Raw genomic sequence first — 56,682 nt, forward strand, 5'->3', positions numbered from 1 at the left:
TCCTTCGTTCCCGTTTCCGGGCCCTCCGGGCGCTTCCTTCGTTTCCGACTCTATCAGACTCTTTCGTGTCCGACTTCCTCGGCGCTTTCCAGGTTTCCGCTTTCACGTTTCCCTTTCCGGCGGTTCCGACTCTATCAGATCCTCGCGGTTCCGATTTCCGGTCTCCCGGGTCAAGTCGGTTTGTCTTCCCGGCTGTTCGGCCGTTCCGACGAGTGAGACTTTAGCGGAATCCTGGCCCCCGATGCCAATCGGGGGTCGCGCCCTTTCGAACGCGATTCCTCATTTCGCAAAAGCGCACGAAAAACGAGACGGCTGATCGCCGTTCGGATCAAGTGGTTGGTGCGGAATGGCTGTCCGGGGACCGACCGGGGTCGGCGCTCACGTCGGACAACTCGGAGAACACTACGTACGGGTCAAGGGCGTGTCAACCCCGGCCCGGGGGCCGTCTGGCTGGTTCTTTCGGCCGAGGGAGGGGTGGCAGGACGGCCGATCTGGGGCGGGTGGGTCCGCGCCTAGTTTGGGCTGCATGAGGAGTCTTGTCCGGGTCGCCGGAGTTGTCGGGGTCACCGCTGTCCTGAGCGCCACGAGCGTGGTCGGGGCCGTGACCGCGTACGCCGTCGACGGCGACGAGCGGGTCGCGCGCATCCGCGCGCGCATGGTCGATGCCGTCAACCGGGAGACGCGCGACGAGATCGACCGGCTGCGGCGATGCTCGGACGATGGGTCGCGGGCCGAGGCGAATCGGCTGGAACGGCTGCTTCAGGACTCGTGTCGGTACGCGGAGCAGCTCCACTCCGTACGGGCGCCGCTCGCGCGGAACGCGGCTGTGCGGACGTATCGCGTGGTGGGCGCGGATGCGGTCGACGTTCCTGGTGATCCCCTGGGGGCCGCCCGTGAGGTGGTCGAAAGGGAGCCCGTCGGGGCCGCCGCGCTGGTGGTGGGGACGTCCGTCCTGCTGGTGGGCGGCGGGGCCGCCGTCGCCTCCGTGCGGTGGCGACGGCGGGATTAAGAGGGAGGGCCGCTCAGCCGTTGCCCGAGGCCAGCTCTCGGCTGCGGTCGCGGGCGGCTTCCAGGGCGGCGATCAGGGCGGCCCGTACGCCGTGGTTCTCCAGCTCGCGGATCGCGCTGATCGTGGTGCCCGCCGGGGAGGTGACGGCCTCGCGGAGCTTGACCGGGTGTTCGCCGCTGTCGCGGAGCATCACGGCGGCGCCGATGGCGGCCTGCACGATCAGGTCGTGGGCCTGGGCGCGCGGCAGGCCGAGCAGGATGCCGGCGTCGGTCATCGCCTCGACCAGGTAGTAGAAGTACGCCGGGCCCGAGCCGGAGAGTGCGGTGGCCGCGTCCTGCTGGGACTCGGGGACGCGCAGGGTCTTGCCGACGCCGCCGAAGATCTCCTCGGTGTGGGCGAGGTGGGTCGGGGTCGCGTGGCTGCCGGCGCTGATGACGGACATGCCCTCGTCGACGAGGACGGGGGTGTTCGGCATGACGCGGACGACCGGGGTGTTCGGCGCGAGCCGTTCCTCGATGAACGCGGTGGGGATGCCGGCGGCGGCGCTGATGACCAGGCGGTCGGGGGTGACGTGCGGGCTGAGCTCGTCGAGGAGGCGGCCCATGTCCTGGGGCTTCACGGCGAGGATCAGGGTGTCGGCGCGCTTGGCGGCGTCGGCGTTGGTGACGGCCTCGACGCCGTAGCGGGTGCGGAGTTCTTCGGCGCGGTCTGGGCGGCGGGTGGTGACGAGGAGGTTGGCGGGGTTCCAGCCGGCGCGGATCATGCCGCTCAGGAGGGCTTCGCCGATTTTGCCGGTGCCGAGGACTGCGACGGTGTGGGTCATGCGGTCACCCTCCGGGTGGTGCGGGGTCTTCTTCCTCATCCTCGCACCGTGGGTGGGCCGCTGGGGGCTGCGCCCCCAGACCCCCTGCGTTCGTCTGCGGACCGTGCTGGGTTGCTCGCGCAGTTCCCCGCGCCCCTAAGAATGCCGCTCCGCGGCAATCCCCTGCGCGACCAGCCACAGACGAAGCCCGGGCCACTACTTCCTCTTCGGGCGCTTTCTACGTTCCCGGCGCTTCAGTGCCTCCTCGTACTCCTTGCGGTGGAGGGTTTCGCCTGGGGCCTCCTGGAGGGCTCGGAAGGCGTAGGCGAGGAGGGAGCCTACGAAGCCGATGGCCTTCAGGCCCTGGAGGGAGCGCTCTCGTTCCGGGTCCGTGGGGCGGGCGCTGAAGCTTTCCCAGGTCTTGCGGAACGCCATCGCGCTGCACAGCGCGAACATCACCACGACCAGGACGGTCACGAAGCTGCCGGTGTCCGCGATCTGCAGGCCCTCGTACGCGAAACGCAGCACGAAGCACGCCGCCACCGCCGCGGCCAGGGCGCCGATCGCCACCCCGGCGCGGCGCAGGCCGTAGCCGTTGGTGTGGTCGACCCACGTCGTGCCGAAGAAGCGGAGGGGCTCCGGCTGGGGGCCGCCGCCGTTGGCGTTCTGGTCGCTCATGGGCTCGATTATCCCCCGGACGCCGGGGGCGGCCTCAGCCGCAGCGGACGGCCACGTAACCGTCGCTGCCCGTCTTCACGTACGCGTCCGACACGTACTGCCCGTTGGCGATGTTGTCCCAGATGTTGGTCGTGCCGTACGGGCCGGAGACCGTCGTGCCGGGGCACTGGCAGTTGATCGGGACGCTCACCCCGGCGGGCAGCACCTTGACCACCGGGTATCCCGTGCCGGGGCCGCTGCGGACGTTCACCCGGGTGCCCGGCGCCACCGGGTACCGCTTCGTCGTCGTCTCGGCCGCCGCGCCCGCGAGCTCTTCCGCAGTCATCCCCGGACCTCCCCCATCACCGTCACTGTGCGTACGCCTCGTACGCGACCCGCAGGCTAGCAAGCCCCTCGGGTCTCGCACGCATCATCGACTAGGCTCCGAGCGTCGCGCTCGGGGACGAACACACGGGGGTGGGCGATGCCGCCGCTGCGCAGCACGGGGCCGGGCCCAGAAGCGGAGCATCCGGAGTACGCCGGGCAGTACCTGCTGGAGTCGACGCTCGGCTCCGGCGGCATGGGTGTGGTCCATCTGGCCGCGTCCGCCTCCGGCCTGCGTCTGGCCGTCAAGGTCGTCCACGCCCAGCACGCCAAGGACCCCGAGTTCAGGGCGCGGTTCCGGCAGGAGGTGTCGGCCGCGCGGCGGGTGAGCGGGGCGTTCACCGCGTCCGTCGTCGACGCCGACCCGACGGCCGAGCGGCCGTGGATGGCCACGCTCTACATCCCCGGGCCCACCCTCGCCGAGGAAGTGAAGCGGAACGGGCCGCTCGCGCCCTCGCAGGTGCGGCGGCTCGGTGCCGGGCTCGCGGAGGCGCTGCGCGACATCCATCGCGCCGGGGTCGTGCACCGCGACCTCAAGCCCAGCAACGTCCTGCTCGCCGCTGACGGGCCCAAGGTCATCGACTTCGGCATCTCGCGTCCGTACGACAGCGATCTGCGCACCGAGACGGGGAAGCTGATCGGCACGCCGCCGTTCATGGCACCGGAGCAGTTCCAGTCGCCGCGCGAGGTGGGGCCCGCCGCCGACGTCTTCGCGATGGGCGCGGTGCTGGTGCACGCGGCGACCGGGAACGGGCCGTTCGACTCCGAGAGCCACTACATCGTGGCGTACCAGGTCGTGCACAACGAGCCCGATCTGACGGGGGTTCCGGACGATCTCGTACCGCTGCTGCGGAGCTGTCTCGCCAAGAAGCCCGGGGACCGGCCGACGCCGGACGAGCTGATGGCGGAGCTGCGGTCGGCGGCGTACGGGACGGAGGCCTTCATTCCGACCCAGCGGTTCCGCAATCCGGTCGAGAAGGTGCCGGGGCGGCCGTGGCCGGGCGGGGAGGAGGACGGCGCCGCCTCCGACGTGCCCACGCACAAGCGGGAGGCCGCCGAGCCGTCCGCCGCTCCCCGTCGGGCGCGCCGGACGCTGCGGTGGGCCGCCGCCGGTGCCGCACTCGTGGCCGTGGCCGTGGGTGGGGTGGTGGGGGTACGGATGGGAGCGGGCGACGACGACGGCGCCCCGCCGACCGGTCAAGTGGCCCGGCGCGCGGACGCGTTCACGCCCTGGGCCGTGCCGCTCGCGGCCGGCGGGGGCGGCAACCGCACCCCTGCCTGCTCCCTGGCCCCCGGAACGGACCAGGCCCTGTACTGCGCCGCGCCCGGCGTCACGGCGGCGCGGCTCGATCCGGCGAACGGGCACGTCGTGTGGTCGGTGAGGGCCAAGGGCGCGGCCGGGCGGGTGGCCGACGACGGGCAGCCGCGGGTCTCCGGCGGGCTCGTGCTGGTGGCGCCGCCGGGCGCGGGACGCGTCGAGGCGCTCGACCCGGCGACCGGTGCCACGCGCTGGAGCCGCCCGGTCCCGGCGCACGCGGCGCTCGCCGTCGACGACACGTCCGTCGTGTTCACCGCCGACGGCGGCGAGGTGCGCTGCCTCGACAGCGCGACCGGCAAGGAGCGCTGGCGCGGGCGGCCCGCCGCCGCGACGGCGCAGTGGGTGGCGGCGCCCGGCGGCAGGGCGCTGTACGCCGTGTCGGTGGCCGAGGACGCGGCGACCTCGCTGGTCACGGCCGTCGCGCCGGACACGGGCAGGATGCTGTGGACGAAGCGGCTGGCGGGCTCGTTGGGGCCCGTGGGAGTCGCTGGTGGGGCGCTCGCCCTGCTCGCGGCGGACGCCGACAGCTTCACGACGGCGGTCGTACGTCTGGACACCGCCACCCGGGCCGTACGCCGCACGCCGCTGCCCGCCCCCGTCGACCAGGCGCAGGCGACGCTCGCCGACGACGGTTCCCGGGTGTACGTGTTCGGGGCGGGCGGGTCCCTGCTCGCGGTGGACGCGGGCCGGGGCGCGCAGCTGTGGCGGCTGGAGACGGGGGCGGCGCGGGCGTCTCGGCCGGTCGTGGGTGGGGGGCGGGTGTACGTCACCGCTTCTGACGGGCGTCTGCTGGCTGTGGATGCGGGGCGGGGGGTGCTGGTGGGGCAGACGGCGCCGCGGATGGCGTCCGGGCGGGACACGTTTGCGGCGAGTTTGGCGTCGCCGGTGGTGGTGGGGGCGGTGGTGTACGGGAGTGCGCCGGATGGGGCGGTGTTCGGGGTGGGGGCGGATTCGCTGGGGCGCTGAGGGGCTGGCCGCACACTTCCCCTGCGGGGCGCTCAGGGGATTGCCGCGGAGCGGCACGTTAGGGGCGCGGGGAACTGCGCGACCAGTTGGGGATGGCCCGCAGACGAACGGGGTCGGGGCGGGTTGCAAGGTTCCGGCGGGGCCGGGGTGCCGCTGTGCCCGCCCGTGCCGCCCCTAGCGGCACGCACGCCCACAGCGGCGGCAGCACGGACGGCGGCGGGGACGACAGGCGGGACCCGCCGGGGTGCAGGGGCGGAACCCCGGAGCGGGGTGCAGGGGCCGCAGGCCCCGCACCGGGGGCCGGGGGCGGAACCCCGGGGAAAAACCGCCCACTCCAGCCCACCCCCACCCCCGGAGGGTTCAGGGAAGGGGCGGGGTGGGGTGGGGGAATTCCCGGCGCGGGCCAGCCGGCGTCAGCCCAGCTTGGAGACGTCTCGGACTGCGCCCTTGTCCGCGCTTGTGGCCATCGCCGCGTACGCGCGCAGGGCTGCGGAGACCTTGCGTTCGCGGGACTTGGGGGCGTACACCCCGGCCAGCGCCTCCCGACGGGCCGTCAGTTCGGCTTCGGGGACGAGGAGTTCGATCGAGCGGGTCGGGATGTCGATGCGGATGCGGTCGCCGTCCTCGACCAGGGCGATCGTGCCGCCGGACGCCGCCTCGGGCGAGGCGTGGCCGATGGACAGGCCCGACGTACCGCCGGAGAAGCGGCCGTCCGTGACCAGCGCACAGGACTTGCCGAGGCCGCGGCCCTTGAGGAACGACGTCGGGTAGAGCATCTCCTGCATGCCGGGGCCGCCCTTGGGGCCCTCGTAGCGGATGACGACGACGTCGCCCTCCTTGACCTCCTTGCGGAGGATCTTGTCGACGGCCTCGTCCTGCGACTCGCAGACGACCGCCGGACCCTCAAACGTCCAGATGGACTCGTCGACGCCGGCCGTCTTCACGACGCAGCCGTCCTCGGCGAGGTTGCCCTTGAGGACGGCCAGGCCGCCGTCCCGCGAGTACGCGTGCGCCGCGTCGCGGATGCAGCCGTTCGCCGCGTCCGTGTCGAGCGTCTCCCAGCGCTTGGACTGCGAGAACGCGGTCGCCGAGCGCTCGCAGCCGGGCGCCGCGTGCCACAGCTCGATCGCCTCGGGCGTCGCCGAGCCGCCGCGCACGTCCCACGCGTCCAGCCACTCCTTGATGGAGCGGGAGTGCACGGTGTGGACGTCCTCGTTGAGCAGGCCCGCGCGGTAGAGCTCGCCGAGGATGGCGGGGACGCCGCCCGCGCGGTGCACGTCCTCCATGTAGTACGTGGTGGTGGGCGCGACGTTGGGCGCGACCTTGGCCAGGCACGGGACCCGGCGGGACACCGCGTCGATGTCCTTCAGGTCGTAGTCGAGCTCGGCCTCCTGGGCGGCGGCCAGCAGGTGCAGGATCGTGTTGGTGGAGCCGCCCATGGCGATGTCGAGCGCCATCGCGTTCTCGAACGCCGCGCGCGTGGCGATGCTGCGCGGGAGGACGGTGGCGTCGTCGTCCTCGTAGTACCGCTTGGTGATCTCCACGACCGTACGGGCCGCGTTCTCGTACAGGGCGCGGCGGGCGGTGTGGGTGGCGAGGACCGAGCCGTTGCCGGGCAGGCTCAGGCCCATCGCCTCGGTCAGGCAGTTCATCGAGTTGGCGGTGAACATGCCGGAACAGCTGCCGCAGGTGGGGCAGGCGTTCTCCTCGATGCGCAGGACGTCCGCGTCCGAGATCTTCTCGTTGGCCGCGTCGACCATGGCGTCGATCAGGTCGAGCTTGCGGACCGTGCCGTCGACGAGGGTGGCCTGACCGGCCTCCATCGGGCCGCCGGAGACGAAGACGGTGGGGATGTTGAGGCGCATCGCGGCCATCAGCATGCCCGGGGTGATCTTGTCGCAGTTGGAGATGCAGATCAGGGCGTCGGCGCAGTGGGCCTCGACCATGTACTCCACGCTGTCCGCGATCAGGTCGCGGGAGGGGAGGCTGTAGAGCATGCCGCCGTGGCCCATCGCGATGCCGTCGTCGACCGCGATGGTGTTGAACTCGCGGGGGACGGCGCCGGCGGCCAGGATCGCGTCGGAGACGATGCGGCCGACGGGGGCGAGGTGGGTGTGCCCGGGGACGAACTCGGTGAAGCTGTTCGCCACGGCGATGATCGGCTTGCCGATGTCCGAGCCGGCTACGCCCGAGGCGCGCATCAGGGCGCGGGCGCCGGCCATGTTGCGGCCGTGGGTGACGGTGCGGGACCTCAGCTCGGGCATTGCGGTCGCTCCTCAGCATCCTGGCTGTAGCCGAATCGGGCTGCTTCGAGCGTACGCTCCGGCTCCAAGATCTGGACAGGCTGTCCGGATGGCGGGACGCGCAGCTCGGCATCCGGGCGCGCCCCTTCGTCTGCGGACCGTGGTCCCGTGTGCCCACCCGTTCCGCCCTGCGGAACGCCTGCCCACACGGAAGAGGGACCAGGTAGGTCAGCGGCGTACCTTCGACGCCAAATGCAGTCGCGTGAACGCCAGCGCCTCCGCCAAGTCCGCCTCGCGTTCCGCCGTCGACATCGCGCGGCGGGTGTTGACCTCGATGACCACGTGGCCGTCGAAGCCCGTGCGGGCCAGGCCCTCCAGGAGTTCCGCGCACGGCTGGTTGCCTCGGCCGGGGACCAGGTGTTCGTCCTTGGCCGAGCCCTTGCCGTCGGCCAGGTGGACGTGGGCGAGGCGGTCGCCCATGCGGTCGACGAGGGCCATCGCGTCCGTGCGGGCGGTCGCGGCGTGCGAGAGGTCGACCGTGAAGTGCCGGTAGTCGTCCTTGGTGACGTCCCAGTCGGGTGCGTACGCGAGCATCTCCCGGTCGCGGTAGCGCCACGGGTACATGTTCTCGACGGCGAACCGTACGTCCGTCTCGTCCGCCATCCGCCAGATGCCGGTGACGAAGTCACGGGCGTACTGGCGCTGCCAGCGGAACGGCGGGTGCACCACCACGGTGGAGGCGCCCAGCTTCTCGGCCGCGGCTCTCGCGCGTTGCAGCTTCACCCAGGGGTCGGTCGACCAGACCCGCTGGGTGATCAGCAGACAAGGGGCGTGAACGGCCAGGATGGGCACCTGGTGGTAGTCCGACAGGCGGCGCAGGGCGTCGATGTCCTGGCTGACCGGGTCGGTCCAGACCATGACCTCGACGCCGTCGTACCCCAGGCGCGCCGCGATCTCGAAGGCCGTCGCCGTCGACTCCGGATAGACCGAAGCCGTCGAAAGGGCGACCTTCGCATCCGGGATGCGCACTACTGGTTCTGCCACGGAGACAGCGTACGGGCACCCACAAGAGGGGCCGCGAGGGGACCGTCCAGGTGGCCGGAACCCGACGGCCGCGCCGGCCCCGACGCCGTCGTCATCCCACCGGCAGCTGGTCGAGGTGGCGCAGGATCACGCCCTCGCGCAGCGCCCACGGACAGATCTCCAGCTCCTCCACCCCGAACAGGTCCATCGCCCCCTCGGCCACCAGCGCCCCCGCCAGCAGCTGCCGGGCCCGGCCCTCGGAGACGCCGGGCAGCGTGGTGCGCTGCTCGGTGGTCATCGCGGCGAGCTTGGGCACCCACTCCTCCAGCGACTTGCGGCTCAGGGTGCGCTGGACGTACACGCCCTCGGTGGAGCGGGCGGCGCCCGCGATCCTGGCGAGCTGCTTGAAGGTCTTGGAGGTGGCGACCACGTGGTCCGGGGAGCCGGAGCGGGTGAACTCGCCGACCGTACGGGCGATCTGCGCGCGGACGTGGCGGCGCAGGGCCCGGACGTCGGAGGGGTCCGGCGGGTCGCCCGGCAGCCAGGCCGCGGTGAGCCGGCCGGCGCCCAGCGGCAGCGACACGGCCGCGTCGGGCTCCTCGTCGATGCCGTACGCGACCTCCAGGGAGCCGCCGCCGATGTCCAGGAGCAGCAGTTTCCCGGCCGACCAGCCGTACCAGCGGCGGGCCGCGAGGAAGGTGAGGCGGGCCTCCTCCTCGCCGGAGAGGACACCGAGGTCGACGCCGGTCTCCTCCCTGACCCGGGCGAGCACCAGGTCGGCGTTGCTGGCCTCGCGCACCGCCGAGGTGGCGAACGGGAGCATTTCCTCGACGCCCTTGTCCTCGGCCGCGATCAGCGCGCCGCTGACCGTGGCCACCAGCCGGTCGACGCCCACCGGTCCGATCGCACCGTCCTCGTCGAGGAGCTCGGCGAGCCTCAGCTCGGCCTTGTGCGAGTACGCGGGCAGCGGCGCGGCACCGGCGTGCGCGTCCACCACCAGCAGGTGAACCGTATTCGACCCCACATCGAGGACTCCGAGTCTCATGAGCTGAACGCTACTGCGGTTGCGGACATACGCTTGTCCCGTGCCAAAGACGAAAAAGGCGAAGCCGGGCAAAGCCAAGGCCCCCAAGACTCCCAAGCAGCGGGCCGACGAGCAGGGGGTCGACTTCCCGCGCGCGTGGGTCGAGTTCCCGGACCCCGCCGACGACGAACAGGTCTTCCGCTGCGACCTGACCTGGCTGACCTCGCGGTGGACCTGCGTCTTCGGCAGCGGCTGCCAGGGCATCCAGGCGGGCCGCGCCGACGACGGCTGCTGCACGCTCGGCGCGCACTTCTCGGACGAGGACGACGAGAAGCGCGTGGCGGGGCACGTGGCGCGGCTCACGCCGGAGCTGTGGCAGTTCCACGACGAGGGCACGCAGAGCGGCTGGGTCCAGCTCGACGAGGACGGCGAGCGGCAGACCCGCAGGTGGGAAGGTTCCTGCATCTTCCAGAACCGGCCCGGGTTCGCGGGCGGCGCGGGCTGCTCGCTGCACATCCTGGCGCTCAAGGAGGGCAAGGAGCCGCTGGAGACCAAGCCGGACGTCTGCTGGCAGCTGCCGGTGCGGCGCACCTACGACTGGATCGACCGGCCGGACGAGACGCGCGTGCTGCAGATCTCGATCGGTGAGTACGACCGGCGCGGCTGGGGTCCGGGCGGCCACGACCTGCACTGGTGGTGCACTTCGGCGACCTCGGCGCACGGCGCGGGCGACCCGGTCTACGTGACCTACCGGCCGGAGCTGACCGAGCTGATGGGCAAGAAGGCGTACGACGTGCTCGTGGGCCTGTGCGAGGCGCGTCTGGCGTCCTCGCTGCCGCTGGTGGCACCGCACCCGGCGGACCCGGCCCGCTGACGGCCGCACCGGCCGGGCACTCATGACGGCTGCGGCGACGACGCCGTGTCGCTCGGCGTGCCCGGCGGCGAGGACGGGTCCGTCGGGGTCGGCGTCGGTGACTGCGAGGTCGGCGTGGGCGAGGGGCTGGTCGGCGTCGGGGAGGCGGGCGGTGTGGTCGGCGGGGTCGGCTCCGGCGAGGACGGCGTGCCGGGGTCGGGCGAGGCGGGCGGGATGGCCCGCGTCCCCTGCCCGGTCCCGGTGATCCTCACGACCGCGCCCGAGGGCCGCACGCCCACCCGGGCCGACCACGGGCCGCGCGGTTCGCGCGCGTGGTTGACCGACACGTACACGGATACGTTTCCGCCCGCGTCCAGCGTCCCGCCGGTGCTGCTGAAGACGAGCCAGGGCGCGTTCGTCCACAGCGACCAGTGCACCGGCGCGTCGCCCGTCGCGGTGAGCGTGAGGACCGTGACGCCGCCCTGCGAGCGGGCCGAGACGGTGAATTCGCCGGGGCTCGTGGGGCTGGCCGAGCCCGGGCTGACGACCTCCACGGAGACATCGGCGGGGGCGCGGCCCCCCGGGGCGGCGCGGGGGTCGGGGTCGGTGCGGGCGTTGCCCGCGTTCTGGTAGCGCTCGTACGGCAGCCCCTCGCCGCCGGCGCTGTCGGCCTCGCTGGCGGTGATCTTGGCGCCGTCGTGCGACTCGCCGGTCGCGGGGGCGCCCCGGTAGGCGGCCCAGAGCGCGAAGGCGGGCGCGGCGACGACCGTGGCCACCACCGTGGTCGTCACGGCACGCGCGCGCAGCCGGTCGCGGCGGGCGGCGCGGTCCTTGGGGTCCATCGGGAACCCGGACCGGTCGAAGCGGGGCGCGCCGCCCCGGGTTCTGGGGACGTGGAGCATCGCCGCGTACGCCGCCGCGCGCGGCGCCTCGGCCATCGGCAGCGCGGCCGGGGTGACCGAGGAGCCCGGCCAGGGCCCGGCGGCCCCGGCGCGCTCGGCGGCGCGGCGGCAGCGCGGGCAGTCGTCGACGTGCCGCACCAGCTCGCGGCGCAGGGCCGCCGAGAGCAGCACCTGGTGGTCGCCGGTGAGGCGGGCGACCGAGGGACAGCCGCCGGTCTCCACGACGGCGAGCGCGGCCCGGGTCCGCTCGACCTCGCAGGCGCCCGCGGCGAGCAGTTCGCGGGCGGCCGGGTAGCTCATGCCGAGCACGGAGGCGACCTCGCGCGGGCCCAGCTGGTGGCGGACGGCGAGCTCCAGGGCCTCGCGCTGCTCGGGGGTGGTGCCGGCCGCCTCGGGCCAGGCGAGCAGGGCCAGTTCGCGCCGGCGCCGCTCGGCCTCCTCGGGGTCGGTGGACGCTGCCGGGCCCGGCTCGCACGGCTGCGGACGGCCGGTGTGGGCGCCCTTGCGGGCGCGTTTGCGCTCGGCGAGCTTGCGCAGACAGGACCAGCGGGCCAGCGCGTACAGCCACGCCTTGCGCTCGGCCTCGGTGTCGGGGCAGCGCGCGTGCTGCCGCTCGGAGACGGCGAGGACGTCACCGAGGACGTGGACGGCCTCGTCGTGGTCGCAGAGCACGGACAGGCAGTACGTGAACAGGCCGTCGAGATACGCCTCGTAACGCGCCGGCGGGCGCTGGGTCAACGTCCGGGGCGCGTGGCGCTGCGCCCGGTGTGCGCCGGTGGTGTGCGTGGGGTGATCCAGACCGCTGCTCTTCACCCGGCGAAGGTAGGCGCAGGATCCCGGGTCCTTCGTGCCGCTTGAGCACATTTACTCCTTACGGGTGAAGGTATCCCTCAAAAGGGGACAGGAACCCGGTCCTCCATCGCGGAAGCTTGCCTTCCTCGGCGCGGAACGTTGCCTTCCCCCTTGTGGGGGAACGGCCTTCGGCCGTGGATATGCCACCGGCCAGAGCCCCGGAACCCGCCGCCCGCCGGCGCTGTCAGTGGTCGCCGCTACGGTGACGTCATGGCTACCCGTACGAAATCCGCGAAGGACCGGCCGTCCTACCGCTGCACCGAATGCGGCTGGACGACCGCCAAGTGGCTCGGCCGCTGCCCCGAGTGCCAGGCGTGGGGGACGGTCGAGGAGTACGGCGCGCCCGCGGTGCGCACCACGTCGGCGGGCCGGGTCTCCGCCGCCGCGCTGCCGATCGGCCAGGTGGACGCCCGCCAGGCCACCGCGCGCTCGACCGGCGTCGACGAGCTGGACCGCGTCCTGGGCGGCGGGCTCGTGCCGGGCGCGGTGGTGCTGCTCGCGGGCGAGCCGGGCGTCGGCAAGTCCACGCTGCTGCTCGACGTGGCGGCGAAGGCGGCCCACGAGGCGCACCCCACCCTCTATGTGACGGGCGAGGAGTCGGCGAGCCAGGTCCGGCTGCGCGCCGACCGGATCAACGCGCTCAACGACCACCTGTACCTGGCGGCCGAGACGGACCTGTCGGCGGTGCTCGGCCATCTGGACGCGGTCAAGCCGTCCCTGCTCGTCCTCGACTCCGTGCAGACGGTCGCCTCCCCGGAGATCGACGGCGCGCCCGGCGGCATGGCGCAGGTGCGCGAGGTGGCGGGCGCGCTGATCCGCGCCTCCAAGGAGCGCGGGATGGCGACGCTGCTGGTCGGCCACGTCACGAAGGACGGCGCGATCGCGGGCCCCCGCCTCCTCGAACACCTCGTGGACGTCGTCCTCTCCTTCGAGGGCGACCGGCACGCGCGCCTGCGCCTGGTGCGCGGCGTGAAGAACCGGTACGGGGCGACGGACGAGGTCGGCTGCTTCGAGCTGCACGACGAGGGGATCACGGGCCTGGCCGACCCGTCGGGCCTGTTCCTGACCCGGCGCGACGAGCCGGTGCCGGGCACGTGTCTGACGGTGACCCTGGAGGGCCGCAGGCCCCTGGTGGCCGAGGTCCAGGCGCTCACCGTCGACTCCCAGATCCCCTCCCCGCGCCGCACCACGTCGGGCCTGGAGACCTCCCGGGTCTCGATGATGCTGGCGGTCCTGGAGCAGCGCGGGCGGATCAGCGCGCTCGGCAAGCGCGACATCTACAGCGCGACGGTCGGCGGCGTGAAGCTCTCCGAGCCCGCCGCGGACCTGGCGATCGCCCTCGCGCTGGCGTCGGCGGCGAGCGACACCCCGTTGCCGAAGAACCTGGTGGCGATCGGTGAGGTGGGGCTCGCGGGCGAGGTCAGACGGGTGACGGGCGTCCAGCGCCGGCTCGCCGAGGCCCACCGCCTGGGCTTCACGCACGCGCTGGTGCCGTCCGACCCGGGCAAGGTCCCGGCCGGTATGAAGGTCACGGAAGTCGCCGACATGGGGGACGCCCTGCGGGTGCTGCCGCGCGGGCGTCGCACGGAGGCCCCACGGGGGGAGGAGGAGCGCCGGTAGACTTTGCGCTCGAACGTCTGCGACCGGAGGAGTGCAGTGGCAGCCAACGACCGGGCAGCGGGAACCGGCAAGTCCGGCACAGGCTCCGGCAACGAAGCGCTGATGCGTGCCGCGCTGAGCGCCGTCGCGCCCGGCACCGCACTCCGCGACGGCCTGGAGCGCATCCTCCGGGGCAACACGGGCGGTCTGATCGTCCTCGGCCTCGACAAGACGGTCGACTCGATGTGCACGGGCGGCTTCGTCCTGGACGTCGAGTTCACCGCGACGCGGCTGCGCGAGCTGTGCAAGCTCGACGGCGCGCTGGTCCTGGACAAGGACATCACCAAGATCCACCGGGCCGGGGTGCAGCTGGTCCCGGACGCGGACATCCCCACGGAGGAGACCGGCACCCGCCACCGCACGGCGGACCGGGTCTCCAAGCAGTGCAACTTCCCGGTCGTCTCGGTCTCCCAGTCCATGCGCCTGATCGCGCTGTACGTGGACGGGGAGCGCCGGGTCCTGGAGGAGTCGGCGGCGATCCTCTCGCGCGCGAACCAGGCGCTGGCGACGCTGGAGCGGTACAAGCTGCGTCTGGACGAGGTGGCGGGCACGCTCTCCGCCCTCGAAATCGAGGACCTGGTGACGGTCCGGGACGTCACGGCCGTGGCCCAGCGCCTGGAGATGGTCAGACGCATCGCCACGGAAATCGCCGAGTACGTGGTGGAGTTGGGCACGGACGGGCGACTGCTCTCGCTCCAGCTGGACGAGCTGATCGCGGGCGTCGAGCCGGAGCGGGAGCTGGTGGTGCGGGATTACGTCCCGGAGCCCACGGCCAAGCGCTCCCGTACGGTGCCGGAGGCTTTGACCGAGCTGAACGAGCTCACGCATGCCGAGCTGCTCGAACTGCCGATAGTGGCGCGGGCGTTGGGCTACAGCGGCTCCCCCGAGACGCTGGACTCCGCGGTGTCCCCGCGCGGCTACCGCCTCCTGGCGAAGGTCCCCCGCCTCCCTGGCGCGATCATCGAGCGCCTGGTGGAGCACTTCGGCGGCCTCCAGAAGCTGCTGGCCGCGTCGGTGGACGACCTCCAGACGGTCGACGGCGTCGGCGAGGCGCGGGCCCGCAGCGTCCGCGAGGGCCTGTCGCGGTTGGCCGAGTCGTCCATCCTGGAGCGGTACGTCTAGCTCCGCCGGGGTGCGGTGACTTCGCCTGCGGCTGGGTGGGTGCCTGGTCGCGCAGTTCCCCGCGCCCCTAAGAGCGCCCCTCCGGGCCGCCCAGGGGATTGCCGCGGAGCGGCATTCTCAGGGGCGCGGGGAACTGCGCGACCAGCCCGCCACCGGCCCGCAGACGAACCCCGGGCCCGGAACCTAGTCCTTCGTCAAGGAGAACGGCGCTCGGGCCACCGGCAACCCCGTGGCCTGGACCTCGAAGAGGTACGTGCCCGGGGTCGGCCCACCCGGCGGCGGCGTCGCGCACCGGGCGGCGCTCCGCGTCCGGTCCCACGCCACCACATGCGTGACCGTCCCGTTCCCCGGCACCTGGAACAGCACGCTCCCCGGCCCGCTCGGGCAGTCGTCCGACGCCCACACCTTGCTGTCGCCGGAGTCCGTCACCACCAGCACCGCGCCCTTGGGCCCGAGGTCCGCCTTGCAGGTGGAGGACGTCGTGTTCTGGACGGAGATCTCGACCCGCGGCTTCTCCCCGGGCGCGTACGTGTTCTTCAGGCTCCGGACCGTCAGCTTCAGCTGACCCGGCGCGCAGACCGGCAGCGAGGACCCCGCGGGCACCTGCCGCGCCGTACCGCCGTCGGAGGAGCCGCCGCCGACGGCGCCCGCGCCGCCCCCGGACCCCGAACCCCCGCCGTCCGCGCCCCCGTTGCCCGCGCCGTCGGAGGACGACGACCCGCCCGTACCACCGCCGGAGGAGGAAGAGGAAGATCCTGAGCCGCCCGGGGACTCGTCCCGGCCTCCCGGCGCCGTGCTGATCGCCGGGCCCGAGCTTCCCGGTCCCGGTGTGATCGAGGGGGCCGGGTGGGCGCCCTTGTCGTTGGAGCTGCCCTTACTGCCGCCCCCGCCACCGGAACTGACGGCCCATAGGATCACCACCGCGAGCAGCGCGAGCAGGGACAGCGCGACTGCCCTCCGTCGCCAGTAGATGGAGGAGGGAAGCGGCCCGACCGGATTGCGCAGAGATCCCACGGGCGAAACTCTACGAGAGTTCCGCACCAACTCCCGCCCCACCCGCCGCTCGGCGTCCGCAACTTTTCCGGATCATCATTCCGGAAGGCGATGTTCCATACTGTCCGTCACCATGGATAGCGATCTCTACCGCGACATCACCGACTTCGCCCACGACAACCCCTCGTGGCTGCAGCACCTCGTCGAGCTCTGGACGGAGGTGGGTCTTGTCCTGTTCGGCGTGCTGTTCGTCGTCTGCTGGTGGCGGGCGCGCCGGGCCGGTTCGACGGCGATGGCCCTGGCGCTGCTCGCGCCGCTGGCGACCGCCGCCGCGTACGTCTCCAGCGAGGTGATCAAGTCGCTGGTGGACGAGGAGCGCCCGTGCCGCGCGGTCAAGGGCGCCGCCACGTCCCTGATCACCTGCCCGGCCAACGGCGACTGGTCGTTCCCCTCCAACCACGCCACCATCGCGGGCGGCGCGGCCGTCGCGCTCGCGCTGGCCTGGCCGCGCATCTGGGCGCTGACCGTGCCGATGGCGCTGCTCATGGCGTTCTCCCGGGTGTACGTGGGCGTGCACTACCCGCACGACGTGGCGGTGGGCCTGCTGCTCGGCACGGCCGTCGCCTTCTTCTTCGCCAAGGCCGGCACCCGCCCGGTGCGCTCGCTGGTCGAGTCGATGCGGGCCGGCGGCAACGGCGCCGCCCTCTGGCTGACCGGGCCGGGCGCGCCGCTGCACGCCCGCCGCTGAGCGGCCCGCCGTACCCGTCGCACCCCCGTTCCGTGCCAGGATCGGGGGTGCCATGACGACGATGCCGACGACCGACCCCGACACGGTCTCCCCCGACGCTCTCCACACCCCCGTCCTGGGGTGGTTCGACCAGCACGCGCGCGACCTGCCCTGGCGCCGCCCCGATGCCGGTGCCTGGGGGGTGATGGTCAGCGAGTTCATGCTCCAGCAGACGCCCGTGAGCCGGGTCCTCCCGGTGTACGAGCAGTGGCTGGCCCGCTGGCCGCGCCCGGCCGACCTGGCCGCCGACGCGCCGGGCGAGGCCGTGCGCGCCTGGGGGCGGCTCGGCTACCCGCGCCGCGCGCTGCGGCTGCACGGGGCCGCCGTGGCGATAACGGAACGGCACGGCGGCGACGTGCCGCGCGACCACGGCCAGCTGCTCTCGCTGCCCGGCATCGGCGAGTACACGGCCGCCGCGGTGGCCTCCTTCGCGTACGGGCAGCGCCACGCCGTCCTGGACACCAATGTGCGCCGGGTCTTCGCGCGGGCCGTCACCGGCGTCCAGTACCCGCCGAACGCCACCACCGCCGCCGAGCGGCGCCTGGCCCGCGCGCTGCTGCCCGACGACGAGGCCCGCGCGGCCCGCTGGGCGGCCGCCTCGATGGAGCTGGGCGCGCTGGTGTGCACCGCCAGGAACGAGGACTGCGGGCGCTGCCCGATCGCCGCGCGCTGCGCCTGGCGCCTGGCCGGAAAGCCCGCGCACGACGGCCCGCCGCGCCGCGGCCAGACGTACGCCGGGACCGACCGCCAGGTGCGCGGCAAGCTGCTCGCGGTGCTGCGGGAGGCGGTGGATCCCGTGCCGCAGGCCGCGCTGGACGCGGTGTGGCACGAGCCGGTGCAGCGGGCCCGCGCCCTTGACGGCCTCGTCGCGGACGGGCTGGTGGAGCCGCTCGCGGGCGGTGTGTACCGGCTGCCGCTGACCTGACCGGGCTCCGTACCTCTGGACCGCCGAACTTCCTTGCCGGCGGCCCCTGTTGACCGGGGCCGCACCCCTTTCGGATCGCTCTGTGTCACCGGGGGGACACGCCCGTACCCCTTGTCCACACGGGTCAAACCTCGGCTGTTACACAACCGATGGCTCTCCGTGCGCCCCCCGACGGCTGCTCCGCACAGGCCCGTGACAACGGCTCCGTAGGTTCAGTCAGGTAAGTGGGACAGGCGGGAAAACACGGGGACGGAGGCGGTTGGGTATGGCGCACGGCGAGGTGCTCGAGTTCGAAGAGTACGTACGCACCCGGCAGGAGGCCCTGCTGCGCAGCGCCCGGCGGCTCGTTCCGGACCCGGTCGACGCGCAGGACCTGCTGCAGACCGCCCTGGCCCGTACGTACGGCCGCTGGGACGGCATCGCCGACAAGGCGCTCGCCGACGCGTACCTCCGCCGCGTGATGATCAACACGCGGACCGAGTGGTGGCGCGCCCGCAAGCTCGAAGAGGTGCCCACCGAGCAGCTGCCGGACGCGCGCATCGAGGACGGCTCCGAGCAGCGCGCCGACCGCGCGCTCCTCATGGACGTACTGAAAGTCCTGGCGCCCAAGCAGCGCAGCGTCGTGGTGCTGCGACACTGGGAGCAGATGAGCACGGAGGAGACCGCCGCGGCCCTCGGGATGTCGGCGGGTACCGTCAAGAGCACGCTGCACCGGGCCCTGGCCCGGCTCCGGCAGGAGCTGGAGAGCCGCGAGCTGGACTTCCACGCTCTCGGCAACGCTGAAGCACGCGACGGCCGGGTGGGCCGTCAGGCCGACCGCCGGGTCGGCCGCGAGGAGCGCGACGAAAAGGGGCGGGAGCGGTGCGCGGCCTAGGCAGGGGCAGAGGGGGCGTACTGGCGGCGGGTACCACGGCGATGGCCGGGCTCGCCGCCTTCGGCCTGCTCGCGGCGGGATGCTCGACCGGCGGTACGGGAACGCGCGACGAGGGCGAGGCGCACACCGACAAGGTCGCCCCGCGCGCCTCGGCGACACCGAGCGCGACCGCCGAGGCGCCCTTCAAGAAGGTCAACGCCGTCCGGCTGCTCAAGGCCGACCCCAAGGTCAGCGAGCGCGTCAAGGCTGACCTGAAGCCCTGTGTGAAGGACGAGTACCCGATCGACGTCTCCTACGGGCACATCACCGGCGCCACTGGCCAGGACGTCGTGGTGAACGTGATGACCTGCGGAGACGCCGTGGGACTCGGCTCGTATGTGTACCGCGAGGACGGGTCCTCGTACGACAATGTCTTCACCTCCGAGGAGGCGCCGGTCTACGCGGAGATCGACCGGGGCGACCTGGTGGTGACCCGGCAGATGTACGCCAAGGGCGACAAGCCGGCGTTCGCCTCCAGTGAGATCGTGACGACCTACCGCTGGTCGGGTACGAAGTTCGCCAAGCACGACCAGGTGGAGAACGATTTCAGCAAGGCGGTCGGGAACGACGAGGGCACCGAGGCGCCGGTACCGGCCTCCCCCTGACCGCAGTACCCGTTACGTAAGAGCGCAAGCCGAGGAACTGAGAGCAGCACGATGGCCGAGACCCATGTCCTGTTCGTCGAGGACGACGACGTCATCCGTGAAGCCACCCAGCTCGCGCTGGAGCGCGACGGCTTCACCGTGACCGCCATGCCCGACGGGCTCTCCGGCCTGGAGGCGTTCCGCGCCGACCAGCCGGACATCGCGCTGCTCGACGTGATGCTGCCGGGGCTCGACGGGGTGAGCCTGTGCCGCCGCATCCGCGACGAGTCGACCGTCCCCGTGATCATGCTGTCCGCGCGCGCGGACTCGATCGACGTGGTGCTCGGCCTCGAGGCGGGCGCGGACGACTACGTGACCAAGCCGTTCGACGGGGCCGTGCTCGTCGCCCGGATCCGCGCCGTGCTGCGGCGCTTCGGGCACGCGGGCGGGCCCGGCGCGGGCGCGGCCGACCCGGACGGGGAGCCGGAGCGCGGGGTGCTCGCCTTCGGTGACCTGGAGGTCGACACCGAGGGCATGGAGGTCCGCAAGGGCGGCGAGACGGTCGCCCTCACCCCGACCGAGATGCGGCTGCTCCTGGAGTTCTCCTCGGCGCCCGGTACCGTGCTCTCCCGCGACAAGCTGCTCGAGCGGGTCTGGGACTACGGCTGGGGCGGTGACACGCGCGTGGTGGACGTCCACGTGCAGCGGCTGCGGACGAAGATCGGGCAGGACCGGATCGAGACCGTGCGTGGCTTCGGCTACAAACTGAAGGCGTGAGCGCGGGTGCGGGTTCGGGGTCAGGTGCGGTTTCGGGGTCGGGTGCGGGGCGCGTGAGGCGGCCCACCCTGCGGACCGGGGTCCGCTGGAAGATCAGTATCGCCATCACCGCGGTCGGTGCGCTGACCGTGATGGCGCTCAGCCTCGTCGTGCACAACGCGGCCCGGGTCTCGATGCTCGACAACGCGCGCGACCTCCAGCTCGACCGCGTGCTGTTCGCGCAGCGCATCTACGAGACGAGCAAGCAGACGCGGTTCGGCGCGAAGCTCAACGACGCCGCGCTACCGGCCGATCTGAAGGCCAAGACGGACCGGGGCCGCAAGGCCACGTCCGTGGCCGAGGGGAAGAACGGCGTGCCCGACATCTGGGCGGCCGTGCCGGTCGGCAACGGCGACGTCCTGTCGCTGCACAGCACCTTCACCGACCGCAGCTCGAACGTCATCTCGGACCTGGACCGGGCCCTCGTCATCGGGTCCGTGGCGGTCGTCTTCGGCGGGTGCGCGCTCGGCATCCTCATCGGCGGGCAGATCTCGCGGCGGCTGCGGAAGGCCGCGGCGGCTGCGACGAAGGTGGCCGAGGGGCATACGGACGTACGCGTACGGGACGCGATCGGCGGGGTCGTGCGCGACGAGACGGACGAGCTGGCGCGGGCGGTCGACGCGCTCACCGACGCGCTGCAGGAGCGGCTGGAGGCGGAGCGCCGGGTGACGGCGGACATCGCGCACGAGTTGCGTACGCCGGTGACGGGGCTGCTGACCGCGGCCGAACTGCTGCCGCCCGGGCGGCCCACCGAGCTCGTACGCAACCGGGCGCAGGCGATGCGGACGCTGGTGGAGGACGTGCTGGAGGTCGCGCGGCTGGACAGCGCGTCCGAGCGGGCGGAGCTCCAGGAGCTCGCGCTCGGGGAGTTCGTGAGCCGACGGGTGGCGGTGCTGGATCCGGAAGTCGTCGTCCGGGTCGTCCACGAGTCCTGGGTGAACACGGATCCTCGGCGGCTTGAGCGGATCCTGGGGAATCTGCTGGGGAACGCGGCGAAGCACGGGAAGGGGCCGGTGGAGGTCACCGTGGAGGGGCGCGTGGTGCGCATCCGCGACCACGGGCCCGGGTTCCCGGAGGCGCTCCTCCGGGAGGGCCCGAGCCGTTTCCGCACGGGCAGCAGCGACCGGGCGGGCCACGGCCACGGCCTGGGCCTGACGATCGCGGCGGGCCAGGCCCGGGTCCTGGGCGCCCGCCTGACGTTCCGCAACGCGGCGGGCTCGGCGTCGACCCCGGGCGGGGCGATCGCGGTCCTGTGGCTCCCGGAACACGCCCCGACGGCGACGGGGAGCTTTCCTATTCTGCCGCCGCAGGGGGGGTAGGGGCGGGTGGGCCCCCGGCACCACAAAGGCCCCCAGGGGACAGGATCCGGGGGGCCTTCGGGCTGAGGGGGAAGGGGGTCAGACGCGTTCGCGTACCGTCGGCGACGGAGCGTTCTCCGCGTCGACCGGGGCCGAGCCGCCAGCCGATTCCACCGGGGCCGGGGCCGCCGGGGCGGAAGCGTCGGCCGGGGTCGCCTCAGAGGGCTTGGGCCCCGCCCCCCGCAACGGCACCTCCTTCACGAACAACGAAGCCAGCACCGCGCCGAGCGCGACCGCCGCCCCCAGGACGAACGCCCCGTGCGTACCGGACGACACCGCGTGCTGGTACGCCTCCCGCAGCGGCACCGGCAGCTTCGCCAGGCTCGCCGCGTCGAGCTGGGCGGAGGCCTGGGTGACCCCGGCCCCGCCGCGCGCGGTCATCTCGTCCTGGACCCGGCTGTTGAACAGCGCGCCCATGATCGCCACGCCGAAGGAGGAGCCGAGCGTACGGGCCAGCGTGCTCGTCGAGGAGCCGACGCCGATGTCCTTCATCTCGACGCTGTTCTGCGCCACCAGCATGGTGATCTGGAGCAGGCAGCCCATGCCCGCACCGAGCACGGCCATGTACAGACCGGAGGTCAGCCGCGTGGTGCCCGTGTCCATCGTGGAGAGGAGGTAGAGGCCCGTCACCATCAGGACGCTTCCGACGATCGGGAACGCCTTGTAGCGGCCCGTGGACGTCGTGACCCGGCCCGCGAAGAGGGACACGACCGTCATCGAGAGCAGCATCGGGAGGAGCAGCAGGCCCGAGTTGGTGGCCGAGGCTCCCTGTACGGACTGCTGGTAGAGCGGGAGGAACAGGACCGCGCCGAACATCACGAAGCCCGTGATGAACGCGATCGTCGCCATCAGCGAGAAGTTGCGGCTGCGGAAGATGTGCAGCGGCACGATCGGCTCCGCCGCCTTCGTCTCGACGAAGAAGAAGCCGACCAGGGACGCGACGCCCAGCGCGATCAGCTCCATGATCCGGGCCGAGCCCCAGGCGTACTCCGTCCCGCCCCAAGTCGTGACCAGCACGATCGAGGTGATCCCGATGGTCAGCAGCACCGTACCGAGGTAGTCGATCTTCGGCTTGGACTTCTTCTTCGGGAGGTGCAGGACGGCCGTCACCATCGCGAGGGCGACCGCGCCGAGGGGCAGGTTGATGTAGAAGGACCAGCGCCAGCCGAGGTGATCGGTGATGGAGCCGCCGACCAGCGGGCCGCCGATCATGGCGATGCCCATGACACCGGCCATCATGCCCTGGTACTTGCCGCGCTCACGGGGCGGTATCAGCTCGCCGATGATCGCCATGACCCCGACGATCAGACCGCCGGCGCCCAGGCCCTGGATCGCCCGGAAGCCGATCAGCTGGCCCATGCCCTGGGCCATGCCGCTGAGCGCGGAGCCCGCCAGGAAGACGACTATGGAGCTGAGGAAGGCGCCCTTGCGGCCGTACATGTCGCCGAGCTTGCCCCAGATGGGCGTGGAGGCGGCGGTGGCCAGGGTGTACGCGGTGACGACCCAGGACAGATGCGCCATGCCGCCCAGGTCACCGACGATGGTGGGCATCGCGGTGCCGACGATCATGTTGTCGAGCATCGCGAGGAGCATCGCGATCATCAGGGCCATCAGCACCACGCGGGTGCTGCGCTGCTTCGGCCCCGCCGCTGGAGCCCCGGCCGCGCTGGCCTCCGGCTGAATTTGTTGTGCCATCTCTCCCACTCCCTGCCCCACACTTACTTGCCGCCCGGCTAGTTACTACACTGGGGAAAGTAGACCCCCTACTAGCCGGGCGTCAAGTAAGTTTTCAGGAGAGCTCGATGGCCAGAGGCAACACCCGCCAGCGCATCCAGGATGTGGCCCTGGAGCTCTTCGGCGAGCAGGGGTACGAGAAGACCTCGCTGCGCGAGATCGCGGAGCGGCTCGACGTCACCAAGGCGGCGCTCTACTACCACTTCAAAACCAAGGAAGACATCCTGGTGAGTCTCTTTGAGGACCTCACTCGGCCCATGGATGAGCTTTTGGAGTGGGGGCGGACTCAGCCTCAGACCTTGGAATCCAAGATCGAGGTTCTGCGACGTTACAGCGACGCCCTGACCGGCGCCGCCCCGCTCTTCCGCTTCATGCAGGAGAACCAGGCCACCGTCCGCGAGCTGTCCATCGGGGAGAACTTCAAGGACCGCGTCCTCGCGATGGTCGAGCTGCTCAAGGACCCGGACGCCCCCCTGACCGACCAGATCCGCTGCTTCACCGCGCTCTTCTCCATGCACGTCGGCATGCACGCCCTCAAGGACCTCGAAGGCGACCCCGAGGAGAAGCGCAAGGCCATCCTCGAAGTCGCCATCGATCTTGTCACTCAGGCCCACGCGGGTGGGCGCTAGCCGGTCGTCAGACCGTCACGCCCTCCGTACGGAGGAACGCCACCGGGTTGACGGCCGAGCCGTAGTTCGCCGTCGTGCGGATCTCGAAGTGCAGGTGCGGGCCGCTGGAGTTGCCGGTGTTGCCGGAGAGCGCGATCCGCTGGTCGGTGGAGATCGTCTGCCCGATGCGGACGTCGATCCGCGACAGGTGCGCGTACTGCGAGTACGTGTTGTCGGCGTGCCGGATCACGATGGCGTTGCCGTACGCCGGGCCGTCGCCGCCGCCGTTCGGGCCCGCCTTGACGACCGTGCCCGCGTGCACGGCCTTGACCGGGGTGCCGACCGGCACCGCGAAGTCCTGGCCGGAGTGCTTGTGGGCCCACATCGAGCCGCCGGTGCCGAAGGTGGCGCTGAGCCTGTACGTGTCCACCGGGTCCACCCACGCCACGGCCTTCTTGGCCGCCGCCTTCTCGGCCTGCGCCGCCGCCTTGGCCTGCGCGTCGGCCTGCGCGGCGACGGAGGCGGCCGCACCGGCCAGCGCCGGGGTCCCCGCCTTGTCGGCGGCGACGGCCGTCCCGGCACCCAGCAGGGCCGTCGCTCCCAGACCCACGCCCGCAGCGGCGGCGCAGAGGCGGAGGACGGTCGGGCGGGGCGTGCGGGAAGCGGAGCGCTGGGACATGCGGGGACATCCTCCGGATGGACGACAGGGGCAGAAAACAGGCCCGGCACACGAGCGGCGCGCCGGGCGGCATCCCTTGGTAACCCGCAGCCCCGTTTAGCCCCAAAACGCCCATCTACTAACGAAAGCCGTAACGATCACCCGTGGAATTCGGCCCGGGCACGGGTCATGGGCTGCTATCCGTCGTAGTAGAGGGCTGGGGGCTTGTGCGCCTTGTCACCGCTCGGCCCCCTCCGGCGGGACCTAAGTCCTTCCTTTTCGGGACCAAGGTCCCGTGACCACGGCTACGCTGGCGCGTCGTGGAACCCGGACTGTTAACCGCCAAAGTCGCGTCCGCCGCCGTCACCCCGCTCATCCGCAAGCTGTTCACGGCCGAACCCGCCGGTGCCGGTCTGGCCGAGCAACCCGTCCGGATCTCCTCGTACGTCTCCTTCCGGGGCGAGCAGCGCACGCTCGGGCAGGCGGATCTGCGCGCCCTCGCCGCCAAGCTGGTCAGGGCCGCCCTGCGGTCCGGCGAGCGGCCGGTCCCGGCCGACGAGGAGCGGGCCGTGGCCGACGCGCTCGCCCGGACCCTCCACGCCCTGGGCGAGCTCACCCTCAGCGACGCCGAGGCGGTCGCCCTGGGCCACCGGGAGCTCGCCCGCGAGCTGCGCCGCGCGGGCGACCACCCCGAGCGCCACCTCTCCGCCGACGCCACCCACTTCTACGAACGCCTCCTCGACACCGCCTGTCTGCACATCCTGAACTTCTTCACCCAGCGCTCCACCTTCGTGGCCGCGACCCTGGTCGAGCAGAGTCGGCAACAGAGCGAACTCATCGCCCGTATGGATGAATTGATCGCGCGGACACCGCGCCCGGACGCTCAGGACGGGAAGTTCGAGGCGCGCTACCTCGCGCATCTGGCGAAGAAGCACGGCAAGTTGACGATCTACGGGATCGATCTCGCCAACTCGCCGCGCAAATGGCCGCTGGACACCGCGTACCTGCGGCTGGAGGTGGTGGGGCCGAGCGCCGTGACCTGGCACAAGGACCGCGCGAGCGCCGGGGAGGACTTCGCTCCGCGCCCCGCCGACCGTGTCCTGGCCGACCACGAGCGCGTACTGCTGCGCGGCGAGGCCGGATCCGGCAAGACCACGCTCGTGCAGTGGCTCGCCCTGTCCGCCGCGCGCGACGACCTCGACCACGGGACCGCGTACCTCTACGACCGCATCCCGTACGTCCTGCCGCTGCGCACCCTGACCCGCCACGGCGCCCGGCTGCCCGCGCCCAAGGACTTCCTGGCCGCCGTCGGCTCCCCGCTGGCGGGCGAGCAGCCGCCGCGCTGGGAGTCCAGGGTCCTGGAGGACGGGCGCGGCCTGATCCTGGTCGACGGCATCGACGAGATCCCGGACGCCGAGCGCGCCCACACCCGGGCCTGGCTCAGCGATCTGATCGAGGCCTACCCCGGCAACCGCTGGCTGGTCACCTCGCGCCCCTCGGCGGTCGGCGAGGACTGGCTCGGCGACGAGGGCTTCACCGAGCTCACGCTCTGCCCGATGAGCCCGGCGGACGTGGCCGCGTTCGTCCGGCGCTGGCACACGGCGGCACGGACCGGGACCGACGACGACGAGCTCACCGCGTACGAAAGCCAGCTCCTCGAAGCCGTGCGCGCCAAACCCGACCTCGGGCGGCTCGCCACCAACCCGCTGATGTGCGGCCTGATCTGCGCCCTCCACCGCGACCGGCGCGGCTTCCTGCCCTACGGCCGCAAGGACCTCTACGACGCGGCGCTCTCCATGCTGCTGATCCGCCGCGACCGCGAGCGCGACATGCGGGTGCCCGAGCGCCGCCAGGAGCCGCAGATCCAGCTCCTCCAGCAGCTCGCGTACTGGCTGATCCGCAATGGCCGCACCGAGATGGACCGCACCCGCGCCGAGACGATCATCGCGGATCTGCTCCCCTCCGTACCGGAGCTGGCCGAGCTCGGCGACGCGCGGGCCGTCTTCGAGCACTTCCTGCACCGCAGCGGCCTGCTGCGCGAACCGGCCCCCGGCACCGTCGACTTCATCCACCGCACCTTCCAGGACTACCTGGGCGCGCGGGCCGCCGTGGAGGCGGGCGACCTCGGCCTCCTCGTCGCCCACTCCGCCGACGACCAGTGGGAGGACGTCATCCGCATGGCCGTCGCCCACGCGCGCCCGCGCGAGCGCGTGGAGCTGTTCGGAGAGCTGCTGCGGTACGGAGACGAGCACACCGGCACGGCCGTGCGCACCCGCGTCCACCTGCTCGCGGCCACCTGCCTGGAGCACGCGCCCGAACTCGCCGCCGAGGTACGGACGGAGGTCGAGCGGCGCACGGCCGCGCTGATCCCGCCGCGCGACCTGGTGGCCGCGCGGGCGCTCGCGGCGGCGGGCCCGATGATCCTGGACCTGCTGCCGGGGCCGGAGGGGCTGGACAAGTACACGGCCGAGCTGGTCGTCACCGCCGCCTCGTACGTGGAGTCGGAGCGCGCGATCGCCTTCCTGGCCCGCTTCGGCAGCCACCCGGCCCGGCGGGTGAGGGCCCAGCTCGTCTGGTCCTGGGGCCGGTTCGACACCCGGCAGTACGCCGACGAGGTCATCGCCGGGATCGACCCCGAGGACGTCCTCTTCACGGTCACCTCGGACGAGCAGCTGCGCGCCCTGCGGACGCTCGGCACCCGGCCGCAGCTGGAGACGCGCGGCGAGGTGTCGGCCCAGGCCCTGCGGGCGTACGCGGCCGAGGCCTCGCCGACCCGGGTGCGGCTGCGGGAGAACCCGACGCTGGAGGACCTGTCGTTCCTGGCGGGCCCGCTCACCGATCTGGGCGTACGCGACTGCCCCCGGTTGACGGACCTCTCCGGCCTCCACGACAAGCCGCTGACGGAGCTGTCGCTGAGCGGGATCGGCAACGCGGACCTGAGCCCGCTCGCCTCCCTGCGCCACCTCCGCGCGCTCACCCTCACCGGCGACCGGCTGAAGTGGTCACCGGCCGCGCTCCCGGCGGCGGCCCCGCTGGAGACGCTCGACGTCACGGGGGTGGCGGCGGCCGACCTGCGGGGCCTGGCCGACAGCGCCACGGCCCTGACCGGCCTCTACCTCGGCCCGTGGAGCAGCCCGGAGAGCCCGGAGGAGTGGGCGGAGGTGGCCCGTGTCCCCCGGCTGCGCACCTTGCAGGTGACCGGCACGTCGCTGTCCACCGCCCCCGCCGGGCTCGCCCTGCCGTCCGTGTTCCAGGTCTATCTGACCGACCACGTGCCGCCGACCGCCCTCGCCCGGCTCGCGGCCCTCTTCCCGCGCCTGCACGTGCTGAACCTGTGGGCGCAGCAACGGGAGTACGACGTGAGCCGCCTCGCGGCCCCGCCGACGCTGCTCCAGATCAATGTCCAGGCCAGCCATACGGTGACCGGGACGGACCGGCTCCCGGAAGGGGTCGAGGTACGCGCCGGTGGGACGGTGGCGACGTGAGCGACTTCCAGGGCTCCCGCCATGTCGTGGGGGTGTTCGGGGCGATGCAGGGCACGGGTGTGCTGATCGGCTCCGGGCTGGTGCTCACCTGCGCGCATCTCGGGCTCGACGACGAAACGACGATCGAGGTGCCCGGGCTGGCCGGGAAGACCGCGTGCCATGTGGTCTGGCAGGACCCGGGCCTCGACGCCGCCCTGCTGTCCTGCGGCTCGGGGTGGGGGCTGATCTCGCAGCTGTCCGGGGCCCGGCTCGGCGTGGTCGCCACCGAACGGCCGCTCCCCTACTGCGAGATCATCGGCTTTCCGGACGTCCAGCGGTACGACGGCGACCGGCTGGACCTCGACCAGTTCACCGGGACCGTCCTGCCCGTCGCGGGCCGCCTCCGCCAGAAGCTGACCTTCGAGTTCGACCGCCCGCCCGCGAGGGAGCGGCGCGACGGAAGCTCCCCGCTCGCCGGGCTCTCGGGTGCGCCCGTGTTCGTGGGCGAGACGGTGGTCGGCCTGGTCAAGGAGGTGCCGCAGGGGCGCGGGCACCGACGAGTGGAGTGCGTACCGGTGGCGGCGCTCTCCGCGAAGGCGGAGTTCACCTCCTGGTGCGCCGACTTCGACGTACCCCAGAAGCTGGACATGGTCGCCGGACAGCACGCGGACGACATCGCGTACGAGGCGGAGTACGCCAAGGCCCTGCGCGCCCAGTACCGCCGCACCCGGATCTTCGGGCTCGACGACCTGAACCGGCACGACGCGGAGTGGGACCTGGACACCGCGTATCTGAGCCTGGAGGCACAGCCGAAGGGGTCCCGGGAGCGCGGTCTTCCCGACGCCGGGGCGCCCCAGCGCATCGACGCGCTGCTCGCCTCCCGCCCGCGCGTCCTGCTGCGGGGCGAGGCGGGCGCGGGCAAGACGACCCTGGTGTGGTGGCTGGCCGCGCACGCGGCGGCGGGCACGCTCGGGCCCCAACTGGCCGATCTGAACGGCCTGGTGCCGTTCGTCGTGCCGCTGCGCACCCTGCGCGCCCAGGGCGGCGCCTATCCGCTGCCCGGCCAGCTTCCGTACGCCGCGCGGCTGGTGATCGACGAGGCCCCGGAGGGGTGGGCCGCACGGGTCCTGAAGTCCGGGCGGGCGATGCTGCTCGTGGACGGGCTCGACGAGGTCCCCCAGGACGACCGCGAGGAGGCCCACCGCTGGATCTCCAACCTCCTGGAGCGCTATCCGCAGGTGCGGTGCGTGGCGACCGTACGCCCGCTCGCGGTGGAGCCGGGGTGGCTGCGGCGCGCCGACTTCGAGGAGCTGCGGCTGCTGCCGATGCGGGACGAGGACATCCAGGCGTTCGTGACCGCCTGGCACCGGGCGGCCCGGCTCGACAGCGACCCGCACGAGCCGCTGGACGAGCTGGAACGGGATCTGGCCCACCAGTTCCGCACCAACGCGACGCTGGCCGCCCTGGCCCGTACGCCCCTGCTCTGCGCGGTCATCTGCGCCCTGCACCGGCTGCGTCAGGGCTTCCTGCCGAAGACCCGCTGGGACCTGTACCAGTCGGCCCTGCGCATGCTCCTCGGCAACCGCGACGAGCGCCGCAAGGTGGGCGCGCCGGAGCGGATCACCCTCACGGTGGAGGAGTCCACGCAGCTGCTCCAGCGGATCGCGGTGTGGCTGGTGCGGGAGGGACAGACGGAGTTCACGGCGGAACAGGCCGGGCTGCAGATTCTGCGCGCCCTGCCGGGAATGCCACGCGTACGGGAACAGGGCACCCCGGAGCTGGTCCTGCGCCACCTCCTCAACCGCAGCGGCCTGCTCCAGGAACGCGGCAGCGACGTCTACCAGTTCACGCATCGCACCTTCCAGGACTTCCTGGCGGCGAAGGAACTGGTGGAGGACGACCACATCAAGGAGTTGGTCCAGCACGCGGCGGAGGAACAGTGGCAGGACGTGGTTCTGCTGGCGGCTGGGCATTGCGGGCGGAGCCAACTGCCGGTACTGGTCAAGGGATTACTCAAGGTGAAGGGGCGGCAAGCGTACGAAGCCCATGTACTGGCCGCGCTCTGCGCCCAGTATGCGGCGTGGCTCGACGAGCAGACCAGTGAACGGGTGAAACGGAGTATCGCGGCTCTGTTGCCGCCGAGGAACTCGTACGTGATCCCTTTACTAGCCCGTCTTGGCCCCACCCTGCTCCCTCAGTTGCCCATGCCTGACGCCATCGGGGTCAATTCATACGAGGCGGGCGGTATTGCCGCGCTCATCAGCAGGATCGGCGGGGGCGAGGCCATCCCCTACGCGCGCGCCTGGGCCTCTCACGGCCGTGTGGCGGCGCATGCGTTCGCGAGCGCATGGGACCGCTACCCCACCGCCGCATACGCGCGCGAGGTGCTCTCGCAGATCTCATGGACGGACATCCCTTTGCCTGTCACGTCGAAAGACCAACTGGACGAGGTTCGAACTCTCTCGGACGTCCAAGAGGTGCTCATCGCGGGCAACTTCACCGCCGAGGAACTGACGGGCCCTCTGGACGACCTGTCGCTCGTCTTCCTACAGATGCTGTCCAACGATGCCCTATCCAGTCTTTCCTTCCTCCGTGGTGTCCGTGGACTTCGTCGGCTGACCGTTAGCCGCTGCTCCGTCCTCGAAGACTTCTCCGCTCTTACGGGGCTCACAGCCCTCGAATCCCTCCATCTCAGCGGGGTGGGAGCCAATGGCCTGGCAGCGGTACCAGCGCATACCGGAGTCACGGACTTGTACGTGGAGGTGCTGGGAGATCCGAGCGGGCTGGATGCATGGCAGGGGCTGTCACACTTGTCGGTGCCGGGAGCACCGGACCCGGCAGGTCTCCTCGCTCAGGTGGCGAGAATGCCGAGGCTCGCTTCTTTGGACTTCAGGGTGGGCATTCCGTCGGAGCTCCTCAGTGGCACACCTTGCCCGCAGATCCGCACAGTCCATCTGGACGTGTCGAACACCGTCGCCGATTACCAGCAGCTGCTTCGGCCGTTCGCCTCGCTGGAAACGCTGCACCTCACGGACCTCATCAGGCCGCGGCTGAGCCGTGAAGAACGCAAACAACTCCGCACGTTCTCCGGAGTAACCGTCACCGTGAACGGCCAGCCCCTCTGACCGTACGCACGAAAAAGGGGCTGCCCCGGTCCGTACGGACCGGGGCAGCCCCTCAAGACGAGCCCGTGGAGGCTACGCCTCCTTGCTCAGGTTCGGGCCGGCGCCGCCGGCCGCCTGCTCGATCGGCGGGACGTCCGGCAGGGCCGACTTCTCCTCGCCGCGGAAGGTGAACTTCTTCGCCTCGCCGTCGCCCTCGGTGTCGACGACCACGATGTGGCCCGGGCGCAGCTCGCCGAAGAGGATCTTCTCCGAGAGGATGTCCTCGATCTCGCGCTGGATGGTGCGGCGCAGCGGGCGCGCGCCCATGATCGGGTCGTAGCCCTTCTTCGCCAGGAGCGACTTCGCGTCCGCGCTGAGCTCGATGCCCATGTCGCGGTCCTTCAGGCGCTCGTCCACCTTGGCGATCATGAGGTCGACGATCTGGATGATGTCTTCCTCGGTGAGCTGGTGGAAGACCACCGTGTCGTCGACACGGTTCAGGAACTCGGGGCGGAAGTGCTGCTTCAGCTCCTCGTTGACCTTGGCCTTCATCCGCTCGTAGCCGGTCTTCACATCGCCCTGGGCGGCGAAGCCCAGGTTGAAGCCCTTGGAGATGTCCCGGGTGCCGAGGTTCGTGGTCATGATGATGACCGTGTTCTTGAAGTCGACGACCCGGCCCTGGGAGTCGGTCAGACGACCGTCCTCCAGGATCTGGAGCAGGGAATTGAAGATGTCCGGGTGGGCCTTTTCGACCTCGTCGAAGAGGACGACGGAGAACGGCTTCCGGCGGACCTTCTCGGTCAGCTGGCCGCCCTCTTCGTAACCCACGTATCCGGGCGGGGAACCGAAGAGGCGCGAGACCGTGTGCTTCTCGCTGAACTCCGACATGTCGAGGGAGATCAGCGCGTCCTCGTCGCCGAAGAGGAATTCGGCGAGCGTCTTGGAGAGCTCGGTCTTACCGACACCGGACGGGCCGGCGAAGATGAACGAGCCACCGGGGCGCTTCGGGTCCTTCAGACCCGCACGGGTGCGCCGGATCGCCTGGGAGAGCGCCTTGATGGCGTCCTTCTGGCCGATGACGCGCTTGTGGAGCTCGTCCTCCATGCGCAGCAGGCGGGAGGACTCCTCCTCGGTGAGCTTGAAGACGGGAATGCCGGTCGCGGTCGCGAGGACCTCGGCGATGAGCTCGCCGTCGACCTCGGCGACGACGTCCATGTCGCCGGCCTTCCACTCCTTCTCGCGCTTGGCCTTCGCGGCGAGCAGCTGCTTCTCCTTGTCGCGGAGAGAGGCCGCCTTCTCGAAGTCCTGGGAGTCGATGGCCGACTCCTTGTCGCGGCGCACGCCCGCGATCTTCTCGTCGAACTCGCGGAGGTCCGGCGGCGCGGTCATCCGGCGGATGCGCATCCGGGAGCCGGCCTCGTCGATCAGGTCGATCGCCTTGTCCGGCAGGAAGCGGTCCGAGATGTACCGGTCGGCCAGCGTCGCGGCCTGGACCAGCGCCTCGTCCGTGATGGACACGCGGTGGTGGGCCTCGTACCGGTCGCGCAGACCCTTGAGGATCTCGATGGTGTGCGGCAGCGACGGCTCGGCGACCTGGATGGGCTGGAAGCGCCGCTCGAGGGCCGCGTCCTTCTCCAGGTGCTTGCGGTACTCGTCGAGCGTGGTGGCGCCGATGGTCTGGAGCTCACCGCGGGCCAGCATCGGCTTCAGGATCGAGGCCGCGTCGATGGCGCCCTCGGCGGCACCCGCACCCACGAGCGTGTGCAGCTCGTCGATGAACAGGATGATGTCGCCGCGGGTGCGGATCTCCTTGAGGACCTTCTTCAGGCGCTCCTCGAAGTCACCGCGGTAGCGGGAGCCGGCGACCAGCGCGCCGAGGTCCAGGGTGTAGAGGTGCTTGTCCTTGAGGGTCTCGGGCACCTCGCCCTTGACGATGGCCTGCGCCAGGCCCTCGACGACCGCCGTCTTGCCGACGCCGGGCTCGCCGATGAGCACCGGGTTGTTCTTGGTACGGCGGGACAGCACCTGCATGACCCGCTCGATCTCCTTCTCGCGCCCGATGACCGGGTCGAGCTTGGACTCACGAGCGGCCTGGGTGAGGTTCCGGCCGAACTGGTCGAGGACGAGGGAGGTCGAAGGCGTGCCCTCGGCCGGGCCGCCCGCGGTGGCGGCTTCCTTGCCCTGGTAGCCGGAGAGCAGCTGGATGACCTGCTGCCGGACCCGGTTGAGATCGGCGCCCAGCTTCACGAGGACCTGGGCGGCGACGCCCTCGCCCTCGCGGATCAGGCCGAGCAGGATGTGCTCGGTGCCGATGTAGTTGTGGCCGAGCTGGAGGGCCTCGCGGAGCGACAGCTCCAGGACCTTCTTGGCACGCGGCGTGAAGGGGATGTGACCGGACGGGGCCTGCTGGCCCTGACCGATGATCTCCTCCACCTGCTGACGGACCGCCTCAAGAGAAATCCCGAGGCTCTCCAGGGCCTTAGCGGCGACACCCTCACCCTCGTGGATCAGGCCCAGGAGAATGTGCTCGGTGCCGATGTAGTTGTGGTTGAGCATCCGGGCTTCTTCCTGAGCCAGGACGACAACCCGCCGCGCGCGGTCGGTGAACCTCTCGAACATCGTTAATCGCTCCTCAGAGCGGTCGGGCAGTAAGGGGTCGGTCCCCTCCCTGTCCTTCCGCATGCTAGTCCCGTGGGACGGGACAGCTCATTCCAACTGCCGACATCCGACCCGATCACCCCCGCCCAGGCGGGGAAACTTGCTGCCGAACTGTCGACAACTGCTCCAACTCGATGGTGCGAGACGATGTTCCCGCAGGCCAGGCAGATACCCCTGTCTCCAGTACGCCGATGGCGAACGCGAGACGGCCCGGCGAGCTTCTCGCCCCTCCCCACTAGGAATGTCTTACCCGTAAGCACTGACAGTCCATGCGGCGCGCCCTGGTTCCCTCAGCTACGGGCGAACACACTTGCGCCGCCGAATGCTTCCGCGCGCCCCCGATGTGCCTACGGAACGCATCCGTCCGGAAACTCTGCGTAACTCCGGGACGTTTCAGGAGTTGCTCCGGTCATGGCCCTCACCGTGCCCTCCCCCCGCGCCCCGCTCGGCCGGCCGCTCGCCCAGTGGTACGAGCGGGAGCTCGGCTGGGCCGTGGAGGCGGGGCCGCCGGTGCGGCTCCTGACGGGGCTGCGCTTCGACGTGCTCGACCTCCCGGCGCCCGCCGGTGCCGCCCTGCTCGGGAGGTACGGGAGCACCGGCCCGGTCGCCCTCGTGGGGCGCCGGATGCGGTTCCTGGTGGCCGCGGGCAGCGCGGAGGAGCTGCCGGGGCTGCTCGACTGGCTGGAGTGGGGCGGCGTCGGCCTGGACCTGACGGCCGTCGGCGCCGACGGCCGGATCACCGCTCCCCTGCCGCCCGGCTGGAGCGTGCCGCCCGGCCGGGACGGCTCGCGGGAGACCGCCGTGTGGCTGCGGCCTCCCGAGCCGGGGTGCGAGGTAGAAGCAACCCTTCCGGCTTTCGCCGGATTCGCCGGTCCCAAGGGCGGCGGGGGCGGTGGGGGCACCCCCGACCTCGTCCGGCTGGTGGACGCGGCGGCGACGGAATGCCACCGGGCCCGCTTGTTCCCCACGAAATCGGTAACCGGCTCCGCACTCGCCCCCGAGAGGGCCGGCGCGAAGAGGTCGGGTAAGGCGGGAACTCAGCCGTTCGCCTTCTCGTAGGCCTCGCGGATATCGGCCGGGACGCGTCCGCGGTCGTTCACGTTGTAGCCCTGCTCCTTGGCCCACTTGCGGATCTGGGCGGTGTCCTGGCTGCCCGTCGCAGCGCCACGGGCCTTGCCCCGGCCGCCGGCCGCGCGGCCACCGGTGCGCCGACCGCTCTTGGTGTACGGGTCGAGCAGACCCCGCAGCTTGTCCGCGTTGGCGGTGGTGAGGTCGATCTCGTAGGTCTTGCCGTCGAGAGCGAACGTCACGGTCTCGTCCGCCTCGCCGCCGTCGAGGTCATCGACAAGAAGGACCTGAACCTTCTGTGCCACCGGATTTCCTTTCATCGAAAATGCAGTACGCGGAAAGGAAACCGCTTTTGCCTGGAAAACACAAACCCCCGGCAGAGGTTCAGGGACCTTGCACAGCGGGAAACGTACGCGATTCGGACATAGGGCTCTGCCGGTTCCGCCGGGTTCCCGCGATCACAGGTGCAGAAGCATCCGGCTGTTGCCCAAGGTGTTCGGCTTCACTCGTTCGAGACCCAGGAACTCGGCGACACCCTCGTCATACGAGCGCAGCAGCTCGCTGTAGACATCGGTGTCGACCGGAGTCTCCCCGATCTCGGTGAAGCCGTGCTTCGCGAAGAAGTCCACTTCGAAGGTGAGACAGAAAACCCTGCGGACCCCGAGCCAGCGGGCGGTGCCGAGCAGCTTGTCGAGCACCAGATGCCCCACTCCGGCGCCCTTGAACTCGCGGTCCACCGCGAGAGTGCGCACTTCGGCGAGGTCTTCCCACATCACGTGCAGCGCGCCGCAGCCGACCACCCGGGCATCACTGTCGCGTTCCGCTACCCAGAACTCCTGGATGTCCTCGTAAAGCGTCACGGTCGCTTTGTCGAGCAGGATCCCCGCGCCGACGTACGCGTCGAGAAGGCGGCGGACCGCCGGGACATCGCTGGTCCTGGCCCGGCGGACGGTGACGGCATTTGCGGGGGCATAAGACATGACCGGACGCTATCGCCCCGCGTCCTCGGCAGTCCCATCGGGTTCTGCGGGTTGTGCGCTCTCTTGCGGATCGGCCGGATCCGGGTTGTCCTCGGGCGGTCCCACCATCCGTACGGCATCGCGCAGGGACTCGCGCTGCTCGGGCGACATCATGCCGAAGAAGGCGACCAGAGCGGCCGCGGGGTTGTCACTCTGCGACCACGCTTCGTTCATCAGTGCGGCCGCGTAGGCGGCCCGGGTGGAGACCGCGGTATATCGATAGGCACGGCCGTCGACTTCCCGGCGTACCCAGCCCTTCTGATGGAGATTGTCCATTACGGTCATCACGGTCGTGTACGCGATGGACCGTTCCTGCTGAAGGTCTTCCAGGACTTCCCGGACGGTGACCGGACGGTTCCACTGCCAGACGCGCGTCATGACGGCGTCTTCCAGCTCTCCCAATTGGCGAGGCACATCTGCACCATAGTGGGAGATGTCCTGAATGGCTGGTTATTTACGGTGGTGAACAGCAAAAAGAGCGCGCGCCCCTGATATGGGTCGCGCGCCCTTGACGCGTGAAACGCGCCGTGCGGCCTGGAAGGGCCGCGGGTTCTGTCGCCGGTCAGGCCTGGCCGGTGGTCGGCCGCTGCTGGGCGGCCTCGGCGCGGGCGAGCGCGGCGTCCACGGCCGCGTCCTCCTTGCCCTTGTTGGGGCCGCCCTGGCTCTTGACGATCGTCACGATGAGCCCGATGAAGAAGACGGCCATCACCACGGGGGGAACGAGCGCGGAAACGTAGTCCATGCCGACCAGAGTAGCTACCCGGCGGCGCGGGCGGCGGGCGGGGGCAGGGGCTTTCGGCGCGGCGGGAACACCTCGCCGGGGGTGGGGATGGGGCGGGGCGCCTTGGGCTGCGGCCGGGCGGGCGCGGGCTCGGACTTGGGCTGGGGGCGGGGCTGCGTCGGGTCCTGCGCGGCGGCGCGGCCGCCCGGCAGGGCGAGGAGCCGGGTGCGCGGGCCGGGGGTCACGGCGGCGAGCCGCGCCCGTACGGAGTGCTCGGCCAGGCGCCGGCACCGTTCGAGCAGGGCGGCGGCCACGGGGAGCGCGCGCAGCCCGCGCAGCGCCGCCAGGTCGTCCGGGGTCGGGTCGTAACCGGCCGCCAGGGCGTCCTGGAGCAGCTCCAGATAGCCCGGGGCGGAGCCGGGCAGGGCGGTGCGGTAGCGGGCGAGGTCGGCCAGCAGGAAGGCGCGCAGCCGGTTCGCCTCGCGGACGGCCTCGTCCACGGAGCCGGCTAGCCGTAGGCAGTCGTGGACGTCCGCGTCCGCGAGGGGGGCAGGGTGGAGGGCGACGGCGAGAGCACGTCTGAGCACACGCAGCTCGTCTGCGCTGAACGCCATTCCGCCGCGGGATCCGTAGGGCGTGGGCATGACCCGACAATACGTCGTAAATGGACAAAATCCGTTTAATGGCCCCGCCCGGGCGAGTTGAATTCCCCACCCCGCCCCTTCCGGAAAGTCCTCTGGCGGACGGCCGGGTTCGTCGGCTGCGGGCCCGTGGGGGCTGGTCGCGCAGTTCCCCGCGCCCCTAGGTAGTTAGGGGCGCGGGGAACTGCGCGACCAGTTGGGGACGGGCCGCAGACGAACGCAACGGGGTCCGGGGCACAGCCCCCAGCGCAGCTACATGCGGGAGATGTTGCGTTCGTACACCAGGCGCAAGCCGATCAGCGTCAGCCACGGCTCGTGTTCGTCGATCACGTGGGCCTCGCCCAGGACCATCGGGGCCAGGCCGCCCGTGGCGATGACCGTGACGTCGGCCGGGTCGCCCCCGGGGCCCACCAGCTCGCGGGCCATCCGGGTCACGACCCCGTCGACCTGCCCGGCGAACCCGTACACGATCCCCGCCTGCATCGCCTCGACCGTGTTCTTGCCGATCACCGCCCGCGGCCGGGCCAGTTCGATCTTGCGGAGCTGCGCGCCCTTGACGCCGAGCGCCTCGACCGAGATCTCGATGCCGGGGGCGATCACCCCGCCCGCGTACTCACCGCGCGCGCTCACCGCGTCGAACGTCGTCGCCGTGCCGAAGTCGACGACGATCGCCGGGCCCCCGTACAGCTCGACCGCCGCGACCGCGTTGATGATGCGGTCCGCGCCGACCTCCTTGGGGTTGTCCATCAGGATCGGGACGCCGGTCTTGATGCCGGGCTCGACCAGGACCGCGGGGACGTCGCCGTAGTAGCGGCGCGTCACCTCGCGCAGCTCGTGCAGCACCGACGGCACCGTCGAGCAGATCGCGATGCCCTCGATGTTGTCGCCCAGCTCGGCCCCGAGCAGCGGGTGCATGCCCATCAGACCGTTGAGCAGGACCGCCATCTCGTCCGCGGTGCGGCGCGGGTCGGTGGAGATGCGCCAGTGCTCGACGACCTCCTCGCCGTCGAACAGGCCGAGGACCGTGTGCGTGTTGCCTACGTCGATGGTCAGCAGCATCGGTTACGCCGCCTCGCGCAGATCGAGCCCGATGTCGAGGATCGGCGAGGAGTGGGTGAGCGCGCCGACCGCCAGGTAGTCGACGCCCGTCGCCGCGTACTGCGCCGCGGTCTCCAGGGTGAGGCGGCCCGAGGACTCCAGGAACGCCCGGCCGCCCACGAGTTCCACCGCGCGCGCCGTCTGCTCCGGCGTGAAGTTGTCCAGCAGGATCAGGTCCGCGCCCGCCTCCAGGACCTCGGTGACCTGGTCGAGCGTGTCGACCTCGACCTCGATCGCCACCTCCGGGAACGTCTCCCGTACGGCCTTGAAGGCCTCGGCGACGCCGCCCGCGGCCACCACGTGGTTGTCCTTGACCAGCGCCGCGTCGGAGAGCGACATGCGGTGGTTGACGCCGCCGCCGCAGCGCACCGCGTACTTCTCCAGGGCGCGCAGCCCCGGCGTCGTCTTGCGGGTGTCGCGCACCTTCGCGCTCGTGCCCTCCAGGGCGTCCGCCCACGCGCGCGTGGCGGTCGCGATGCCGGACAGGCGGCACAGCAGGTTGAGCGCGCTGCGCTCGGCGGTGAGCAGGTCGCGGGTGCGCGTGGTGACGCTCAGCAGCTTCTGGCCCGCCTCGACGCGGTCGCCGTCGGCGACGTGCCGCTCGACCTCGAACTCCTCGGTGCACACGATCGACAGGATCGCCTCGGCGACCCGCAGGCCCGCGACCGTACCGGCCTCGCGGGCGGTGAAGTCGCCGGTGGCGACGGCGTCTTCGGGGACGGTCGCCGCGGTCGTCACGTCCACACCGCCGTCGAGGTCCTCCTCGATGGCGACGTGCGCGATGTCCTCGACCTGGACCGGGTCCAGGCCCGACTCGGCGAGCAGCGCGGCCAGCGAGGGGTCGAGGCCGCACTCGTACACGTCCTCGTCGCCGCAGCCGCAGTCGTCGCCGCAGCCGCCTCCGCTCGCGGGGACGCCGATCTGGATCAGCGGTACGTCCACCGGCTCGGGACGGTGTTCGTCGGGGGTGCTCACGGTTACGGCTCCCTGGGGGCGTCGGCGACTGTCGGGGGGAAGTCTGCGGAATCGGTACGGCGGACGTCGAGCGTACGGTCCGGCGTCACCCGTACGACGAGGTGGCGGCGCCAGTCCTCGTCCCGGTCGGGCCGGTCCTCGCGCCAGTGGCAGCCGCGGGTCTCCTCGCGGGCGGCCGCGGCGGCGACCAGGACGCGCGCGACGAGCAGCAGGTTGGTGGTCTCCCACGCGTCCACGCCGGGCTCGGCGGCCTTGCGCTCGCCGGCGTCGTCGGCGTCGGCCCGGATCGCCTCCAGGCGGGCGGCGGCCTCGGCGAGGCTGTCGGCGGAGCGCAGCACGCCCGCGCCGTTCGTCATGATCCGCTGGATCTGGATGCGGGCCTCGGGGACGAGCAGCGGGCAGGTGGACGTGTCCCGGGGGGTGTCCGCGGGGGCGCTGGCCACGCGCGCGTGGCCGCCCGACGCGATGTCCGCCGCGATGCGCTCGGCGAAGACCAGGCCCTCCAACAGGGAGTTGGAGGCGAGCCGGTTGGCGCCGTGGACGCCGGTGCAGGCGACCTCGCCACACGCGTACAGGCCCGGGACCGTGGTGCGGCCGTGCAGGTCGGTGCGCACGCCGCCGGAGGCGTAGTGGGCGGCCGGGGCGACCGGGATGGGCTCGGTGACCGGGTCGATGCCGTGGGCGCGGCAGGCGGCCAGGATGGTGGGGAAGCGCTGCTCCCACATCTCGGCGCCGAAGTGCCGTGCGTCCAGGTACATGTGCAGGGTGCCGTGGGCCAGCATCTGGCCGGTGATCGCCTTGGCCACGATGTCGCGCGGCGCCAGTTCGGCCAGCTCGTGCTGCCCGAGCATGAAGCGCGTCCCGTCGGCGTCGACGAGGTGGGCGCCCTCTCCCCGTACCGCCTCGGAGACCAGCGGCTGCTGGCCCTCGGAGGCGGCGCCGAGGAAGAGCACCGTGGGGTGGAACTGGACGAACTCCAGGTCGGAGATCTCGGCGCCGGCCCGCAGCGCCAGGGCGACGCCGTCGCCGGTGGAGACCGCCGGGTTGGTGGTGGCGGAGAAGACCTGGCCCATGCCGCCGGTGGCGAGCACCACGGCGGGGGCGTGGACGGCCCCCACGCCGTCGTGCTGGCCCTCGCCCATGACGTGCAGGGTGATGCCCGCCGTGCGGCCCTCGTCGTCCCTGAGCAGGTCCAGTACGAGCGCGTTCTCGATGGTCCGCACGCCCCGCTCGCGGACCGCCTCGACCAGCGCGCGGGAGATCTCGGCGCCGGTGGCGTCGCCGCCCGCGTGGGCGATGCGGCGGCGGTGGTGGCCGCCCTCGCGGGTCAGCGAGATGGCGCCGGAGTCGTCGGTGTCGAAGTGGGCGCCGGTGGCGATCAGCCGCCGCACGGCGTCCGGGCCCTCGGTGACCAGGGTGCGCACCGCGGCCTCGTCGCACAGGCCCGCGCCGGCCACCAGCGTGTCGTCCAGGTGCTGTTGGGGGGTGTCGCCCTCGCCGAGGGCCGCCGCGATGCCGCCCTGCGCCCAGCGCGTGGAGCCGTCGTCGAGCCGCGCCTTGGTCACCACCACGGTGGTGAGGCCCGCGGCGGTGCAGCGCAGGGCCGCGGTCAGGCCCGCCACGCCCGAGCCGACGACCACCACGTCCGCGTCGATGGCCCAGCCGGGGGCGGGCGCGTCCAGTCGTATGCCGGTCCGGGTCGGACCGTCGGTCGTCCTGGTCATGCGGGGGCTCCGAAGTTCAGCGGGATGTTGTCGATCAGGCGGGTGGTGCCGACGCGCGCGGCGACCGCGAGGACCGCCTCACCGGCGAAGCCGTCCCGGGCCTCGTCGAACGTCGCCGGGTCGACCAGCGCCAGGTAGTCCAGGGTCAGCGGCGGCTCCGCCTTGGCGGCCTCGTCCAGGACGCTCTGGGCGGCGGCGCGCACGACCGCGGGGGACGGGCCCGCCGCCTCCACCGCGTACGCGTCGGCGGCCGCGCGGGCCTCGCCGATCCGGGAGAGCGCCAGGGCGCGCCCGGAGGAGGCGTGGGTGGCCGCGGCGCGCGCGTGGAGCGCGTGCTCGGCGGTCAGCCGGTCGCGGGCCGCGAACAGCGCGCGCGACAGCGCGAGCGCGGTGGTGCGGTCGGCCGGCGAGAGGTAGCGGTTGCGGCTGGAGAGGGCGAGCCCGTCGGCCTCGCGGACCGTGGGCACGCCGACGATCTCCACGGGGAAGTTGAGGTCGCGCGCCATGCGCCGGATCAGGGCGAGCTGCTGGGCGTCCTTCTGCCCGAACAGCGCCAGGTCGGGGGCGGTGAGGTGGAGCAGCTTGGCGACGACGGTGAGCATGCCGTCGAAGTGGCCGGGGCGGGAGGCGCCTTCGAGGCGCTCGCCCATCGGGCCCGCGGTGATGCGCACCTGCGGCTCGCCGCCGGGGTAGACCTCGTCCACGGAGGGCGCGAACACGGCGTCGGCGCCCGCCCGTCCGGCCAGCTCGATGTCGGCGTCCAGGGTGCGCGGATAGCGGTCGAGGTCCTCGCCCGCGCCGAACTGCAGCGGGTTCACGAAGACCGTGACGACGACCTGGCCGCCGGGGCCGACGCTCTCGCGCGCGGTGCGCACCAGGGTGGCGTGCCCCTCGTGCAGGGCGCCCATGGTCATGACGACGGCGCGGCGGCCGGAGCGCTCCAGGGCGGCCAGCTCGGCGGCGGTGCGGACCAGAAGGGTCATCGGTTCTCTCCGTCCGCGAGCACGCCCAGCAGGTCCTCGGCGAGCTCGGGCTTCAGCAGGCCGTGGGCGAGCGCCCGGTCGGCGGTCGTACGGGCCATGGCGAGGTATCCGGCGACGGTGCCGGGGGCGTGCTTGCGCAGCTCGGCGACGTGCGCCGCGACCGTGCCCGCGTCCCCGCGCGCGACGGGGCCGGTCAGGGCCGCGTCGCCGGAGCGCAGCGCGTTGTCGAGGGCCGCGCCCAGGAGCGGGCCGAGCATCCGGTCGGGGGCGGCGACGCCCGCGAGGCGCAGCAGCTCCATGGACTGGGCCACCAGGGTGACCAGGTGGTTCGCGCCGAGGGCGAGGGCCGCGTGGTAGAGCGGCCGGTTCTGCTCCTCGATCCACTCGGGCTCGCCGCCCATCTCGATGACCAGGGCCTCCGCGGCGAGCCGCAGCTCCTCGGGCGCGGTGACGCCGAACGAGCACCCGGCCAGGCGCTGGACGTCGACGGCGGTCCCGGTGAACGTCATCGCGGGGTGCAGGGCCAGCGGCAGCGCCCCCGCGCGCGTGGCGGGCGCGAGCACGTCCGTCCCGTACCGCCCGGAGGTGTGCACGAGCAGTTGGCCCGGGCGGATCGCGCCGGTCTCGGCGAGGCCCTCCACCAGGCCCGGCAGGGCGTCGTCGGGGACGGTGAGCAGCACCAGGTCGGCGGCGGCCAGCACCTCGGCGGGCGGCACCAGGGGCACGTCCGGCAGCAGGGTGGCGGCGCGGCGCACGGAGGCGTCCGACACGCCGGAGACCGCCACCGGGCGGTGCCCGGCGAGCTTCAGCGCGGCGGCGAGGGCGGGGCCGACCCGGCCGGCGCCGACGACTCCGACGGTCAGGCGGGCTGGGCGGGTTTCTGGTTGTGCGTTCACGCGGCGGGGCCTTCCGTTCCAGTCCGCGAGGGGTACCGGACGATTTCCCCGTCATGCTACGCCCAGCCCCCATAACCACTGTGGTTGTCCACAGGCTGTGGGCGATGATCGGCGCATGGAAGATCAACGAGCTGCGGACGACCGGCACGGCCGGACCGAGGACGACGCGGAACGGACCGCCCCGGGCGGCGACGGCGGGCAGGACGCGCGGCTGCGCCGGATCGCGGCCTGGCGCGCCTCGGAGCGCACCCTGTGCCGGATGCCCGGCGAGTTCAGCATGGGCGAGCGGCTGACCGCGCTGGCCGCCGACGCGCGCGCGGTGTACGACACCACCGAGATGCCGGACTTCTACGGCGACGGCCCGGTCGCCGAGCTGGAGCGGCGCACCGCCGACGTGCTCGGCTTCCCGGCGGCGGCCTTCTTCCCCACCGGCACCATGGCCCAGCAGGCGGCGCTGCGCGCCTGGGCCGGGCGCACCGGGAACGCGACGGTGGCGCTGCACCCGCTCGCCCACCCCGAGGTGCACGAGCGGCGCGCCTTCGGCACGGTCAGCGGGCTGCGCACGGTCCACCCGACGACCGCGCCCCGGCTGCCCACGGCCCAGGAGGTACGGGACTTCGAGGAGCCCTTCGGCACGCTGATGCTGGAGCTGCCGCTGCGCGACGCCGGGTTCGTCCTGCCCACCTGGCAGGAGCTGACCGACGTCGTGGAGGCGGCCCGGGAGCGGGACGCGGTGGTGCACTTCGACGGCGCGCGGCTGTGGGAGTGCGCCGTGCACTTCGACCGCCCGCTGGAGGAGATCGCGCGGCTCGCGGACAGCGTCTACGTGTCGTACTACAAGACCCTGGAGGGCCTGTCGGGCGCCGCCCTGGTGGGGCCCGAGTCGCTGGTCGAGGAGACCCGCACCTGGCGCCACCGGTACGGGGGCCAGCTCTTCCAGCAGTATCCGGCGGCCCTGTCCGCGCTGGTAGGGCTCGACCGGGTGCTGCCGAAGCTCTCCTCGTACGTCACCCACGCGCGCGTGGTGGCCGAGGGGCTGGCGGACGGCTTCACCGAGGCGGGCGTGCCGTGGTTCCGGATCAACCCTCAGGTGCCGCACACCCACCAGTTCCATGTGTGGCTGCCGTACGAACCGGACGCCCTGGACGACGCCGGGCTCGGCCAGTCCGAGGAGACGGGCGTGACGCTCTTCCGCCGCTGGTTCCCGGCGAGCGCGGGCCCGCCCGGGGTCTCGTACACCGAGCTGACGGTGACGGAGCCGGGCCTTGAGTGGTCGGCGCGGGACGTACGGGAGGCGGTGGCGGAGTTCGTACGGAGGCTGGGCTAGGGCCTGTCCGACGGGTCAGCGGCAGGCCGGCGGGCGGTGCCGGAGCGGGGCGATGAGGCGGGTGAGGGCGGCGCGCAGCCGGCCCTCCGCGGGGCGGCCGGAGAGGACCGCTTCGAAGCGCCGGTAGTCACGGATTTCACGCAGGGTGCGCACGTCGTGCGTGCCCGGGAGCGGGGGCGGCACCTCCTGGAGGCGGGCCGCGCGGTAGGTGTCGAGCATGTGCTGCTGAATGGCGTCCATGCATCCAGGCTGCGCCGGTCGCGGCCGTCCGTCGCGCCGATTGACCAGGGGCGTCAAATGACGGGGGCGCTGTCAGTGGGGCGGTGCACCATGGGCGCATGAGCGTGTGCATCGACATCACGGGACTGCCGCAGGAGCGGATCGCCTTCGCGCCCTCCCCGCTGGCCGAGCTGGGCGCCGCCCTGCACGCGCTCTCCGAGCCCGCGCACCACGCCCGACTGCACGGCTGGACCACCACCACGGCGGCCGGGCTCAAGCCGGAGCTGGCCGACCGGCTGCACGAGGCGGACTTCCTGTGGCGGTCCACCCGCTCGGACATCCTGCTGCCGCCGCGCCCCCGCGAGACCCTGGCCGAGGAGCTGGACGACCTCGACCTGATGGACGACGAGAAGTACGTGGCGGCGGCGCTGGAGATCTCCTGCGCGAGCCTCTACAACGCGGGGGCGCCGTCCCCGCTGGTCGACGCGCGGATGCGGGACCGCGCCCTGGACCTCGCCGCCGCGCGCGGCCCCCGCCAGGCCGCCTTCGTCAAGCGGATGCTGCTGGACCCGCCGGGGGCGCGCGCGTGGATACGCAGGCTGTTCGAGGACTGCGACGCCGCGTTCTTCGGGGAGACCTGGCAGCGCGTCCGGGTCCAGCTGGCCGCCGACGCCCGGCACAAGACGGAGCTCCTGAAGCGCAGGGGCCTGGCGGAGGCGGTCGCTGCGGTCTCCCCCGCGGTCGCCCTGGAGCAGGACGAGCGGGGCAGCCGCGTCGTCGTCGACAAGCTGACCCACGGGCGTACGAGCGCGGCGGGCACGGGCCTGACGTTCATCCCGACCGCGTTCGGCTGGCCGCACCTGTTCGCGCTGCACGCGCCGGGGTGGCAGCCGGTGGTCCAGTACCCGGTCCCTACGGGCGAGTTGGGCGGTGCGGCGCCGGTCGACGTGGTGAAGGCCCGTCTGGAGGCGGTCGCGCACCCGATGCGGATGCGGTTGTGCCGGAGTCTGGCGCGGGGGGCGTACACGACGAGCGAGCTGGCCGACGCGTACGGGATATCCGCGCCGGAGGTGTCTCGCCATCTTTCTGTGCTGAAGAAGGCGGGCTTGCTTACTACGCAGCGGCGTGGGCGGTATGTGCTGCATCAGTTGGATGTGGCGGTGGTGGCTCGGCTGGGGAGCGACTTTTTGGAGGGGGTCCTGCGCTAGGTAGTGGCCCGGTCTTCGTCTGCGGCCCGGTGGTGGGTTGCTCGCGCAGTTCCCCGCGCCCCTGAAGATGCCGCTCCGCGGCAATCCCCCTGGGCGGCCCGAAGGGGCGCATTTAAGGGGCGCGGGGAACTGCGCGACCAGCCACCCACCACCCGCAGACAAACACGGCCCACCCCTCAGCCAGTAACCCGCAGCAGCAGCTTCCCCGTCGACGTGCGGCCCTCCATCAGGCAGTGGGCCGCGGCCGCATCCGCCAAGGGGAATTCCGCCGTCACCGGCAGCTCCACCCGCCCGTCCGCCGCGAACGCGAACGCCCGGCCAGCCAGTTCCCGCAGCGCGTCCGGCGCCGCCGACGCGAGGCCCAGGATCGAGAAGCCCGCGACCGAGCGCGCGCCCGGGTAGAGCTCGGGCTGGCCGACGTGCCACGGGGCCTCGCCGCCCGCGTTCCCGTACGAGACGAGCCGTCCGAACAGGGCCAGCGCGTCCAGCCCCTGACGCAGCGTCTCCCCGCCGACCGGATCCAGGACGAGGTCCACACCCCGGCCCCCGGTCGCCCGACGGACGTCCTGGGCGAAGGAGCCGGTGAGGAACGCGTCGTCGTACCCGTGCTCGCGCGCGTACGCGCGCTTCGCCTCGCTGGACACCACCCCGTAGACCGCCCCCGCGCCCGCCAGCCGCGCGAGCTGGCCGACGACCGTGCCGACGCCGCCCGCCGCGCCCTGGACCAGCACGCTCTCGCCGGGCTGCAGCCGCCCCACCTCGTGGACGAGCGCGTGTGCGGTCGGCAGGACCGTGGGGAGCGTGGCGGCGGTGCGCAGGCCGATGCCGTCCGGCACCGGGAAGACGGCGGTGGCGGAGACGACGGCGACCTCCGCGTAGCCGCCGCCCTCCGCCATCGCCGCGACCTCCTGCCCGACCGCGAGCCCTTCGACGCCCGCGCCGAGCTCCCGTACCCGCCCGGAGACCTCAAGGCCCGGCACGAACGGCAGCGACGACACCCGATAGCCCTCCGAACGGGCCTTCACCTCGGCGAAGTTGACCCCGGCGTACGCGACGTCGATGGCGACCTCACCGGGGCCGGGCCGGGGCACCTCGGTCTCCACCAGCCGCAGTACTTCCGGACCGCCCAGCTCGCTGACCTGAATCGCACGCATGACGTGGGTCCCCCTCGGCACCTAAAGTGTTCAATGGAAGTCGAACACTCGGGAGTGTACGACCCGCATCGAACAGTCGGCAAGGGCGCACCGCCGGGCCCGGCCGCCAGGAAGGACACCGATGACCCATCGCGCGGCACCCGAACACACCCACCCCGACAAGGTCCCCCTGATCACGGCCCTGGACGCGCTCGGCGACCCGGTCCGCCTCCAGCTCGTGCGCGAGCTCGCCGCGTCGCGGGAGTGGACGCGCAGCTGCGGCTCGTTCGACGTGCCGGTGCGCAAGGCGGCGCTGAGCCACCACTTCTCGGTGCTGCGCGCGGCCGGACTGGTCGAGCAGCGCGACGACGGGCCCAAGCGGGTCAACCGCCTGCGCCGCGAGGAGTTCGACGAGCGCTTCCCGGGACTGCTCGCCCTGGTCCTGCGCGGCGACTGAGCGCCGCGCACCCCACCGGGTCAGAGCCCTCCGGCCCGCACCAGCCCCGACTCGTACGCCAGGACGACCACCTGCACCCGGTCCCGCAGCCCCAGCTTCGTCAGGATCCGGCCGACATGGGTCTTCACGGTGGCCTCCGAGAGGACCAGACGCGCCGCGATCTCGCCATTCGAGAGGCCCTGCGCGACCAGCAGCATGACCTCGCGCTCGCGCTCGGTCAGCTTGTCCATGGCGCCGCCGGGGCCCTGCTCCTTGCCGGTCGTCGGCAGCATCGGGGCGAACCGGTCCAGCAGGCGCCGGGTGGTGGACGGCGCCACGACCGCGTCACCGCTGTGCACCGAACGGATGGCGCCCAGCAGCTCGCCCGGCGGCACGTCCTTCAGCATGAAGCCGCTGGCGCCCGCCTTCAGCCCAGAGAACGCGTACTCGTCCAGGTCGAATGTGGTCAGGATCAGCACCTTGGGGTGCGTCTCGGCCGAGCAGATCCGACGCGTCGCCTCCACCCCGTCGAGCCGCGGCATGCGCACGTCCATCAGCACCACGTCCACGGCGGTCGCGCGGAGGATCTCGATCGCCTCCGCGCCGTCGCCCGCCTCCGCGACGACCTCCATGTCCGGCTGGGCGGCGAGCACCATCCGGAAGCCGGTGCGCAGCAGCACCTGGTCGTCGACGAGCATCACGCGGATCGTCATCGGGTCCCTCTTCCATCACGACGTACGGGAACAGTGTTTCGCGTACGGGAAACCTAGTGGGCGGGCTTCAGCGGCAGCAGGGCGCTGATGCGGAAGCCGCCGCCCGGGCGCGGCCCCGCGTCCAGAGTGCCGCCGACCATGCCGACGCGCTCGCGCATGCCGATCAGACCGTGCCCCTGGCCGTCGGCGCCGCCGTCCTCGTACATCTCGTGCGCCGCGCCGCGCCCGTCGTCCTCGACCAGCAGGCCGAGCCCGTCGTCGAAGTAGACCAGCCGGACGCTGGCGCCCGCCTCCGGGCCGCCGTGCTTGCGCGTGTTGGTCAGCGCCTCCTGCACGATCCGGTACGCGGTGAGCTCGACGCCGCTGGGCAGCGGGCGCGGGGTGCCCTCGATCTTGAAGTCCACGGTGAGCCCGGCCGTACGCACCTGCTCGACCAGCTCCTCGATCTGCTCGACGTCCGGCTGCGGCACGTACTCCCCCGCCTCCCGGTGCTCGCCCGTGCGCAGCACGCCGAGCAGGCGGCGCATCTCGGCGAGCGCCTGGCGGCCGGTCATCGAGATGGTCTCCAGGGCGATCTTCGCCTGGTCGGGCGCGCTCTCCATCACGTACGCGGCGCCGTCCGCCTGGACCACCATCACCGAGACGTTGTGGGCGACGACGTCGTGCAGCTCGCGGGCGATCCGGGCGCGCTCGGCGGCGACGGCGACCTTGGCCTGCGCCTCGCGCTCCTTCTCCAGGCGGGCGGCGCGCTCCTCCAGCTGGGCGAAGTACGCCCGGCGGGTGCGCATCGAGTCGCCGAGGACCCAGGCGAGGATGAACGGGACGGTCATCACCACGACGAAGAAGACGGTCTGCCCCGGGCTCATGCCGTTGCTGTCGCCGTTGTCGCTGTAGTCCGGCCAGCGCACCATGGCGATCACCGCCGCGAGCAGCGAGCCCACCAGGGCGAACCGCGAGGCCCAGCGCTCGCCGACGGCGGCGGCGGTGTAGATCGCGACCAGCATGGCGAAGTCCGACACGTTCGGACTGACGTTCAGGGCTAGCTGGGCCAGCCCCATCACCGCCGCGAGCACCACCATCTTCTCGGGTGCGCGGCGGCGCAGCGCCACGACGACGCTCAGCCCGATCGCGATCAGCAGGGCGGCCGGCGTCGAGCCGTGGCCGACGCCGGCGGAGACGAGCGACATGCCGGAGATCCCGAGGAGGAAGACGGCCCAGAGGGTGTCGACCGCGGTCGGGTGTCTGCGGATGAAGTCGTAGAGGCGCTGCACGTAACCCAGCGTAGGGATGTCGGATCGGTGCCAGGGTCAACCGGAGGATCGATCCGGGTCGCCGGGGCGTACTCCCCAAGGTGGAGGGAGCCTAGCCTTCTGCTGTGAATCACGAGGTGAGGGACGACACGGCGGGGGCTTCGCAGCCCTGGTCCGGCTGGCGGGCGGCGACCGAACGGGCCCTCTACGGCCCCGACGGCTTCTACCTCCGCCCCGAGGGCCCCGCAGGCCACTTCCGTACCTCCGTCCACGCCTCGCCGCTCTTCGCCCGGGCGGTGGCGCGGCTCCTGGAGGAGGTGGCGGGGGAGCTCGGCGGCGGCGAGGTCGCGTTCGTCGACATGGGCGCGGGGCGCGGGGAGCTCGTGACGGGCGTACTGGCGGCGCTGCCCGCCGGATTCCCCGTACGGGCGTACGCGGTGGAGCGCGCGGCGCGTCCGCCGGGGCTGGACGGGCGGGTGACGTGGCTCGCCTCGCCTCCCGCCGGTGTCCGGGGCCTCCTGTTCGCCAACGAATGGCTGGACAACGTCCCGGCGGACGTGGCCGAGGCCGACGCGGACGGCGTCCCGCGCGAGGTCCTGGTCCGCCCCGACGGCACCGAGCGCCTCGGCGCCCCCGTCTTGGGCGAGGACGCGCGGTGGCTGGAGCGGTGGTGGCCGCTGCGGGAGCCCGGGGAGCGGGCGGAGATCGGGCGCACGCGGGACGAGGCGTGGGCGAGCGCCGTCGGCACGCTGTCGGCGGGCCTTGCCGTGGCGGTGGACTACGCGCACGTGGCATCCGCGCGGCCCCGGTACGGCACGCTCACGGGGTTCCGGGGCGGGCGCGAGGTGCCGCCCGTGCCCGACGGCACGTGCGACATCACGTCGCACGTGGCCCTGGACGCGTGCGCGGGCCCGTCGTCGGAGCTCCTCCCCCAACGCGAGGCCCTCACGGCCCTCGGCATCACGGGCACCCGCCCGCCGCTGTCCCTCGCGTCGACGGACCCGACGGCGTACGTCCGGGCGCTGTCGCGGGCGGGCGAGGCGGCGGAGCTGACGTCCCGGGGCGGACTCGGCGACTTCCTGTGGCTGCGGGAGCGGGTGTGACTTTGTCCGCGGACCGTGGTGGGCTGGTCGCGCAGTTCCCCGCGCCCCTAAATGCGCCCCTGCGGGGCGCCCCTGTAGGGGCGCGGGGAACTGCGCGAGCAACCGACCACAGCCCGCAGACGAACACCGGCCCGATAAGGGGCGCGGGGAACTGCGCGACCAGCCCGCCACGGTCCGCAGACGAACGGGTCCGGGGGCGCAGCCCCCGGGGAAACCCACCCACCCCCAGGTAGGAAATCGCGCCCCCCGCCGGGGATACTGTCGCCCATGACGGAGACCACGGTCGGCATCGGCGGCGCGGCGGAGAGCACCGACATGGTGCTCAACATCGGCCCCCAGCACCCCTCCACCCACGGCGTGCTCCGCCTCCGCCTCGTCCTCGACGGCGAACGCATCCAGCACGCCGAACCGGTCGTCGGGTACATGCACCGCGGCGCCGAGAAGCTCTTCGAGGCGCGCGACTACCGCCAGATCGTCATGCTCGCCAACCGCCACGACTGGCTCTCCGCGTTCTCCAACGAGCTCGGCGTCGTCATGGCCGTCGAGCGCATGCTCGGCATGGAGGTCCCCGAGCGCGCCGTCTGGACCCGCACGCTCCTCGCCGAGCTGAACCGCGCGCTCAACCACCTCATGTTCCTCGGCTCGTACCCCCTCGAACTGGGCGGAATCACCCCGATCTTCCACGCCTTCCGCGAGCGCGAAGAGCTCCAGCACGTGATGGAGGAGGTCTCCGGCGGGCGTATGCACTACATGTTCAACCGCGTCGGCGGCCTCAAGGAGGACCTGCCGCTCGGCTGGCTGGGCCGCGTCCGGGAAGCCGTCGCCGCCGCCAACTCGCGGATGGACGTGTACGACCGGCTCGTCCTCGGCAACGAGATCTTCCGCGGCCGCACCCGCGGCGTCGGCGTCCTGTCCCAGGAGGCCGTGCACGCGTACGGCGTCAGCGGCCCCATCGCCCGCGGCTCCGGCGTCGACTTCGACCTGCGCCGCGACGAGCCGTACCTCGCGTACGGCGAACTCCAGGACACCCTGCGGGTCGTCACCCGTACCGAGGGCGACTGCCTGGCCCGCTTCGAGGTACTGCTCGAACAGACCCACAACGCCCTCGAGCTGGCCGACGCCTGCCTCGACCGGCTCGCCGAGCTGCCGCCCGGGCCGATCAACCAGCGCCTCCCCAAGGTCCTGAAGGCCCCCGAGGGCCACACCTACGCCTGGACCGAGAACCCGCTCGGCATCAACGGGTACTACCTGGTCAGCAAGGGCGAGAAGACCCCGTACCGGCTCAAGCTCCGCTCGGCCTCGTACAACAACATCCAGGCCCTCACCGAGCTCCTGCCGGGCACGCTGGTCGCCGACATGGTCGCGATCCTGGGCTCGCTCTTCTTCGTCGTGGGCGACATCGACAAGTAGCCCCGCCAGGCATACGAAAGGGCCCCGGCGCATCAAGCGCCGGGGCCCTTTCCTCCTACCGTCTACGCGTTACGAGATCGCCGTCCGCAGCACCGCCACGTCCAACTGCTCCGTCTCGTCGTGCGCGGTCAGGTCGATGACCTTGCCCACGACCCGCTCGGGGCCGGTGTGCGGCCGCTCGGCCAGGACCTCCTCGCCCACCACGTCGGCCAGGTCCTCCGTCGCGGCAGCCTCTATCGCGGCCTCGACCGCCTCCTTCTCGACCGCGGTGCCGAAGAAGTCGAAGCTGCCCTCGGGCCGTACGGCGGGGCGGGCGACGTACGGAACGACCGCCGCCGCGACCGGCTTCGGGGCCGCGGGCAGAGCGGGAAGGGCGGCGGACGACGGGCGGACGTGCTCCCCGCTCCCGGCGGCCGCCGAGCGCTTCCCCTGCGGCCCGTCCGCCTCCCGGTCCGCCGGGGCGGCCGGGGCGGGCGACGGACGCACACCCTTCGGAGCCGGAGCCGGAGCCGAAGCCGGGGGCTTGGCCTTGGCCTTGGCCGCCTCCGCCGCCGCGCTGCGCGCCTCCTGGGCACGCCGTGCGTACGGCAGGTTCTCCAGCGCCTTGGAGGCGGCCGCGTAAGCCGCCGGCGTCGGCGTACTGGCCGCGGCGGGCAGCGCCTTGGGCGCGTGGGCCTCCAGGGCGAGTTGGCGACGGCCCTCCAGGGCGCTGGCGCGCTCGGTCTCCGCCGTCGCGTACCGCCGCAGCAGGGCCGCGTGTTCGCCGCGCAGCCCGGCGAGCTCCATGCGCTTGGCACGGAGCTTGGCGTCCAGGCGGCCGCGCAGCTCGCGCGACTCCTCCAGGTCCGCCTCCAGTTCGGCGATCCGCTCCTCGGTGCGCCACTGGTCGGCGGCGCGCGAACGGGTCAACTCGGCGACCCGGCGGCCGGCCGCCCGGTCCCAGCCGCGCATCAGCACCGAGCCGGTGACGGCGGCCACCGCGGCGGCCGCGGCCAGGCCCCGCAGTGCCATGGGCTGATCGAACAGCCAGGCGCCACCGGCGCAGAAGACAGCGGCGCCGGCGACGGCCGACGGCGAGAGGAGCCTGTGCAGAGGAGGGGAATGGCGGTGGCGTCCACGTGGCATGGCCTGAAATTTACCGTGCGTAGACGCCCAATGGAGCCCCGGGCCGCCAATCTCCCGAATCTTCTCGCAACCGCCTTCTGCGGGTCCGGGCTTTAGCCCCCGCTTTCGCTACTTCTTGATCAGTCCCTTCGACTGGAGATAGTCCTTCGCCACGTCGGCCGCCTTCGCCCGCTCCGCGTCCACCTTGCGGTTCAGTTCGACGAGATCGGCGGTCGTCAGCGCGGTGGTGAGCTTGGCGAGCGCGTCGGCTATCTCCTGGTCGCCCGCCTCCTTCGCATTGACCACGGGAAGGACGTTGTCCGCGTTCTGGAGCTTCTTGTCGTCCTCCAGGAGCACCAGGCCGTACTGGTCGAGCGTGGCGTCGGTCGTGGTGGTCAGCACCAGCTGGTCGACGCCGTCCTTGACCGCCTGCTTGGCCTGCGGGGTGCCGACGCCCTTGGGGTCGATGCCGCCGACCTCGATGCCGTACTTGGACTTCAGGCCCGGGGCGCAGAAGGGGCGGACCGTGCACTCGTCGCCCGCCGCGACCTTGACCTTGACCTTCGACTTCCCCAGATCCGAAAGGGTCTTGAGGTTGTTCTTGGCGGCGAATTCCTTGGTCACCGCGAACGCGTTCTGGTCGACGGCCGCGCCCGCCGGGAGCACCTTGAGTCCGCGCGGGGAGGCGAGCTTGGTGAGCTCGGCGACCGTCGCCGCCGCGTCGCTGGAGGCGAGCGGCTTGTCCTTCGCCTTCTCGCCGTTCACCTTGGCGTTGAGGAATTCGGTAAGCGTAGCCGCGTATTCCGGAACGATGTCGATCTCGCCCTTCTCCAGGGCGGGTTCATACAGCTCGCGGTTCTTCACCGTGGTGATCGAGGTGCCGTATCCGGCGTCGCGCAGGACCTGGGAGTAGAGCTCGGCGAGGACGGCGGACTCGGTGAACCCAGCGGCGCCGACGGTGAGCGAGCCCTTCTTGCCGCCCCCGCTACCGGCGCCGCCGCTGCTGCCCTTGTCCTTGTCCTTCTCCAGGCTGTCGCCGCCGCACGCGGCTAGCGAACCTGCCAGTGCCAGCGTGCCCAGTACCGCACCGGCCGTGCGCAGGATCTTGCTCATGAACGTTCACCATCCGAGAGTCAGCGATTGCGAAAGGGAGTTACGGGGTCGTGCCCTGCGCGCGGCGGTGCCGCAGCGGGCTGAACAGCCGGTCGGCCACCACCAGCACGCCCTCGACCAGCAACGCGAGCAGCGCGGCGAGGATCGCCCCCGCGACCACCTGCGGTGTGTTGTACGTGGCGAACCCGGCCGTGATGATCCGGCCGAGGCCCCCGAGCCCCACCATGGAGGCGATCGTCGCCGTCGCCACCACCTGCACCGCGGCCGACCGCACCCCGATCATGATCAGCGGGTAGGCGAGCGGCAGCTCGACCCGGGCGAACAGCTGGCCGCCCGACATCCCCATCCCGCGCGCGGCCTCCACCACCGACCGGTCGACCTCGCGCATGCCCACGTAAGCGTTGGTCAGCAGTGGCGGCACCGCGAAGAGCACCAGCGCGATGATCGTCGGCAGGTACCCCTCCTTGCGCAGCGGGGTGAGCATCAGCAGGGCGAGCACCGCGAAGACCGGCACCGCCCGGCCCACGTTGGAGATGTTGACCGCGAGCGCCCCGCCCCGACCGATGTGCCCGAGCCACAGTGCCAGCGGCAGCGCGATCGCGCAGGCCACCAGGAGCGAGACGCCGCTCACGTAGGCGTGCTCGGCCAGGCGGTGCCAGGCGCCGTCGTCGCCCGACCAGTTGGACCCCGTCGTCAGCCAGGTCCAGGCGTCGGCCATGACCCCCATCAGCGCGCCCCCGCCGTCGTCCGTATGCGTGTCCACGGGGTGAGCAGGCGCTGGAGGCCGAGCAGCAGCAGGTCCGCGACGAGCGCGAGCAGCACGCACAGCACCGAGGCGGTGAGCACCTGCGCCTTGAACGTGGACTGCACGCCGTCGCCTATGAGGTTGCCCAGGCCGCCCTTGCCGACCACCGAGCCGACCGTGGTCAGCGCGACCGTCGACACCGTCGCGATGCGCACGCCGGCCAGCAGCGCGGGCAGCGCCAGCGGCAGCTCGACCTCGAACAGCAGCCGTATCCGTCCGTACCCCATCCCCCGGGCCGCTTCGCGGACTTCGGCGGGGACGGCTTCGAGGCCGGCCAGGATGTTCCGCACCAGGATCGTCAGCGAATAGAGCACCAGGCCGGTGACGACCAGCGACGCGGAGAGCCCGAACACCGGAAGCAGCAGCGAGAACATCGCCAGCGACGGCACCGTGTAGAGCACGGTCGTCAGGGTCAGGACCGCGCCCGCGACCGCCTTGCGGCCGCGCGCGAGCAGCGCCAGCGGAAAGGCGATCAGCAGCCCGATCAGCACCGAGACCACCGTGATCCACACATGCTGGACCGTGGCGTCAGTCAGTTCCTGGCTGCGGGAGTGCACGTACTCCCAGCAGATCCAGTCGTTGCGCACCAGGCAGTTCTGCGCGCTCACCGTGCCCCACCTCCCCCGCCGGATCCCATGAGTCCCCCTACCGAACGTCTGTCTGGCGACCCTAACCCCCACCACTGACAATCGCCGAGGGCCGGTGGGGGATGCCCGCAATCGCACACAGAGCGGCAACATGGGGTTCACACAGCCACGGTCACCACCGGCGACAATGGGGAACCATGATCCGATTCGAGCACGTCACCAAGCGGTACGCCGACGGCACCAAGGCCGTCGACGACCTCTCCTTCGAGGTCGCCGAGGGAGAACTGGTCACGCTCGTCGGGCCGTCCGGCTGCGGCAAGACCACCACGATGAAGATGGTGAACCGGCTGATCGAGCCGACCGAGGGCCGGATATTCCTGGACGGTGAGGACATATCCACCGTCGACCCGGTGCAACTGCGGCGCCGCATCGGCTATGTCATCCAGCAGGTCGGACTCTTCCCGCACAAGACGGTCCTGGAGAACACCGCGACCGTCCCGCACCTGCTCGGCGTCAAGCGCGCCAAGGCCCGCGAGCGCGCGGCCGAACTGCTCGACCTCGTCGGCCTCGACCCCAAGGTCCACGGGTCGCGCTACCCCGAGCAGCTCTCCGGCGGCCAGCGCCAACGGGTGGGCGTGGCACGGGCGTTGGCGGCCGACCCGCCGGTGCTGCTGATGGACGAGCCGTTCGGCGCGGTCGACCCGGTGGTGCGCGAGCGGCTGCAGAACGAGTTCCTCAAGCTCCAGTCGCAGGTCCGCAAGACCGTCCTGTTCGTCACCCACGACATCGAGGAGGCGGTCCGCCTCGGCGACCGCATCGCGGTGTACGGGCAGGGGCGCATCGAGCAGTTGGACGCCCCGGCGGCCGTGCTCGGCACCCCGGCGACGCCGTACGTCGCGGACTTCGTCGGCGCCGACCGGGGCCTGAAGCGCCTCTCGGTGACGCCCATCGAGGAGAGCGACCTGGAGCAGCCGCCGGTGGTGCGGCTCGACGACCCGCTCCCCCGCGACCTCGGCGCCCCCTGGGCGGTCGTCCTGGACGCCTCCGGCGACCTGCACGGCTGGATCTCCGCCGAGAAGGCCGCCCTGGCCGGTGAGGGGACCCGCAAGGCGACCGTGCGCGAGCACGCCCGCCGGATGGAGGCCTGGCTGCCGCTGGGCGCCTCCCTCAAGCAGGCCTTCGCGACGATGCTCCAGCACGACGCGGGGTGGATCGCGGTGATCGACCACGAGGGGACGGGCCGGTTCCTCGGCGTGCTCACCCCGGCCCGCCTCCACGAGGCGCTGCGCCGCTCGATCGACGCGGACGCCCAGGCCGTCCCCCGTACCGAAGTGGAAGTGGAATCGATCAGTTCGCGGTGAGGCGGCTGCTGATCCACTCCAGGACCGGCGGGATCTCCCGCCGCCAGGTGTTGAAGTTGTGCCCGCCGCTGTCGAGCGTGATCGACGAGACGCGCGCGGGCGACTTCACCTTCTCGATGAACTTCAGCGTCGGCTTGAGGTTGTCCTCGCCCGACTTGGAGCTGGTGACCAGGAACGACGACTTGGCCGGAGCCACGTGGTCGAGCGACCACAGCAGGTTGGAACGATTCTTCGCGGCCTTGTCGCCGTGGAAGAGATCACCGGTGGTCGGGTCGCTGGCGGCCTTGTAGTACGCCGAGAGGCCGGCGCTGGCGCCGAAGGTCTCCGGGTGGTGGATGCCGATCTTCAGCGCGCAGTAGCCACCGGTCGAGT

Annotated in this window: 51 protein-coding genes (1 of these 51 only partly in view); 21 read left to right on the forward strand and 30 right to left on the reverse strand. The window is 72.2% G+C overall.

All coding sequences use genetic code 11. From position 1 onward, the window contains the following. Positions 1–526: 526 nt before the first annotated feature. Entirely contained in the window at positions 527–1,009 is a 483-nt protein-coding gene (locus tag IE252_RS29815; RefSeq protein WP_190092538.1) for a hypothetical protein, read from the forward strand. Between the two features lie 13 nt (positions 1,010–1,022). On the opposite strand, the gene proC is transcribed toward IE252_RS29815, so the two are convergent. From proC to IE252_RS29830, 3 genes are all read right to left on the reverse strand, one after another. Further along, a complete protein-coding gene (proC, locus tag IE252_RS29820; RefSeq protein WP_190092648.1) occupies positions 1,023–1,832 on the reverse strand; it encodes a pyrroline-5-carboxylate reductase in 810 nt (269 codons plus the stop codon). A gap of 195 nt (positions 1,833–2,027) precedes the next feature. Further along, the gene (locus IE252_RS29825; RefSeq protein ID WP_190092539.1) at positions 2,028–2,489 is read right to left on the reverse strand and encodes a hypothetical protein; all 462 of its coding nucleotides are present in this window, start codon (positions 2,487–2,489) and stop codon (positions 2,028–2,030) included. A 34-nt stretch (positions 2,490–2,523) separates the two neighbouring features. Next, a complete protein-coding gene (locus IE252_RS29830) occupies positions 2,524–2,814 on the reverse strand; it encodes a peptidase (protein WP_190092540.1) in 291 nt (96 codons plus the stop codon). Between the two features lie 138 nt (positions 2,815–2,952). On the opposite strand from IE252_RS29830, the gene IE252_RS29835 reads away from it, so the two are divergent. Then, on the forward strand, positions 2,953–5,136 hold the full coding sequence (locus IE252_RS29835; protein WP_190092541.1) for a serine/threonine-protein kinase: 2,184 nt from the start codon (positions 2,953–2,955) through the stop codon (positions 5,134–5,136). 413 nt (positions 5,137–5,549) lie between these two features. Here IE252_RS29835 and ilvD read toward each other — a convergent pair whose 3' ends face one another. From ilvD to IE252_RS29850, 3 genes are all read right to left on the reverse strand, one after another. After that, complete coding sequence (gene ilvD / locus IE252_RS29840; protein WP_190092542.1) at positions 5,550–7,400, reverse strand: dihydroxy-acid dehydratase; 1,851 nt, start codon at positions 7,398–7,400, stop codon at positions 5,550–5,552. A 207-nt stretch (positions 7,401–7,607) separates the two neighbouring features. Next, the gene (locus IE252_RS29845; RefSeq protein ID WP_190092543.1) at positions 7,608–8,423 is read right to left on the reverse strand and encodes a sugar phosphate isomerase/epimerase family protein; all 816 of its coding nucleotides are present in this window, start codon (positions 8,421–8,423) and stop codon (positions 7,608–7,610) included. Positions 8,424–8,514: 91 nt separating this feature from the next. After that, positions 8,515–9,447 carry a Ppx/GppA family phosphatase gene (locus tag IE252_RS29850; protein ID WP_190092544.1) on the reverse strand — a complete coding sequence of 311 codons (933 nt, stop codon included), beginning with the start codon at positions 9,445–9,447 and terminating at the stop codon, positions 8,515–8,517. A gap of 40 nt (positions 9,448–9,487) precedes the next feature. Between IE252_RS29850 and IE252_RS29855 the strand changes: the two genes are divergently transcribed. Next, positions 9,488–10,300 carry a DUF3109 family protein gene (locus IE252_RS29855; protein WP_190092545.1) on the forward strand — a complete coding sequence of 271 codons (813 nt, stop codon included), beginning with the start codon at positions 9,488–9,490 and terminating at the stop codon, positions 10,298–10,300. A gap of 20 nt (positions 10,301–10,320) precedes the next feature. On the opposite strand, the gene IE252_RS29860 is transcribed toward IE252_RS29855, so the two are convergent. Continuing rightward, on the reverse strand, positions 10,321–12,045 hold the full coding sequence (locus IE252_RS29860; protein WP_190092546.1) for a BACON domain-containing protein: 1,725 nt from the start codon (positions 12,043–12,045) through the stop codon (positions 10,321–10,323). Positions 12,046–12,243: 198 nt separating this feature from the next. Between IE252_RS29860 and radA the strand changes: the two genes are divergently transcribed. Next, positions 12,244–13,653 (forward strand): DNA repair protein RadA, encoded by a 1,410-nt coding sequence (radA, locus tag IE252_RS29865; protein WP_101389445.1) that lies wholly within the window; start codon positions 12,244–12,246, stop codon positions 13,651–13,653. A 36-nt stretch (positions 13,654–13,689) separates the two neighbouring features. Continuing rightward, positions 13,690–14,814 carry a DNA integrity scanning diadenylate cyclase DisA gene (disA, locus tag IE252_RS29870; protein ID WP_190092547.1) on the forward strand — a complete coding sequence of 375 codons (1,125 nt, stop codon included), beginning with the start codon at positions 13,690–13,692 and terminating at the stop codon, positions 14,812–14,814. Positions 14,815–14,997: 183 nt separating this feature from the next. On the opposite strand, the gene IE252_RS29875 is transcribed toward disA, so the two are convergent. Then, complete coding sequence (locus IE252_RS29875; RefSeq protein ID WP_190092548.1) at positions 14,998–15,828, reverse strand: hypothetical protein; 831 nt, start codon at positions 15,826–15,828, stop codon at positions 14,998–15,000. A 112-nt stretch (positions 15,829–15,940) separates the two neighbouring features. Here IE252_RS29875 and IE252_RS29880 point away from each other — a divergent pair, with 112 nt between their 5' ends. The 6 genes from IE252_RS29880 to cseC all read left to right on the forward strand — a co-directional run bounded on the left by IE252_RS29880 (position 15,941) and on the right by cseC (position 21,151). Beyond that, positions 15,941–16,555: a phosphatase PAP2 family protein gene (locus IE252_RS29880; protein ID WP_190092549.1), complete on the forward strand. Its 615-nt coding sequence runs from the start codon at positions 15,941–15,943 to the stop codon at positions 16,553–16,555. 52 nt (positions 16,556–16,607) lie between these two features. Next, positions 16,608–17,519 carry an iron-sulfur binding domain-containing protein gene (locus IE252_RS29885; protein ID WP_373298639.1) on the forward strand — a complete coding sequence of 304 codons (912 nt, stop codon included), beginning with the start codon at positions 16,608–16,610 and terminating at the stop codon, positions 17,517–17,519. 265 nt (positions 17,520–17,784) lie between these two features. Continuing rightward, positions 17,785–18,393 (forward strand): SigE family RNA polymerase sigma factor, encoded by a 609-nt coding sequence (locus IE252_RS29890; RefSeq protein ID WP_101389443.1) that lies wholly within the window; start codon positions 17,785–17,787, stop codon positions 18,391–18,393. 41 nt (positions 18,394–18,434) lie between these two features. Then, the gene (locus IE252_RS29895; RefSeq protein ID WP_190092550.1) at positions 18,435–19,037 is read left to right on the forward strand and encodes a hypothetical protein; all 603 of its coding nucleotides are present in this window, start codon (positions 18,435–18,437) and stop codon (positions 19,035–19,037) included. A 51-nt stretch (positions 19,038–19,088) separates the two neighbouring features. Beyond that, complete coding sequence (gene cseB, locus IE252_RS29900) at positions 19,089–19,793, forward strand: two-component system response regulator CseB (protein WP_190092551.1); 705 nt, start codon at positions 19,089–19,091, stop codon at positions 19,791–19,793. Between the two features lie 53 nt (positions 19,794–19,846). Continuing rightward, complete coding sequence (gene cseC / locus IE252_RS29905) at positions 19,847–21,151, forward strand: two-component system sensor histidine kinase CseC (protein WP_190092552.1); 1,305 nt, start codon at positions 19,847–19,849, stop codon at positions 21,149–21,151. 78 nt (positions 21,152–21,229) lie between these two features. On the opposite strand, the gene IE252_RS29910 is transcribed toward cseC, so the two are convergent. Continuing rightward, positions 21,230–22,885, reverse strand: coding sequence for an MDR family MFS transporter (locus tag IE252_RS29910; RefSeq protein WP_190092553.1), 1,656 nt, complete (start codon positions 22,883–22,885; stop codon positions 21,230–21,232). A 107-nt stretch (positions 22,886–22,992) separates the two neighbouring features. Between IE252_RS29910 and IE252_RS29915 the strand changes: the two genes are divergently transcribed. After that, positions 22,993–23,553 (forward strand): TetR/AcrR family transcriptional regulator, encoded by a 561-nt coding sequence (locus tag IE252_RS29915; RefSeq protein WP_190092554.1) that lies wholly within the window; start codon positions 22,993–22,995, stop codon positions 23,551–23,553. Between the two features lie 7 nt (positions 23,554–23,560). Here IE252_RS29915 and IE252_RS29920 read toward each other — a convergent pair whose 3' ends face one another. Continuing rightward, positions 23,561–24,211 (reverse strand): M23 family metallopeptidase, encoded by a 651-nt coding sequence (locus tag IE252_RS29920; protein WP_190092555.1) that lies wholly within the window; start codon positions 24,209–24,211, stop codon positions 23,561–23,563. Between the two features lie 299 nt (positions 24,212–24,510). On the opposite strand from IE252_RS29920, the gene IE252_RS29925 reads away from it, so the two are divergent. Then, positions 24,511–27,675: an NACHT domain-containing protein gene (locus tag IE252_RS29925; protein WP_190092556.1), complete on the forward strand. Its 3,165-nt coding sequence runs from the start codon at positions 24,511–24,513 to the stop codon at positions 27,673–27,675. Continuing rightward, complete coding sequence (locus IE252_RS29930) at positions 27,672–30,779, forward strand: serine protease (RefSeq protein ID WP_229848862.1); 3,108 nt, start codon at positions 27,672–27,674, stop codon at positions 30,777–30,779. Before IE252_RS29925 ends, IE252_RS29930 begins: the two co-directional genes overlap by 4 nt. A gap of 72 nt (positions 30,780–30,851) precedes the next feature. Here IE252_RS29930 and IE252_RS29935 read toward each other — a convergent pair whose 3' ends face one another. After that, entirely contained in the window at positions 30,852–33,377 is a 2,526-nt protein-coding gene (locus IE252_RS29935; RefSeq protein ID WP_101389435.1) for an ATP-dependent Clp protease ATP-binding subunit, read from the reverse strand. A 450-nt stretch (positions 33,378–33,827) separates the two neighbouring features. Here IE252_RS29935 and IE252_RS29940 point away from each other — a divergent pair, with 450 nt between their 5' ends. Further along, on the forward strand, positions 33,828–34,475 hold the full coding sequence (locus IE252_RS29940; protein ID WP_190092557.1) for an SCO3374 family protein: 648 nt from the start codon (positions 33,828–33,830) through the stop codon (positions 34,473–34,475). Here IE252_RS29940 and IE252_RS29945 read toward each other — a convergent pair. From IE252_RS29945 to IE252_RS29990, 10 genes are all read right to left on the reverse strand, one after another. Then, positions 34,454–34,789 carry a histone-like nucleoid-structuring protein Lsr2 gene (locus IE252_RS29945; protein ID WP_101389433.1) on the reverse strand — a complete coding sequence of 112 codons (336 nt, stop codon included), beginning with the start codon at positions 34,787–34,789 and terminating at the stop codon, positions 34,454–34,456. The two genes, IE252_RS29940 and IE252_RS29945, sit on opposite strands and share 22 nt — an antisense overlap. A gap of 153 nt (positions 34,790–34,942) precedes the next feature. After that, on the reverse strand, positions 34,943–35,464 hold the full coding sequence (locus IE252_RS29950) for an amino-acid N-acetyltransferase (RefSeq protein ID WP_190092558.1): 522 nt from the start codon (positions 35,462–35,464) through the stop codon (positions 34,943–34,945). A 9-nt stretch (positions 35,465–35,473) separates the two neighbouring features. After that, positions 35,474–35,917, reverse strand: a complete 444-nt coding sequence (locus IE252_RS29955; protein WP_190092559.1) for a BlaI/MecI/CopY family transcriptional regulator — start codon at positions 35,915–35,917, stop codon at positions 35,474–35,476. A 148-nt stretch (positions 35,918–36,065) separates the two neighbouring features. After that, the gene (locus IE252_RS29960) at positions 36,066–36,245 is read right to left on the reverse strand and encodes a hypothetical protein (RefSeq protein WP_101389430.1); all 180 of its coding nucleotides are present in this window, start codon (positions 36,243–36,245) and stop codon (positions 36,066–36,068) included. A gap of 14 nt (positions 36,246–36,259) precedes the next feature. Continuing rightward, positions 36,260–36,838 carry a single stranded DNA-binding domain-containing protein gene (locus tag IE252_RS29965; protein ID WP_190092651.1) on the reverse strand — a complete coding sequence of 193 codons (579 nt, stop codon included), beginning with the start codon at positions 36,836–36,838 and terminating at the stop codon, positions 36,260–36,262. Between the two features lie 279 nt (positions 36,839–37,117). Further along, on the reverse strand, positions 37,118–37,924 hold the full coding sequence (locus IE252_RS29970) for a type III pantothenate kinase (protein WP_101389428.1): 807 nt from the start codon (positions 37,922–37,924) through the stop codon (positions 37,118–37,120). Positions 37,925–37,927: 3 nt separating this feature from the next. Continuing rightward, positions 37,928–38,938: a carboxylating nicotinate-nucleotide diphosphorylase gene (nadC, locus tag IE252_RS29975; protein ID WP_190092560.1), complete on the reverse strand. Its 1,011-nt coding sequence runs from the start codon at positions 38,936–38,938 to the stop codon at positions 37,928–37,930. Between the two features lie 2 nt (positions 38,939–38,940). Further along, on the reverse strand, positions 38,941–40,662 hold the full coding sequence (locus IE252_RS29980; RefSeq protein WP_190092561.1) for an L-aspartate oxidase: 1,722 nt from the start codon (positions 40,660–40,662) through the stop codon (positions 38,941–38,943). Continuing rightward, on the reverse strand, positions 40,659–41,645 hold the full coding sequence (gene panC / locus IE252_RS29985; RefSeq protein ID WP_190092562.1) for a pantoate--beta-alanine ligase: 987 nt from the start codon (positions 41,643–41,645) through the stop codon (positions 40,659–40,661). Before panC ends, IE252_RS29980 begins: the two co-directional genes overlap by 4 nt. Continuing rightward, positions 41,642–42,541, reverse strand: coding sequence for a Rossmann-like and DUF2520 domain-containing protein (locus tag IE252_RS29990; protein ID WP_190092563.1), 900 nt, complete (start codon positions 42,539–42,541; stop codon positions 41,642–41,644). The genes panC and IE252_RS29990 overlap by 4 nt, the downstream gene beginning before the upstream one ends. 115 nt (positions 42,542–42,656) lie before the next feature. Between IE252_RS29990 and IE252_RS29995 the strand changes: the two genes are divergently transcribed. After that, positions 42,657–43,868 (forward strand): threonine aldolase family protein, encoded by a 1,212-nt coding sequence (locus IE252_RS29995; protein WP_190092564.1) that lies wholly within the window; start codon positions 42,657–42,659, stop codon positions 43,866–43,868. 15 nt (positions 43,869–43,883) lie between these two features. Here IE252_RS29995 and IE252_RS30000 read toward each other — a convergent pair whose 3' ends face one another. Continuing rightward, complete coding sequence (locus IE252_RS30000) at positions 43,884–44,108, reverse strand: hypothetical protein (protein ID WP_190092565.1); 225 nt, start codon at positions 44,106–44,108, stop codon at positions 43,884–43,886. 98 nt (positions 44,109–44,206) lie between these two features. On the opposite strand from IE252_RS30000, the gene IE252_RS30005 reads away from it, so the two are divergent. After that, positions 44,207–45,295 (forward strand): DUF5937 family protein, encoded by a 1,089-nt coding sequence (locus IE252_RS30005; protein ID WP_190092566.1) that lies wholly within the window; start codon positions 44,207–44,209, stop codon positions 45,293–45,295. Between the two features lie 176 nt (positions 45,296–45,471). Here the strand turns inward: IE252_RS30005 and IE252_RS30010 are convergent, their stop codons facing one another. Further along, positions 45,472–46,449 carry a quinone oxidoreductase family protein gene (locus IE252_RS30010; protein WP_190092567.1) on the reverse strand — a complete coding sequence of 326 codons (978 nt, stop codon included), beginning with the start codon at positions 46,447–46,449 and terminating at the stop codon, positions 45,472–45,474. 121 nt (positions 46,450–46,570) lie between these two features. Here IE252_RS30010 and IE252_RS30015 point away from each other — a divergent pair, with 121 nt between their 5' ends. Next, positions 46,571–46,885 (forward strand): ArsR/SmtB family transcription factor, encoded by a 315-nt coding sequence (locus tag IE252_RS30015; RefSeq protein ID WP_101389421.1) that lies wholly within the window; start codon positions 46,571–46,573, stop codon positions 46,883–46,885. A 20-nt stretch (positions 46,886–46,905) separates the two neighbouring features. Here the strand turns inward: IE252_RS30015 and IE252_RS30020 are convergent, their stop codons facing one another. Together IE252_RS30020 and IE252_RS30025 are read right to left on the reverse strand one after the other, a co-directional pair. Beyond that, a complete protein-coding gene (locus tag IE252_RS30020; RefSeq protein WP_101389420.1) occupies positions 46,906–47,577 on the reverse strand; it encodes a response regulator transcription factor in 672 nt (223 codons plus the stop codon). A 53-nt stretch (positions 47,578–47,630) separates the two neighbouring features. After that, positions 47,631–48,848 carry a sensor histidine kinase gene (locus IE252_RS30025; RefSeq protein WP_190092568.1) on the reverse strand — a complete coding sequence of 406 codons (1,218 nt, stop codon included), beginning with the start codon at positions 48,846–48,848 and terminating at the stop codon, positions 47,631–47,633. 104 nt (positions 48,849–48,952) lie between these two features. On the opposite strand from IE252_RS30025, the gene IE252_RS30030 reads away from it, so the two are divergent. After that, positions 48,953–49,930 (forward strand): SAM-dependent methyltransferase, encoded by a 978-nt coding sequence (locus IE252_RS30030; protein WP_190092569.1) that lies wholly within the window; start codon positions 48,953–48,955, stop codon positions 49,928–49,930. Positions 49,931–50,197: 267 nt separating this feature from the next. Then, positions 50,198–51,340: an NADH-quinone oxidoreductase subunit D gene (locus IE252_RS30035; protein ID WP_101389417.1), complete on the forward strand. Its 1,143-nt coding sequence runs from the start codon at positions 50,198–50,200 to the stop codon at positions 51,338–51,340. Positions 51,341–51,409: 69 nt separating this feature from the next. On the opposite strand, the gene IE252_RS30040 is transcribed toward IE252_RS30035, so the two are convergent. The 4 genes from IE252_RS30040 to IE252_RS30055 all read right to left on the reverse strand — a co-directional run bounded on the left by IE252_RS30040 (position 51,410) and on the right by IE252_RS30055 (position 54,970). Further along, positions 51,410–52,465 (reverse strand): hypothetical protein, encoded by a 1,056-nt coding sequence (locus IE252_RS30040; protein WP_190092570.1) that lies wholly within the window; start codon positions 52,463–52,465, stop codon positions 51,410–51,412. Positions 52,466–52,573: 108 nt separating this feature from the next. Continuing rightward, positions 52,574–53,557: an ABC transporter substrate-binding protein gene (locus tag IE252_RS30045; RefSeq protein WP_190092571.1), complete on the reverse strand. Its 984-nt coding sequence runs from the start codon at positions 53,555–53,557 to the stop codon at positions 52,574–52,576. A 40-nt stretch (positions 53,558–53,597) separates the two neighbouring features. Further along, positions 53,598–54,284, reverse strand: coding sequence for an ABC transporter permease (locus IE252_RS30050; protein WP_190092652.1), 687 nt, complete (start codon positions 54,282–54,284; stop codon positions 53,598–53,600). Continuing rightward, complete coding sequence (locus IE252_RS30055) at positions 54,284–54,970, reverse strand: ABC transporter permease (protein ID WP_190092572.1); 687 nt, start codon at positions 54,968–54,970, stop codon at positions 54,284–54,286. Before IE252_RS30055 ends, IE252_RS30050 begins: the two co-directional genes overlap by 1 nt. Before the next feature lie 176 nt (positions 54,971–55,146). Between IE252_RS30055 and IE252_RS30060 the strand changes: the two genes are divergently transcribed. Next, a complete protein-coding gene (locus tag IE252_RS30060) occupies positions 55,147–56,310 on the forward strand; it encodes an ABC transporter ATP-binding protein (RefSeq protein WP_190092573.1) in 1,164 nt (387 codons plus the stop codon). On the opposite strand, the gene IE252_RS30065 is transcribed toward IE252_RS30060, so the two are convergent. Continuing rightward, positions 56,297–56,682, reverse strand: the 3' portion of a protein-coding gene (locus IE252_RS30065) for an alpha/beta hydrolase (protein ID WP_190092574.1). 727 nt of this gene lie beyond the right edge of the window; only the last 386 of its 1,113 coding nucleotides appear in the window; its start codon lies off the right edge, out of view — the gene reads right to left on this strand; it ends in the stop codon at positions 56,297–56,299. The two genes, IE252_RS30060 and IE252_RS30065, sit on opposite strands and share 14 nt — an antisense overlap.

Origin of the sequence: Streptomyces melanogenes (assembly GCF_014649795.1) — a bacterium.
GTDB lineage: Bacteria > Actinomycetota > Actinomycetes > Streptomycetales > Streptomycetaceae > Streptomyces > Streptomyces noboritoensis.

Excerpts from the sequence above, each read along its gene's own strand:
- IE252_RS29815 (WP_190092538.1), top strand. The coding sequence starts at position 527 with ATGAGGAGTCTTGTCCGGGTCGCCGGAGTTGTCGGGGTCACCGCTGTC.
- proC (WP_190092648.1), bottom strand. The coding sequence starts at position 1,832 with ATGACCCACACCGTCGCAGTCCTCGGCACCGGCAAAATCGGCGAAGCC.
- IE252_RS29825 (WP_190092539.1), bottom strand. The coding sequence starts at position 2,489 with ATGAGCGACCAGAACGCCAACGGCGGCGGCCCCCAGCCGGAGCCCCTC.
- IE252_RS29830 (WP_190092540.1), bottom strand. The coding sequence starts at position 2,814 with ATGACTGCGGAAGAGCTCGCGGGCGCGGCGGCCGAGACGACGACGAAG.
- IE252_RS29835 (WP_190092541.1), top strand. The coding sequence starts at position 2,953 with ATGCCGCCGCTGCGCAGCACGGGGCCGGGCCCAGAAGCGGAGCATCCG.
- ilvD (WP_190092542.1), bottom strand. The coding sequence starts at position 7,400 with ATGCCCGAGCTGAGGTCCCGCACCGTCACCCACGGCCGCAACATGGCC.
- IE252_RS29850 (WP_190092544.1), bottom strand. The coding sequence starts at position 9,447 with ATGAGACTCGGAGTCCTCGATGTGGGGTCGAATACGGTTCACCTGCTG.
- IE252_RS29860 (WP_190092546.1), bottom strand. The coding sequence starts at position 12,045 with ATGTGCTCAAGCGGCACGAAGGACCCGGGATCCTGCGCCTACCTTCGC.
- radA (WP_101389445.1), top strand. The coding sequence starts at position 12,244 with ATGGCTACCCGTACGAAATCCGCGAAGGACCGGCCGTCCTACCGCTGC.
- IE252_RS29880 (WP_190092549.1), top strand. The coding sequence starts at position 15,941 with ATGGATAGCGATCTCTACCGCGACATCACCGACTTCGCCCACGACAAC.
- IE252_RS29885 (WP_373298639.1), top strand. The coding sequence starts at position 16,608 with ATGACGACGATGCCGACGACCGACCCCGACACGGTCTCCCCCGACGCT.
- IE252_RS29890 (WP_101389443.1), top strand. The coding sequence starts at position 17,785 with ATGGCGCACGGCGAGGTGCTCGAGTTCGAAGAGTACGTACGCACCCGG.
- IE252_RS29895 (WP_190092550.1), top strand. The coding sequence starts at position 18,435 with ATGGCCGGGCTCGCCGCCTTCGGCCTGCTCGCGGCGGGATGCTCGACC.
- cseB (WP_190092551.1), top strand. The coding sequence starts at position 19,089 with ATGGCCGAGACCCATGTCCTGTTCGTCGAGGACGACGACGTCATCCGT.
- IE252_RS29910 (WP_190092553.1), bottom strand. The coding sequence starts at position 22,885 with ATGGCACAACAAATTCAGCCGGAGGCCAGCGCGGCCGGGGCTCCAGCG.
- IE252_RS29915 (WP_190092554.1), top strand. The coding sequence starts at position 22,993 with ATGGCCAGAGGCAACACCCGCCAGCGCATCCAGGATGTGGCCCTGGAG.
- IE252_RS29920 (WP_190092555.1), bottom strand. The coding sequence starts at position 24,211 with ATGTCCCAGCGCTCCGCTTCCCGCACGCCCCGCCCGACCGTCCTCCGC.
- IE252_RS29935 (WP_101389435.1), bottom strand. The coding sequence starts at position 33,377 with ATGTTCGAGAGGTTCACCGACCGCGCGCGGCGGGTTGTCGTCCTGGCT.
- IE252_RS29940 (WP_190092557.1), top strand. The coding sequence starts at position 33,828 with ATGGCCCTCACCGTGCCCTCCCCCCGCGCCCCGCTCGGCCGGCCGCTC.
- IE252_RS29950 (WP_190092558.1), bottom strand. The coding sequence starts at position 35,464 with ATGTCTTATGCCCCCGCAAATGCCGTCACCGTCCGCCGGGCCAGGACC.
- IE252_RS29960 (WP_101389430.1), bottom strand. The coding sequence starts at position 36,245 with ATGGACTACGTTTCCGCGCTCGTTCCCCCCGTGGTGATGGCCGTCTTC.
- IE252_RS29965 (WP_190092651.1), bottom strand. The coding sequence starts at position 36,838 with ATGGCGTTCAGCGCAGACGAGCTGCGTGTGCTCAGACGTGCTCTCGCC.
- IE252_RS29970 (WP_101389428.1), bottom strand. The coding sequence starts at position 37,924 with ATGCTGCTGACCATCGACGTAGGCAACACGCACACGGTCCTCGGCCTG.
- IE252_RS29980 (WP_190092561.1), bottom strand. The coding sequence starts at position 40,662 with ATGACCAGGACGACCGACGGTCCGACCCGGACCGGCATACGACTGGAC.
- panC (WP_190092562.1), bottom strand. The coding sequence starts at position 41,645 with ATGACCCTTCTGGTCCGCACCGCCGCCGAGCTGGCCGCCCTGGAGCGC.
- IE252_RS29995 (WP_190092564.1), top strand. The coding sequence starts at position 42,657 with ATGGAAGATCAACGAGCTGCGGACGACCGGCACGGCCGGACCGAGGAC.
- IE252_RS30000 (WP_190092565.1), bottom strand. The coding sequence starts at position 44,108 with ATGGACGCCATTCAGCAGCACATGCTCGACACCTACCGCGCGGCCCGC.
- IE252_RS30005 (WP_190092566.1), top strand. The coding sequence starts at position 44,207 with ATGAGCGTGTGCATCGACATCACGGGACTGCCGCAGGAGCGGATCGCC.
- IE252_RS30010 (WP_190092567.1), bottom strand. The coding sequence starts at position 46,449 with ATGCGTGCGATTCAGGTCAGCGAGCTGGGCGGTCCGGAAGTACTGCGG.
- IE252_RS30015 (WP_101389421.1), top strand. The coding sequence starts at position 46,571 with ATGACCCATCGCGCGGCACCCGAACACACCCACCCCGACAAGGTCCCC.
- IE252_RS30020 (WP_101389420.1), bottom strand. The coding sequence starts at position 47,577 with ATGACGATCCGCGTGATGCTCGTCGACGACCAGGTGCTGCTGCGCACC.
- IE252_RS30035 (WP_101389417.1), top strand. The coding sequence starts at position 50,198 with ATGACGGAGACCACGGTCGGCATCGGCGGCGCGGCGGAGAGCACCGAC.
- IE252_RS30040 (WP_190092570.1), bottom strand. The coding sequence starts at position 52,465 with ATGCCACGTGGACGCCACCGCCATTCCCCTCCTCTGCACAGGCTCCTC.
- IE252_RS30045 (WP_190092571.1), bottom strand. The coding sequence starts at position 53,557 with ATGAGCAAGATCCTGCGCACGGCCGGTGCGGTACTGGGCACGCTGGCA.
- IE252_RS30050 (WP_190092652.1), bottom strand. The coding sequence starts at position 54,284 with ATGGGGGTCATGGCCGACGCCTGGACCTGGCTGACGACGGGGTCCAAC.
- IE252_RS30060 (WP_190092573.1), top strand. The coding sequence starts at position 55,147 with ATGATCCGATTCGAGCACGTCACCAAGCGGTACGCCGACGGCACCAAG.